Annotated in this window: 50 protein-coding genes, 1 tRNA gene and 1 riboswitch (1 of these 52 running past the window's edge); of the genes, 23 read left to right on the top strand and 28 right to left on the bottom strand. The window is 72.1% G+C overall.

Annotation, left to right across the window (positions count from 1 at the left end):
• Both MXD95_RS22560 and MXD95_RS22555 read right to left on the bottom strand, forming a co-directional pair.
• A protein-coding gene (locus MXD95_RS22560) for a type I glutamate--ammonia ligase (RefSeq protein ID WP_250642701.1) crosses the window boundary here: on the bottom strand, positions 1 to 271 show its 5' portion. The gene continues 1,394 nt to the left of window position 1, outside the view; only the first 271 of its 1,665 coding nucleotides appear in the window; the start codon lies at positions 269 to 271; its stop codon lies off the left edge, out of view.
• Between the two features lie 308 nt (positions 272 to 579).
• Positions 580 to 720, bottom strand: a complete 141-nt coding sequence (locus tag MXD95_RS22555) for a hypothetical protein (RefSeq protein WP_250642700.1) — start codon at positions 718 to 720, stop codon at positions 580 to 582.
• On the opposite strand from MXD95_RS22555, the gene MXD95_RS22550 reads away from it, so the two are divergent.
• Both MXD95_RS22550 and MXD95_RS22545 read left to right on the top strand, forming a co-directional pair.
• Positions 703 to 2,034, top strand: a complete 1,332-nt coding sequence (locus tag MXD95_RS22550) for an amidohydrolase family protein (RefSeq protein ID WP_250642699.1) — start codon at positions 703 to 705, stop codon at positions 2,032 to 2,034. The genes MXD95_RS22555 and MXD95_RS22550 overlap by 18 nt on opposite strands.
• A gap of 97 nt (positions 2,035 to 2,131) precedes the next feature.
• Positions 2,132 to 2,695, top strand: coding sequence for a DinB family protein (locus MXD95_RS22545; protein WP_250642698.1), 564 nt, complete (start codon positions 2,132 to 2,134; stop codon positions 2,693 to 2,695).
• Between the two features lie 24 nt (positions 2,696 to 2,719).
• On the opposite strand, the gene MXD95_RS22540 is transcribed toward MXD95_RS22545, so the two are convergent.
• Positions 2,720 to 3,178: a VOC family protein gene (locus MXD95_RS22540; RefSeq protein WP_250642697.1), complete on the bottom strand. Its 459-nt coding sequence runs from the start codon at positions 3,176 to 3,178 to the stop codon at positions 2,720 to 2,722.
• A gap of 92 nt (positions 3,179 to 3,270) precedes the next feature.
• Here MXD95_RS22540 and MXD95_RS22535 point away from each other — a divergent pair, with 92 nt between their 5' ends.
• Both MXD95_RS22535 and MXD95_RS22530 read left to right on the top strand, forming a co-directional pair.
• A complete protein-coding gene (locus MXD95_RS22535) occupies positions 3,271 to 4,332 on the top strand; it encodes a helix-turn-helix transcriptional regulator (RefSeq protein WP_250642696.1) in 1,062 nt (353 codons plus the stop codon).
• A 518-nt stretch (positions 4,333 to 4,850) separates the two neighbouring features.
• Positions 4,851 to 5,471 (top strand): polysaccharide deacetylase family protein, encoded by a 621-nt coding sequence (locus MXD95_RS22530; protein ID WP_250642695.1) that lies wholly within the window; start codon positions 4,851 to 4,853, stop codon positions 5,469 to 5,471.
• Between the two features lie 7 nt (positions 5,472 to 5,478).
• On the opposite strand, the gene MXD95_RS22525 is transcribed toward MXD95_RS22530, so the two are convergent.
• Together MXD95_RS22525 and MXD95_RS22520 are read right to left on the bottom strand one after the other, a co-directional pair.
• On the bottom strand, positions 5,479 to 6,978 hold the full coding sequence (locus MXD95_RS22525) for a sensor histidine kinase (protein WP_250642694.1): 1,500 nt from the start codon (positions 6,976 to 6,978) through the stop codon (positions 5,479 to 5,481).
• Positions 6,975 to 7,739 carry a response regulator transcription factor gene (locus MXD95_RS22520; RefSeq protein ID WP_250642693.1) on the bottom strand — a complete coding sequence of 255 codons (765 nt, stop codon included), beginning with the start codon at positions 7,737 to 7,739 and terminating at the stop codon, positions 6,975 to 6,977. Before MXD95_RS22520 ends, MXD95_RS22525 begins: the two co-directional genes overlap by 4 nt.
• A 187-nt stretch (positions 7,740 to 7,926) precedes the next feature.
• On the opposite strand from MXD95_RS22520, the gene MXD95_RS22515 reads away from it, so the two are divergent.
• The 3 genes from MXD95_RS22515 (at position 7,927) to MXD95_RS22505 (ending at position 10,080) form a co-directional block, all read left to right on the top strand.
• Entirely contained in the window at positions 7,927 to 8,877 is a 951-nt protein-coding gene (locus MXD95_RS22515; protein ID WP_250642692.1) for an acyl-ACP desaturase, read from the top strand.
• Between the two features lie 97 nt (positions 8,878 to 8,974).
• Complete coding sequence (locus MXD95_RS28665; RefSeq protein ID WP_285223720.1) at positions 8,975 to 9,592, top strand: hypothetical protein; 618 nt, start codon at positions 8,975 to 8,977, stop codon at positions 9,590 to 9,592.
• Between the two features lie 53 nt (positions 9,593 to 9,645).
• Positions 9,646 to 10,080, top strand: coding sequence for a hypothetical protein (locus tag MXD95_RS22505; protein ID WP_250642690.1), 435 nt, complete (start codon positions 9,646 to 9,648; stop codon positions 10,078 to 10,080).
• A gap of 18 nt (positions 10,081 to 10,098) precedes the next feature.
• Here MXD95_RS22505 and MXD95_RS22500 read toward each other — a convergent pair whose 3' ends face one another.
• Both MXD95_RS22500 and MXD95_RS22495 read right to left on the bottom strand, forming a co-directional pair.
• Positions 10,099 to 10,743, bottom strand: coding sequence for a dTMP kinase (locus tag MXD95_RS22500; protein WP_250642688.1), 645 nt, complete (start codon positions 10,741 to 10,743; stop codon positions 10,099 to 10,101).
• Entirely contained in the window at positions 10,740 to 11,183 is a 444-nt protein-coding gene (locus MXD95_RS22495) for a hypothetical protein (RefSeq protein ID WP_250642687.1), read from the bottom strand. The genes MXD95_RS22500 and MXD95_RS22495 overlap by 4 nt, the downstream gene beginning before the upstream one ends.
• A gap of 92 nt (positions 11,184 to 11,275) precedes the next feature.
• Here MXD95_RS22495 and MXD95_RS22490 point away from each other — a divergent pair, with 92 nt between their 5' ends.
• The 6 genes from MXD95_RS22490 to MXD95_RS22465 all read left to right on the top strand — a co-directional run bounded on the left by MXD95_RS22490 (position 11,276) and on the right by MXD95_RS22465 (position 16,672).
• Complete coding sequence (locus MXD95_RS22490) at positions 11,276 to 12,559, top strand: sensor histidine kinase (RefSeq protein ID WP_250642685.1); 1,284 nt, start codon at positions 11,276 to 11,278, stop codon at positions 12,557 to 12,559.
• Entirely contained in the window at positions 12,556 to 13,197 is a 642-nt protein-coding gene (locus MXD95_RS22485) for a response regulator (protein ID WP_250642684.1), read from the top strand. Before MXD95_RS22490 ends, MXD95_RS22485 begins: the two co-directional genes overlap by 4 nt.
• 149 nt (positions 13,198 to 13,346) lie before the next feature.
• On the top strand, positions 13,347 to 14,381 hold the full coding sequence (locus MXD95_RS22480; protein ID WP_250642682.1) for an ABC transporter ATP-binding protein: 1,035 nt from the start codon (positions 13,347 to 13,349) through the stop codon (positions 14,379 to 14,381).
• Positions 14,378 to 15,220, top strand: coding sequence for an ABC transporter (locus MXD95_RS22475; protein WP_250642681.1), 843 nt, complete (start codon positions 14,378 to 14,380; stop codon positions 15,218 to 15,220). Before MXD95_RS22480 ends, MXD95_RS22475 begins: the two co-directional genes overlap by 4 nt.
• 82 nt (positions 15,221 to 15,302) lie before the next feature.
• Positions 15,303 to 15,962, top strand: a complete 660-nt coding sequence (locus MXD95_RS22470; RefSeq protein ID WP_250642750.1) for a molybdopterin-dependent oxidoreductase — start codon at positions 15,303 to 15,305, stop codon at positions 15,960 to 15,962.
• Positions 15,962 to 16,672 carry a cytochrome b/b6 domain-containing protein gene (locus MXD95_RS22465; protein ID WP_250642680.1) on the top strand — a complete coding sequence of 237 codons (711 nt, stop codon included), beginning with the start codon at positions 15,962 to 15,964 and terminating at the stop codon, positions 16,670 to 16,672. The genes MXD95_RS22470 and MXD95_RS22465 overlap by 1 nt, the downstream gene beginning before the upstream one ends.
• A gap of 27 nt (positions 16,673 to 16,699) precedes the next feature.
• Here MXD95_RS22465 and MXD95_RS22460 read toward each other — a convergent pair whose 3' ends face one another.
• The gene (locus tag MXD95_RS22460) at positions 16,700 to 17,026 is read right to left on the bottom strand and encodes a CD225/dispanin family protein (RefSeq protein WP_250642679.1); all 327 of its coding nucleotides are present in this window, start codon (positions 17,024 to 17,026) and stop codon (positions 16,700 to 16,702) included.
• 7 nt (positions 17,027 to 17,033) lie between these two features.
• Positions 17,034 to 17,585, bottom strand: coding sequence for a CD225/dispanin family protein (locus tag MXD95_RS22455; protein WP_250642678.1), 552 nt, complete (start codon positions 17,583 to 17,585; stop codon positions 17,034 to 17,036).
• Positions 17,586 to 18,111: 526 nt separating this feature from the next.
• Here MXD95_RS22455 and MXD95_RS22450 point away from each other — a divergent pair.
• On the top strand, positions 18,112 to 19,440 hold the full coding sequence (locus MXD95_RS22450; protein WP_250642677.1) for a glycoside hydrolase family 26 protein: 1,329 nt from the start codon (positions 18,112 to 18,114) through the stop codon (positions 19,438 to 19,440).
• A gap of 27 nt (positions 19,441 to 19,467) precedes the next feature.
• Here the strand turns inward: MXD95_RS22450 and MXD95_RS22445 are convergent, their stop codons facing one another.
• The 6 genes from MXD95_RS22445 to MXD95_RS22420 form a co-directional block, all read right to left on the bottom strand.
• Positions 19,468 to 19,947 (bottom strand): NUDIX hydrolase, encoded by a 480-nt coding sequence (locus MXD95_RS22445; RefSeq protein WP_250642676.1) that lies wholly within the window; start codon positions 19,945 to 19,947, stop codon positions 19,468 to 19,470.
• 51 nt (positions 19,948 to 19,998) lie between these two features.
• A complete protein-coding gene (locus MXD95_RS22440) occupies positions 19,999 to 20,661 on the bottom strand; it encodes a TIGR03085 family metal-binding protein (RefSeq protein ID WP_250642674.1) in 663 nt (220 codons plus the stop codon).
• Between the two features lie 66 nt (positions 20,662 to 20,727).
• Positions 20,728 to 21,168: a response regulator gene (locus MXD95_RS22435; protein WP_250642673.1), complete on the bottom strand. Its 441-nt coding sequence runs from the start codon at positions 21,166 to 21,168 to the stop codon at positions 20,728 to 20,730.
• Positions 21,161 to 22,807, bottom strand: a complete 1,647-nt coding sequence (locus MXD95_RS22430) for a sensor histidine kinase (protein ID WP_250642671.1) — start codon at positions 22,805 to 22,807, stop codon at positions 21,161 to 21,163. Before MXD95_RS22430 ends, MXD95_RS22435 begins: the two co-directional genes overlap by 8 nt.
• Entirely contained in the window at positions 22,807 to 24,021 is a 1,215-nt protein-coding gene (locus MXD95_RS22425) for a PP2C family protein-serine/threonine phosphatase (RefSeq protein ID WP_250642670.1), read from the bottom strand. Before MXD95_RS22425 ends, MXD95_RS22430 begins: the two co-directional genes overlap by 1 nt.
• A gap of 172 nt (positions 24,022 to 24,193) precedes the next feature.
• Complete coding sequence (locus MXD95_RS22420) at positions 24,194 to 24,949, bottom strand: hemerythrin domain-containing protein (RefSeq protein ID WP_250642669.1); 756 nt, start codon at positions 24,947 to 24,949, stop codon at positions 24,194 to 24,196.
• Positions 24,950 to 25,153: 204 nt separating this feature from the next.
• Between MXD95_RS22420 and MXD95_RS22415 the strand changes: the two genes are divergently transcribed.
• A complete protein-coding gene (locus tag MXD95_RS22415) occupies positions 25,154 to 25,555 on the top strand; it encodes a hypothetical protein (protein ID WP_250642667.1) in 402 nt (133 codons plus the stop codon).
• 5 nt (positions 25,556 to 25,560) lie between these two features.
• Here the strand turns inward: MXD95_RS22415 and MXD95_RS22410 are convergent, their stop codons facing one another.
• A complete protein-coding gene (locus MXD95_RS22410) occupies positions 25,561 to 26,298 on the bottom strand; it encodes a PhzF family protein (RefSeq protein ID WP_250642666.1) in 738 nt (245 codons plus the stop codon).
• A gap of 255 nt (positions 26,299 to 26,553) precedes the next feature.
• Between MXD95_RS22410 and MXD95_RS22405 the strand changes: the two genes are divergently transcribed.
• From MXD95_RS22405 to MXD95_RS22395, 3 genes are all read left to right on the top strand, one after another.
• Entirely contained in the window at positions 26,554 to 27,768 is a 1,215-nt protein-coding gene (locus MXD95_RS22405; RefSeq protein WP_250642665.1) for a magnesium and cobalt transport protein CorA, read from the top strand.
• A 409-nt stretch (positions 27,769 to 28,177) separates the two neighbouring features.
• Positions 28,178 to 28,561, top strand: a complete 384-nt coding sequence (locus tag MXD95_RS22400; RefSeq protein ID WP_250642664.1) for a hypothetical protein — start codon at positions 28,178 to 28,180, stop codon at positions 28,559 to 28,561.
• Between the two features lie 383 nt (positions 28,562 to 28,944).
• A riboswitch (cyclic di-AMP (ydaO/yuaA leader) is annotated at positions 28,945 to 29,122 on the top strand.
• Positions 29,123 to 29,127: 5 nt separating this feature from the next.
• Entirely contained in the window at positions 29,128 to 30,210 is a 1,083-nt protein-coding gene (locus tag MXD95_RS22395) for a C40 family peptidase (protein ID WP_250642663.1), read from the top strand.
• Positions 30,211 to 30,603: 393 nt separating this feature from the next.
• On the opposite strand, the gene MXD95_RS22390 is transcribed toward MXD95_RS22395, so the two are convergent.
• From MXD95_RS22390 to MXD95_RS22380, 3 genes are read right to left on the bottom strand one after another with little or no spacing between them, the layout of a single operon-like run.
• Complete coding sequence (locus MXD95_RS22390; protein WP_308301552.1) at positions 30,604 to 31,254, bottom strand: alpha/beta hydrolase family protein; 651 nt, start codon at positions 31,252 to 31,254, stop codon at positions 30,604 to 30,606.
• 48 nt (positions 31,255 to 31,302) lie between these two features.
• Positions 31,303 to 32,073: a type 1 glutamine amidotransferase gene (locus MXD95_RS22385; RefSeq protein WP_250642661.1), complete on the bottom strand. Its 771-nt coding sequence runs from the start codon at positions 32,071 to 32,073 to the stop codon at positions 31,303 to 31,305.
• Complete coding sequence (locus MXD95_RS22380) at positions 32,070 to 33,320, bottom strand: Mur ligase family protein (protein WP_250642660.1); 1,251 nt, start codon at positions 33,318 to 33,320, stop codon at positions 32,070 to 32,072. Before MXD95_RS22380 ends, MXD95_RS22385 begins: the two co-directional genes overlap by 4 nt.
• 373 nt (positions 33,321 to 33,693) lie before the next feature.
• On the opposite strand from MXD95_RS22380, the gene MXD95_RS22375 reads away from it, so the two are divergent.
• From MXD95_RS22375 to MXD95_RS22365, 3 genes are all read left to right on the top strand, one after another.
• A complete protein-coding gene (locus MXD95_RS22375; RefSeq protein WP_250642659.1) occupies positions 33,694 to 34,191 on the top strand; it encodes a tRNA adenosine deaminase-associated protein in 498 nt (165 codons plus the stop codon).
• Between the two features lie 85 nt (positions 34,192 to 34,276).
• Positions 34,277 to 34,768, top strand: a complete 492-nt coding sequence (tadA, locus tag MXD95_RS22370; RefSeq protein ID WP_250642658.1) for a tRNA adenosine(34) deaminase TadA — start codon at positions 34,277 to 34,279, stop codon at positions 34,766 to 34,768.
• A gap of 160 nt (positions 34,769 to 34,928) precedes the next feature.
• Positions 34,929 to 35,015 (top strand) — tRNA-Ser (locus MXD95_RS22365).
• A gap of 108 nt (positions 35,016 to 35,123) precedes the next feature.
• Here the strand turns inward: MXD95_RS22365 and MXD95_RS22360 are convergent.
• Entirely contained in the window at positions 35,124 to 35,678 is a 555-nt protein-coding gene (locus tag MXD95_RS22360; protein ID WP_250642657.1) for a non-canonical purine NTP pyrophosphatase, read from the bottom strand.
• A 370-nt stretch (positions 35,679 to 36,048) separates the two neighbouring features.
• Between MXD95_RS22360 and MXD95_RS22355 the strand changes: the two genes are divergently transcribed.
• Positions 36,049 to 36,711, top strand: coding sequence for an NAD(P)-dependent oxidoreductase (locus tag MXD95_RS22355; protein ID WP_250642656.1), 663 nt, complete (start codon positions 36,049 to 36,051; stop codon positions 36,709 to 36,711).
• A 209-nt stretch (positions 36,712 to 36,920) separates the two neighbouring features.
• Here the strand turns inward: MXD95_RS22355 and MXD95_RS22350 are convergent, their stop codons facing one another.
• The gene (locus MXD95_RS22350; RefSeq protein WP_250642655.1) at positions 36,921 to 38,303 is read right to left on the bottom strand and encodes a pyridoxal phosphate-dependent decarboxylase family protein; all 1,383 of its coding nucleotides are present in this window, start codon (positions 38,301 to 38,303) and stop codon (positions 36,921 to 36,923) included.
• A 688-nt stretch (positions 38,304 to 38,991) separates the two neighbouring features.
• Between MXD95_RS22350 and MXD95_RS22345 the strand changes: the two genes are divergently transcribed.
• Positions 38,992 to 41,925, top strand: a complete 2,934-nt coding sequence (locus MXD95_RS22345; RefSeq protein ID WP_250642654.1) for an nSTAND1 domain-containing NTPase — start codon at positions 38,992 to 38,994, stop codon at positions 41,923 to 41,925.
• Here the strand turns inward: MXD95_RS22345 and MXD95_RS22340 are convergent.
• The 7 genes from MXD95_RS22340 to MXD95_RS22310 form a co-directional block, all read right to left on the bottom strand.
• The gene (locus MXD95_RS22340) at positions 41,883 to 42,500 is read right to left on the bottom strand and encodes a GNAT family N-acetyltransferase (RefSeq protein ID WP_250642653.1); all 618 of its coding nucleotides are present in this window, start codon (positions 42,498 to 42,500) and stop codon (positions 41,883 to 41,885) included. The two genes, MXD95_RS22345 and MXD95_RS22340, sit on opposite strands and share 43 nt — an antisense overlap.
• Before the next feature lie 113 nt (positions 42,501 to 42,613).
• Entirely contained in the window at positions 42,614 to 43,609 is a 996-nt protein-coding gene (locus MXD95_RS22335) for an iron-siderophore ABC transporter substrate-binding protein (protein ID WP_250642652.1), read from the bottom strand.
• An 86-nt stretch (positions 43,610 to 43,695) separates the two neighbouring features.
• Complete coding sequence (locus MXD95_RS22330; protein ID WP_250642651.1) at positions 43,696 to 45,282, bottom strand: amino acid adenylation domain-containing protein; 1,587 nt, start codon at positions 45,280 to 45,282, stop codon at positions 43,696 to 43,698.
• Positions 45,283 to 45,342: 60 nt separating this feature from the next.
• Positions 45,343 to 46,773: a cupin domain-containing protein gene (locus MXD95_RS22325; protein WP_250642650.1), complete on the bottom strand. Its 1,431-nt coding sequence runs from the start codon at positions 46,771 to 46,773 to the stop codon at positions 45,343 to 45,345.
• Positions 46,770 to 49,847, bottom strand: coding sequence for a non-ribosomal peptide synthetase (locus MXD95_RS22320; protein ID WP_250642649.1), 3,078 nt, complete (start codon positions 49,845 to 49,847; stop codon positions 46,770 to 46,772). The genes MXD95_RS22325 and MXD95_RS22320 overlap by 4 nt, the downstream gene beginning before the upstream one ends.
• On the bottom strand, positions 49,844 to 50,842 hold the full coding sequence (locus MXD95_RS22315) for a YqcI/YcgG family protein (RefSeq protein WP_250642648.1): 999 nt from the start codon (positions 50,840 to 50,842) through the stop codon (positions 49,844 to 49,846). Before MXD95_RS22315 ends, MXD95_RS22320 begins: the two co-directional genes overlap by 4 nt.
• A gap of 37 nt (positions 50,843 to 50,879) precedes the next feature.
• A complete protein-coding gene (locus tag MXD95_RS22310; protein ID WP_250642647.1) occupies positions 50,880 to 57,305 on the bottom strand; it encodes a non-ribosomal peptide synthetase in 6,426 nt (2,141 codons plus the stop codon).
• Positions 57,306 to 57,326: the final 21 nt, after the last annotated feature.

Raw genomic sequence — 57,326 nt, 5'->3', positions numbered from 1 at the left:
CCCCGGCGATGACCGCGTCGTCGGCGAGGAAGGCGTCGAACGCCGGTGACATGCCGATTCCCCAGGCGACCGCCGCGTCCAACCGGCCGACCGGCACACCCTTGACCCGGGTGATGCCGCTGTTGTCGACGAAGGTGCAGGCCACGCAGACCACCCCGCGCACAGCCAGGTTCGTCGCCGTGCGCCGGGCCGCGGCGGCCGCGCGCTCACGGCCCCACCCGCGGCGGATCCCCGCCGACGCATGCGACGTCTCCGACCCGGGCTCGTTCATCGTCGCCTCCCCGGCGGGTCCGCCTGGCCACCATCGTCGCGCTCCCAGCGGCGCGCTGGTGTCTGGGAGCACCGGACAAGACGCCGGCCACACCAACGGGATGGTAACCCAAAGTAGCCAATCGGCCGACCTTGACTCGGAAGCCGTGTGCGCCGCCCCCAGCTCGTCAAACGTTTTCCACAGTTATCTTCCAGGCAAGAATCTCTGAAAGCACGTCAACATCACGGATTTTGGCTTTCGCTATCCCCAGGGACACCGTAGTTGTCCACACGTTATCCACAGTCCATGCACCTCGGCGATCATCACTGTCAGTAATAGCGCTCCCAGGGTGCGGGCCAGGCATGACCAGCCCGTCCAGGGGGGATGCCGCACAGGTGGCTCAGCACGGGGAGCTCGGCGTTGGCGGAGAGCTCGGCGTTGGCGGAGAGCTCGTGGACCATCACTGTCACGGGCTCGTCCAACGTGACCTGGACCGTCCGGAGTTCGAGAGCATGCTCACCGAGGCCGACCGGGCCGGACCGCCCGGCACCACGCTGTTCGACAGCCAGATCGGATTCGCGCTGCGCCGCTGGTGCGCTCCGGTCCTCGGCCTCCCGCCGCACGCCGATCCCGACATCTACCTGGAGCGACGCGCCGCGCTCGGCCACGAGGAGGTTCACCGGCGGATGCTCACCGCGACCGGCATCACCACCTTCTGCGTCGACATCGGCTTTCAGCCCGAGCCGCTGACCAGCGCCGAGCAGCTCGCGGCGTACGTCGGGGCCACGCCGATCACCGACGCCGGAACCGACCCGGCAGCCATGGGCACCGGATCCGACCGCAGCGGCCACGGAACCACCGACAGCGGTTGCACCCCGGTCGAGACCGCGGCCCGCGGCCTCATAGTCACGCGCCTCGAGCGGATCGCCGAGCTTGCCGCCGTCGACGTGCTCACCGGGCAGATCGGCGTCGGCCATCTCGCCGACACGGTGCGCGACCGCCTCGCCTCCCGTTCCTCGACGACCGTGGCCGTCAAGTCCGTCGCCGCCTACCGGGCCGGTCTGGAACTGCCGGCGGTCCGTCCCACCGATCGGGAGGTCGCGGCCGCCACCCGGACCTGGATCAACGAGATCCGAGCCGGTGCGCCGATCCGGCTGCACGACCCGGTGCTGCACGCGTTCCTGATCTGGTGCGGTGTGGACGCCGGGCTTCCCGTGCAGATACATGTCGGCTACGGCGACATGGATCTCGATCTGACCCGCGGCAATCCGCTGCTGCTCACCGGTCTGCTCCGGGCGATCGCCCCGACCGAGGTGAGCGTCCTGCTGCTGCACTGCTACCCGTACCACCGCGAGGCCGCCTATCTGGCCCAGGTCTTCCCCAACGTGCATCTCGACCTCGGCCTCGCCATCCACAACACCGGACGCGGCTCGGCCGGCCTGCTCGCGCAGGCCCTGGAACTTGCCCCCTTCGCCAAGGTCCTCTTCTCCACCGACGCCTACGCCCTGGCCGAACTGTTCCTGCTCGGCGCCACCCTGTTCCGCCGCGGGCTCGCGTCCTTCCTGGCCGCCGGCGTCGCCGACGACGCCTGGACACCCGCCGACGCCGCCCGCATCACCGAGATGATCAGCGCTGGCAACGCCCGCCGGGTCTACTCCCTGTCCGGCCGAGACGACGCGGCCCCCGATGCCGCCCTCAGTACGGCCGGAGCGCAGACGCCGAGGGGCGCGGATCAGCCACACCTGCCGCCATTGCGGTCAATATCTGGCCGCAATGGCTCCTAGGCTCGACGCTGACGGGCCGGGGGCAAGCCGCAGGCACGAAACTGCCGCCCGGAAGCCGGCTCGCGGACCGATATCAGTCGACCCCGAAGGCGTCCTCATGAGCGAGACCACCATCACCGCGACCACGCCGACCACGACCACGCCGGCCGTCACCACGCCGGCCGTCACCGAGGCCGCCGAGCGTGCGGAGCTGCTCGCGCAGCTCGCCGGCCGGCGGCGCTTCCTGCGCTACACCGTCGAGGGCCTCGATGACGAGCAGGCCGCGCGGCGTCCCACCGCGAGTGCGCTGACCCTGGGCGGCCTGATCAAGCACGTGGCCGCCGTCGAGCATGGGTGGCTGCAGTTCATCCTGCATGGCCCGGTCGCGCTCGAAGGCGACCCGGCCGCCCGCGAGGACGAGTTCCGCCTCCTGCCCGGCGAGACGCTGGCCGGCGTCCTCGACCAGTACGAGGCGATCGCCCGCCGCACCGAGGAGATCATCAACACCGAGATCACCAGCCTCGCCCAGGCCCATCCCCTGCCCAAGCAGCCCTGGTTCCCGCCGAACACGCTTCGCTCGGCCCGGACGGTGCTGATGCACCTGATCGGCGAGACCGCCCAGCACAGCGGGCACGCCGACATCCTGCGCGAGTCCATCGACGGCCGCCGCACCATGGGCTGACCTGCCGCTACCGCCCCGCGCCGGTCAGGTGGCGGCCGGAGCGGGCGGGCACAGGCAGAAGGGATGGCCGACCGGATCGAGCATCACCCGCCAGCGCTCACCACCGGGCTGGTGCTCGGCCTGGGTGGCGCCGAGCTGCTCGGCCCGCGCCACGGCCGCATCGAGGTTCGCCACCCGGAAGTCCAGGTGGAACTGCTGCGGGGTGTCCTGGCCTGGCCAGCGGGGCGGCCGGTAGTCGGCCACCTGCTGGAAACCGAAGATGAGCTCGGTGCCCGGCGGGGTCAGGAACGCCCACGCGCCGCCGTCATCGGCGCCGGTGACACCCCAGCCGGTCAGCTCGCCGTAGAAGATGGCGAGCTCCTTCGCGTTCGGACAGTCCAGCATCACGCTCGCCCAGCTTGCCGTCGGCGCCTCACCGGGCACCGCCTCGATGGCCGCTGGGTCGGTAGCCGCTGTGTCCGTCGTCGTACCTGACTTGCTCATCAGAGCTCCCGTTCATCGCCTGTCGTCGCCCCACTGACCTGCCAAAACACATCCTGGACGCGATACCTGCCATCTCCTGGCAGGATTGGGCCATGCGTGCCAGCCGGCTGCTAAGCGTCCTGATGCTGCTGCAGACCCGTGGGAAGCTGACCGCGCGCGAGCTCGCCGACGAGTTGGAGGTCTCGGTCCGCACGGTCCACCGCGACCTCGAATCCCTCGCCGAAGCCGGGGTTCCGGTCGTCGCCGAGCGTGGAGTGACCGGCGGCTACCGACTCCTCGCCGGCTACCGCACCCGGCTGACGGGCCTCACCGCGCCCGAGGCAGACTCCCTGTTCTTCGCCGGCCTACCTACCGCGGCGGACGATCTCGGCCTCGGTGCCCTCGCCGCCGCTGCCGAGCTCAAGCTGCTCGCGGCGCTCCCGCCGCCCCTGCGGGAACGCGCCGCACGGGCCCGCGATCGTTTCCACCTCGACGCGCCCGGCTGGTTCCGCGCCGCCGAGCAGATCCCGCTGCTCGCCGACGTAGCCGCCGCCGTGTGGGCGCAGCAGCGCCTTCGCGTCACCTACCACCGCTGGCGCACACCCCGGGAGGTCGAACGCCTCCTCGACCCACTCGGCGTCGTCCTCAAGAGCGGCACCTGGTACCTCGTCGCCGTGTCATCCACCGGGGACCAGGCTGAACTCGGCTCCACAGCCGGTGCCATGGATGCGCCACAGCCCGCGGATCACGGCAACGGCCTCGAACCGCGCACCTACCGCGTCAGCAGGATTCTTGCCCTGACCGCGACCGGCGAACGATTCGAACGGCCCCCGGACTTCGACCTCGCCTCGTGCTGGGCAGCCTGGACCGCACGCTACGAATCCGGCGTCTACCGGGCTGAGGCGACGGTACGGCTGTCCCCGACGGGAATGACGATGGCACCCTTCCGCCTCGCACCGGCGATCAGCCGCGCCATTCGCGACAGCGCCGGTGAGCCCGAGGCGGACGGCTGGGTACTGGCGACGATCCCGATCGAATCCGTCCGGCACGCCACCGGCGAACTTCTCGCCCTCGGCGCCGACATCGAGGTTCTCCAGCCGCCCGATCTCCGCGCCGCCCTCACCCATACCGCAGCGTCCCTGGCCGCCCTGTACGGCCCGCCCGCGCACGCCTGAGGTTCCATCCTCCCGGCATGGATGGCCTTGGCCTACCCCCAGCCACGCCTGCCCTGATCACCGGCGCGACCTCCGTTCCGTAACGCTGGTGATCCCGAAGACGGATGGGTCGCGTAGATGGTTGCCCACTCTTACGTTGGATTTGCCCTCCGATGAGATTGGATCATCATTCTGATCGTAATGTTTCGGGAATGTCCGTTCCTCAGCCGATGGATCGGCGGCTACTGCTGTCGATGTTGAGCATTGGTGCAGCTCAGGTGCTGGTCGGGTGCGCGACCGACCAGGCATCCGCGACGGGCACCCCACATCCGGGCAGTTCTGCACACCATGGTGGTACCGGCTCCCGGCCCGGCGACGCCGGTCTCGGCGACGGGCGAGCGTCGCCGAGACCGGCGTCGGCGTCGGCGTCGGCGTCGGCGTCGGCACCATCGCAGACGCAGACGCAGACGCCGTCCGCATCGACCACGCCATCGGCGTTGCCACCGATTCCGCCCCCGCACCCGGGACCGCCGACGACGGTGTTCCAGGCGTCGGCGCCGACCCGGCGGATCGCCCTGACCATCGACGACGGATACGACGCGCAGACGGTCGCCGGCTATGTCGCGTTCGCCCAGCGGTCGAGAATTCCCCTCACGTTCAACCCGAACGGCGCGTACAGCGCGGTCTGGAACCGGCATGCGGATGTGCTGCGGCCCCTGGTGGAGGCCGGGCAGGTGCAGATCGCGAACCACACCTGGTCACACAAAAGCCTGCTCAAGAATCGGACGGACGCCGACATCAGGGCGGACATCGAGCGCAACGAGCAGTGGATCCAGTCCACGTTCGGCACCACCAGCCGGCCCTGGTTCCGCCCGCCCTACGGCTTCCACAACCAGCATGTGGACGCGCTCGTTGGCGAGCTCGGCTATACGAAGATCCTCATGTGGAACGGCAGCTTCGGCGACTCCACCCTCATCACGCCCGAGCAGCTGATGGGGCTCGCCTCCCGCTACCTGCGGCCCGGAACGGTCATGCTCGGCCACGCCAACCACGCCACGATCCTCGGCCTGTTCCACCAGATCGAACAGCTCATCGCCGAGCGCCGTCTCGAACCCGTCACCCTGGACACGATGTTCGGCACCTCCCGCGCCGTCGGCTGACGGTAGCTCAGGGTGCGGGGAGCAGGAGGCGGAAGGTGGTGCCGGCGCCGGGAGTGCTGGAGACCTCGACGCGACCGCCGTGGGCGTGCGCGGTGGCGGCGACGATCGCGAGGCCCAGACCGCTGCCACCGCGGCCGCTCGCCCGGCTGTCCGGAGCGCGGTAGAAGCGGTCGAAGACGTGCTCGGCGACCTCGGGCGGCATCCCCGGCCCGCGATCGGCGACCTCCAGCACCGCCCCACCGCGTCCGATGGCCACGTCCCCGGGAACGGCGAGATGTTCCGCACGACCGTCGGTGACGGGGTGCAGGCGAACGTGGACGGGAGTATCGGGTGGGGTGTGGATGCGGGCGTTGGTGAGCAGGTTGCCGACGAGCTGGTGTAGGGCGTCGGTGTCGCCGCGGACGGGGCAGGTCGGCGGGAGCTCGGCGTGGACCGGACGGTCGGGGGCGGCGGCGCGCAGGTCGGCGACGGCGTCGCGGACGATGGTGGCGAGATCCAGCTCGGACATCGTCAGCGGGCGCGGCCCGTCCAGACCGGCGGCATCGGGGCGAGCGGCGTCGAGGTGGGCCACATCGAGGTGGGCGAGGTAGAGCAGATCGTCGACCAGGGCGCCCATCCGGCTGGCCTCCGCCTGGATGCGCCGCAGCGCCGCGTCGGCCTCGTCGGGTGGGACCATCTCGGCGCGCAGCAGGTCGGCGTAGCCGCGGATGGACGTCAGCGGGGTGCGCAGTTCGTGGGCGGCGTCGGCGACGAAGCGGCGTTCCTGCTCCTGGGTGGCGATCCGGGCGGCGAAGGCGGTCTGGATCTGGCCAAGCATCGTGTTGAGGGCGGCGGCGAGCTGGCCGGTCTCCGAGCGGGCCTCGCCGGTGGGGATCCGGCGGTCCAGGTCACCGTCGGCGATCGCGGCGGCCGTGCCGATCATCTGCCGCAGCGGGCGCAGCCCCCGGGTGAGCCGCACCCAGGCGAAGGCGGCGACGATCACGAGCACCGCGGCGCCGACCGCCGCCTCGACGCGGACCAGCCGCCCCACCGTGTCGGTGACCGGCCGCAACGGCAGGGCGACCAGGACCTGGGCATGTTCCGGGGACGTCCGTTCCACCGCCCGGTAGTGCGCGCCGTCCGCGACGACCGTGAACGGGCCGGAGCTCGCCGGGGCACCGCTGGCGATGTGGCCGGAGCGGGTGGCCACGTCCAACAGGAGGGTGGCGGGAGGCACAGGCCAGCCGGCGCCGGTGACCCGCCGAACCGTGCCGTCCGCCCGGCGGATCTCCACCAGGTAGTCGGTGGGGCCGGCGGCCTGGTCCACACCGGTCCGCTCGAGCAGCCGCAGCCTGGCCACCAGCGCGGCCGGAGTGCCGCCGCCGAGCCGTCCGGCCCGGAGGAGCTGCTGGTCGACCCGGTCGAGCAGGTAGGCACGCAACGCGAACGCACTCGCCGTGCCGGCGACCGCGAGTCCGAGCGCGCACAGCGCCACCAGCCCCGCCATCAGCCGCAGTCGCAGCGTCACCTCGCGGCTCCCGGCGGGAGGCGCAGCGCATAGCCGAAGCCGCGCTGGGTGTGCAGCAGTGGGAGGCCGTGGCGTCCCAGCTTGCGACGCAGGTAGCTCACGTACTGGTCGACCACTGTCGGCTCGCCGACGTAGTCGTAGCTCCACACCGCGGCAAGGATCTGGGCGCGGGACAGCACTCGGCCAGGATTGGTCAGGAAGTAGCGCAGCAGGCAGAACTCGGTCGGCGACAGCTCGATCGGCGCTCCGGCCCGGGTGACCAGGTGCGTGTCCGGATCCAACTCGACGTCGGCGAACCGCAGCACCGCCGCCCCTCGTGCCGCCCCCGCCCCCGCCCCCGCCTGCGCCCCGGCTGGCTCGGCGCGCACCGTCCCGGTCCGGCGCAGGACGGCGCGCACTCGGGCAACCAGCTCGTCCACAGCGAACGGCTTGGTGACGTAGTCGTCCCCGCCGTAGGTCAGCCCGGCGATCTTGTCCCGGTGGGCGTCCCGTGCGGTGAGGTAGACGACGGGGACGTCCCGGCCGGCGGCGCGCAGCGCGCGGCAGACGTCGAAGCCGTCGATGTCGGGCAGCATGACGTCGAGGATCATGATGTCGGGCTCGGTGTCGGTCGCCAGCCGCAGCGCTGCCCGGCCGCTCGCGGCGGTCAGCACATCGAACCCGTGGAAACGCAGCGCCATCCGCAGCAGATCGACGATGTTCGGCTCGTCGTCCACGACCAGAATCCGCGGCGCCCCACCGTCACCTGGTGCCTGCGTCATGCTGGCCCCCTCGCTGCGCGCGGTTCATCGGACCCAGTTCATCGGAGCAGCATGAGAGTTTCATGTGAAGCGCGCTGTATACCCGGGCGCCGGGACGACCGACCTGATCCGGCGGAACAGTCCGCCGGCCGGGTTTCCACTCCCTGCGGCCATGGTTGACGACCGTCAGATCTGGAACTGTTCTCCAATGAGATCCCTTACGGACACCGACCTGCTGCGCGAGCTGGAGCCGGTCGCCGAGGAGAACCTCCAGCGCCATCTCGGCCTCGCTGTGGAGTGGATGCCCCACGAGTACGTCCCGTGGAGCCTGGGACGGGACTTCGACGAGCTGCCCTGGGAGCCTGGGCAGTCGACGATGCCGCCGGCCGCTCGGATCTCCTTCGAGCTCAACCTGCTGACCGAGGACAACCTCCCCAGCTACCACCGCCTGATCGTGGCGGGCTTCGGCCTGGACAGCGTCTGGGGCACCTGGGCGAACCGGTGGACGGCCGAGGAGATGCGGCACAGTATCGCGATGCGCGACTACCTGCTGCTCACCCGAGCCGCCGACCCGGAACGCCTCGAGCAGGACCGCATGTACCAGGTGTGCAAGGGCTATGACCGCGACCGGCTCGGCGCGCTGCGCACCCTGGCCTACGTGTCGTTCCAGGAGCTCGCGACCCGGGTCAGCCACCGCAACACCGGGCGGATGTGCACCGACCCGGTCGCCGAGCGCCTTCTCACCCGCGTCGCCGCGGACGAGAACCTGCACATGATCTTCTACCGGAACCTCGTCGCCGGCGCACTGGAGATCTCGCCGACGACGACGCTGCAGGCCATCCGGGACGAGCTCCTCGGCTTCGAGATGCCGGGAGCCGGAATCCGCGACTTCCGCCGCAAGGCCATCCAGATCGCCCAGGCCGGCATCTACAACCTGCGTATTCATCACGACGACGTGGTCGCTCCGGTGCTGCGCCAGTGGCGCCTGGCCGACCTTGAGGGCCTGGACGCCGTCGGGGAGCAGACCCGCGAGGAGATCGTCGCCTTCATGGCCGCTCTCGATGAGGCCGCCACCCGTCAGACGGAGAAGTTCGCCGCCGCCTCAGCCCGCCGCGACCGTGCCGGCACCCCCCTCGCGCAGGCTCTGGCATCCGCCTGACTGTCGCTGCCTGATCGGATGGAAAAGGTGTCCCATCTGTCAGGATGCGGGGTATACGTGCTAGCGTCCGGGCCGTCGCAACACTGGACGTACCTGGATGGACTGGACGGACCTGGACGGAGCTGCCGTGAGCCTGCCCCGAGGCAGCCGTCAGATCACTCTCCCGCAGCTGGGCCTTGGCCTCGTGGCCGTGGCCGCCGTGGCGGTTGCCGTGCTGCTCAGATCTCCGAACGTGGCCACCCCCGCGCAGGAGGCCATCGGCGTCGGCCCCTCCGCGTCGCTCACCAGCCCGCGCGGCTTGTCCGGTGCATCCGCCGCGCCGAGCGCGCTCCCCGGCAGCGGGTTGCCGGCCGCGAAGTTCGCCCAGGCGGTGCCTCCGCCCGGTGCGGCGGCGCCTGGTGCGGCGGCGCCCGGCCCGTCTCCCGCAGTCCCCGGGCGGCCGCCCGTCCACCGTCCCGCCACGGGCGCGGCGCTCCCGGCGGGCGCGGAGACCGGCAGTGGCTCGGCGGCTGGCGCGGGATCGGGCGGTCCGACGGCGGCAGACGCAGCCGTTCCAGTAGGGGCGGCGGTCCCAGCAAGCGCGGTCCCGCCGCCCGCGCCCCCACGTCCCGCGATGCCCCCGCGGCCCGAGCCCCTGGTGGACGTGGACCTGGACGTCGACGTCCAGCTACCGACGGTCGCGATCGCCCCGCCGGTCTGCCTCATCGGCTGCTGACGGATCTCATCGGCTGCTGACGGAACAGTTCCTGACGACTGGACGGAGCGCGCGTGGGTCTGCATCGAGGCGACCGGCACATCCCCCTCCCGCAGGTGGGGCTCGTCGTCGTGGCCATCGCTGCCGTGGCGGTCGCCGTGCTGATTCAGACCCCCTCAGGTCCTGGTAACACCGGCGTCGGCAGCGCCGGCACGTCCAGCACCCGTCCGATCGACCCCACCGCGCTCGCCGGCTCGGCGTCGACGGGAAACAGCCGACCGGCGACGCCTTCACCCTCGCCCTCGACCCGAATCAAGATCGCAAGCGCGGCGCAGGGGGCAGGCTCCGACCAGACCGTGGCCGCGGCGAACTCGGGCAGCACGACCGTGGGTGGCCGCTCGGCAACCGGCGGCCGCACCGGCGCCGCACGCGCTGCGGCTCCTCGGCGGTCACCCGGCGATCTGAACCTCCCCACCATCACCCTGCCCACCTGTCTGCTCGACTGCTGACCCGACCGGCGGACGGCGTCAGCGCGCCAGGGTGCCGAGCCAGCGCAGGATCGACTCGACGCCCGACTCACGGTCGACGATCAGCCAGGGGGACATCCAGCTCCGCGCGGCGAGATCCTCGTAGTTGCGGGCGCAGCGGGCCTGCAGCCCGTCGTCGGCCTCGAAGGCGTCGCGGGGACGGTCCGGGTCGGCCCCGGCGCGGGCGGTCGCGTCCGCGCCGGCCTGTGCCGTGGGCACCCGCAGCAGGACCTGCAGGTCGGGGGCGGGCAGCGCGAGCGTGCCGAACTCCAGGTCGGCGATCCAGGCGGGGAAGGTGGCCCGTTCGGCGGCCGGTAGCCGGGCGGCACCGTAGGCGGCGTTGGACGCGACGTACCGGTCGAGCAGGACGACCTCGTGGGCGGCGAGCACCGCGTCGAGTGCGGGACGCGAGGCAGCCCGGTCCAGGGCGAACATCAACGCCGTGGCCCGCGGCGAGGCGGCGACGGCGCCGAGCCCGGCGTCGCCGGTGAGCAGCCCACGCATCGCCGGGCCCAGCGGCTCGGCGGTGTAGCGCGGGTAGGCGAGGGTGGCGACGCGGCGGCCGGCGTCGGTGAGTCGCTCGACGAGCCGTCCGGTCAGCGTGTTCTTCCCCGCACCGTCCACGCCCTCGATCGCTATGATCACGCCATCACCGGCTGGCTCCGGAAGTGCTCCACCACCGCATCCGACCAGGCCAGCAGCCGTCCGGCGAGCGTCGGGGTGATGCCCGCCCGGGCTGCGGCGGCCTCGATCCGGGCGAAGCGCACCGGCTGTGGAAGCAGCGCGAGCGTCCCTGCCTTGCCCTGGAATCCGGACCACAGCCCGGTCAGCACCGGGCCGTCGATCGGTGGGATCGTCGCCGCGGCCGTCCCGAGCACCGCCCGGGACCACCAGCCCTCGCCGCGGATGACCGCCGAGGCCGCGGGTTCGCCGCGCACCACGTCCAGCCCCCCGATGACCAGGTTGTTCGCGTTACGCACGGCCACCAGCGGATGGCGGTACTCCAGCCGGTCGCCCCGCTCACCGAGACAGGCCGCCAGGTACCACAGGGACAGCAGGGTCGGCGGCGTTCCCGACACAAGCATGCCGCCAGCCTAGCGCCGTACGCGGACCATCGTAGGAGAGGTACGCCCACCGGCGGATGTCCGGCCGGGCCGCGAGCCGCTACCGTCGCGGCATGGTTGCGGCGGACCGGGCCCGGCGGTGGGCGAGGGACCTCGCCGCGCTGGTGGCCGCCGAGGTGGTGGTGGTCGGCGGTTCGGTGGGGGCTTCCCGTGACACGCAGGACGCGCACCGGCTGGACGCGTTCGCCTTCGGGCTGCTCGGGCTGCTCGCCGCCACGGTGACGCTGCGCCGGCGATCGCTGCCGGCGATGCTGGCCGCGGCCTCCGTCCTGCTCGGCGTCTACGTGGGCGCCGGATATCCGCACGGGCCGTCGTTCGCCCCGCTGGTGGTGGCGTTGCTGTCCGTCGGCCTGCGCCATGATCGACGGACGGCCTGGGGGGCCGCGTCCGCCGCCGCCGCGGTCCTGCTCACCGGGACGGTCGTGGCCGCCGTCCGCGGCTACCCGGCCTCCGGCTGGGCGACGTCGGCCAACGTGTTCGGCATGATCCTGGTGTGCGGCGTTCCGACCCTGGTCGGCACCCTGGCGCGCACCAGCCGGCACGCCGCCGCCCAGGCCAAGGAGGAAGCCACCCTGCGTCGCATCGAGCAGGAGCGCCTGCGCCTGGCCCGCGAGGTCCACGACGTGGTCGGCCACAGCCTGTCCGTCATCTCGCTGCGCGCCGCCGTCGCCCTGCACGTTCTCGACCGCCGTCCCGAACAGGCCCAGCTCGCGCTCGAGGCCATCCGCCGCACCAGCGTGGACGCCCTCGACGAGCTGCGCGCCACCCTGGACCTCAGCCGCGCCGGCCAGCCGCCGGCGACCCCACGCCCCGCGCCCGCGCCTGCCCCGCCCCTGACCGGGTTGCGGCGGCTGCCCTCCCTGGTCGACGAGGTCCGGCTGTGCGGGGTGCCGGTCGCGCTGCGCGTGGACGGCGCGTCCGAACGGCTCGAGCGGCTGCCCACCGACATCGACCTGGCCGCGTTCCGGATCGTCCAGGAGTCGCTGACGAACGTGTTGCGCCACACCGAGCGCGGCTCCACCCGGGTCGAGGTGGCCGTGACCCTCGACGACGAGCGGCTCACCCTGGAAACCGCCGACCACACGTTCGAGGCGAAGCCCGGCGGCCCGGGGGAAATCCCCGGTTCCGCGGAACCGCCTGCGCTGCCGGAACCGCCAGTGCCGCCAGAGCCGCCAGTGCCGCCGGCATCCGCCGGTCACGGGCTGACCGGCCTGCGCGAACGCGCCGCGGAACTCGGCGGGACACTCGCGGCCGGACCCACCGACGACGGCTGGCGCGTCCACGCCGTCCTGCCGGTCGGAGCGGCCCAGGCCGCGGTGGGGAGAGGCAGATCGTGATCCGGATCGTCATCGCGGACGACCAGCCGCTGGTGCGGCTCGGGCTGCGGGTCCTCATCGAGACCGAGGACGATCTGGCCCTGATCGGCGAGGCCGACGACGGACAGTCCGCGATCGAGGTGGTGCGGGCGACCCGGCCGGACGTCGTGCTGCTCGACATCCGGATGCCCGTGCTGGACGGGCTGGGGGCGCTGCGGGCGATCGTCGCCGCGCCGGAGCTGGCGGGAACCAGGGCGATCATCCTCACCACGTTCGAGGTGGACGAGTACGTCTTCGAGGCGCTGCGGGCCGGGGCGTCCGGGTTCATGCTCAAGGACGCCGAGCCCGCCGACCTGTTGCGGGCGATCCGGGTGGTGGCGGCGGGCGAGTCGCTGCTCTCCCCGTCGGTGACCCGCCTGGTGATCGACACCTTCGCCCGCCGACCGGCCCTGGACCCGCCCGACCTGCGCGGTCTCACCGAGCGTGAGCGTGAGGTGATGGGCCTGGTCGGCCGCGGCCTGTCCAACGACGAGATCGCCGCCCGTCTGGTCATCAGCCCGGCCACCGCCCGCACCCACGTCAGCCGGGTGATGGTCAAGCTCGCCGCCCGCGACCGCGCCCAGCTCGCCGTCCTCGCCCACCAGGCCGGCCTCGGCTGACATCCGGCGGGTACGGCGGGTACGGCGGGTACGGCGGGCTGCGCCGGACTGCGTAGGCGGGTGTCGTCGCCTGCCGGACGACATGATCGGCTCGGATCGGCACGCTTATCGACATGACGACGACCTGCCGCCCACCAGGAGCGGCTCCGGTGACCGCCACAACGAACGAGCCCGCCATCGACGTGCGCGGGCTGACGAAACGGTATGGCCGGCGCACGGCGGTGGACGGCCTGGACCTCACCATCCCGACCGGGGTCGTCGCCGGGTTCGTCGGGCCCAATGGCGCCGGAAAGACCACCACCCTGCGGATGCTGCTCGGGCTGGTCCGGCCGAGCGGCGGCGACGGCACCGTCCTCGGGGCGCCGCTGGGGGCTCCCGCCGCCTACCTGCCACGGGTGGGAGCGCTGATCGAGAGCCCGGCCCTGTATCCGACGCTGTCGGGCCGCCGCAATCTGGCCGCGCTCGCCGTCCTCGCCGGCATCCCGCGGGCCGAGGTGGACGCCCGGGTCGAGGCGATCCTGGACCAGGTCGGGCTCGCCGGCCGCGGCGCGGACCGGTTCCGGTCCTACTCGCTGGGGATGAAGCAGCGCCTCGCGATCGGCGCCGCGCTGCTCACCGACCCGGACCTGCTCGTCCTGGACGAGCCGACGAACGGCCTCGACCCGATCGGCATCCGTGAGATGCGCGAACTCATCCGTTCCCTGGGCGACGGCGACTCCCTGGGCGACGGCGACAGCGACGGTTCCGCGGAACCGGCCCGGCGGGGACGCACGGTGCTCGTCTCGTCCCATCTGCTCGCCGAGGTGGAGCAGATCTGCGACTGGCTGATCGTCGTCGAGGGGGGGCGGCTGGCCTACCAGGGGCCCACCGACCGGCTGATGGCGAGCCAGAGCATCGACGTCGTGCTGCGCCCGGAGCACCCCGAGGATGTCGCGCCGCTCGCCGACCTGCTCGCCGGCCTCGGGCTGCCGTCCACCCGCGGGGTGGACGACGTGCTCACCACCGTGAACGTCGGCGCCCGCGACTCCCGCGAGTACACCCGCGCGCTCGCCAGCGTGAACCGGGCCGCGGCGTCCCGGGGCGTGACCCTGATCGAGATGTCCCCGCGGCGCGACAGCCTCGAGGACCGCTACCAGGGCCTGGTCACCCAGGCCCAGGCCCAGACCCAGGAGGCTCGGCGATGAGCATCGTTCTGACAAGCATCGCCTCGTCGGCACGGCGTTCGTTCGGCGCCGAGCTGGTGAAGCTGTGGCGGCCGAGCACCGCCGTCGCGATGGGGCTGCTGGCGGCGCTCAGTGTCCTGTCGACCGTCCTGGTCGTCAGCCTGGCGGATGACGGTCCATCCGGCGGCGGGTCAGGTTCCGGCGGCGGGCCGAGCGGCTTCGATGTGACGACGGGGCAGCTCTCGGCGGCCGCCGGGATCGCCCGGGGGTTCGCCGGCGGCAGCACCTTCACCGGCCTGCTGATCTTCCTGGTCGTGGCGATCGCGATCACGTTGGAGTACGGCCAGGGCACACTGCGCACCCTGTTCCTGCGCGAGCCGCGCCGGCTCGGCTGGCTCGCCGGGCGGATGGCGCTCACCCTGCTGCTCATCGCCGCGTCGCTGATCGCGGCCCTGGTGCTCAGCGTGGCGGCGGCCGCGCTGGTCGCCAGGATTCGCGGCCTGGACACGTCCGCCTGGTGGAGCGCTGCTGGTACCCGCGCCCTCGCCTCGGGTTACCTGAACGCCCTGCTCTCGGCGGCGGGCTTCGGCGTGGTCGGCACCGCGCTCGGGGTGGCGCTGCGCTCCACACCACTGACCCTCGCGGTCGGTGTCGCCTGGATGTTCCCGCTCGAACACATCATCGGAGACTCATGGAGCGGCGCGGCACGGATCTTCCCCGGCCTGGTGTTCGACGCGGTCAGCCAGGGCGGCGTCCCCGACGCCCGCTACGCCCCCGCACTGCTCGCCGGGATCGCCTACACCCTCGCCGCCGCGGCCGTCGCCGCACTGGCCCTCGCCCGCCGCGACGTCAACTCCTGAGGAGGCCCTTCGGGTGTTCACTGGTGTGGTGGGTTCCGAGGGTTCCGAGGGCACGCCGGTCGGCCGGCGGGTCGTGCTCGGAATGCTGGCTCTCGGCGCCGCCGGGGTGGCGCTCGGTGCGCGTGCCGAGCGGGCGCTCCAGCGGGTCATCGACCCGCTGCGCCGCCGGGACCCCACCGGCCTGTCCGACCTCGTCCCGATCGGGAGCTTCCGCTACTACTCCGTCACCGCCAGCGTTCCCCGGCTCGGGGCGGCCGACTACCGGCTGCGCGTGCACGGCCTCGTCGACCGGCCGCGGACCCTGACGCTCGCCGACCTCGCCCAGTTGCGCCAGACCTCACTCGTGCGCGACTTCCAGTGCGTCACCGGCTGGCGGGTCGACAACGTGCCCTGGTCCGGGGTGCTGCTGCGCGACCTGCTGGCCGATGTCGGCATGCGGCCCACCGCGCGGGCGCTGACGTTCCGCTCGTTCGACGGCAGCTACACCGAGAGCCTGACCCTCGACCAGGCCACCCGGCCGGACGTCCTGGTGGCACTGCGGATGCTGAACGGCCCGGTGTCCCATGACCACGGCGGCCCGGTCCGCCTGTACGTGGCGCCGATGTACGGCTACAAGTCGATCAAGTGGCTCGGCGAGATCGAGGTCGTCGACCGGGTCTCGCCCGGTTACTGGGAGGTGCGCGGCTATGACGTCGACGGCTGGGTCGGACGTTCCAACGGCCGTGACGATGATCCCGTCTGATGATCCCGTCTGAACAGCTCCCGGCCGAGGACACACCCGCGGAGGGTTCGAGGCTCGCGACGGTCCGGCGGTTCGGCCGGGTGACCCGCCTGGTGCACTGGGCGACAGCGGCGACGATGTTCTGTTGCCTGGGTACCGGTGCCGTGCTGCTCCTGCCCCCGCTGGCGGAGCTCGTCGGCCGGCGCCAGTTGGTCGAGTCGATCCACCTGTACGCCGGGCTCGCCCTGCCCGTGCCGATGCTCGTCGCGGCAGCCGCCGGCAGCTATCGCCGGGACCTCCGTTCCCTCAACCGGTTCACCGTCACCGACGGGACGTGGCTGCGGGCCAACCTGCGCCTCGGTACCTGGCGTCGGGCCCAGGCCGGGGCCGAAACCGGGGCCGCGAGCCGGATCGGCAAGTTCAACGCCGGCCAGAAGCTGTACGCGGCGTTCATCGCCGGCGCGATCCTGGTGATGCTCGGCACCGGCACGCTGATGCGGTGGGGTGCGGGCCTGCCCGGCGGGCTGCCGCTGGCCTGGCGCACCGGCGCCACCTTCGTCCACGACCTGCTCACCTACGGCCTGGCCTTCGGGGTGGCCGGCCACCTGTGGATGGCCGCGCGCGACCCGGTCGCCCGGGTCGGCATCATCACCGGCACGGTCCCGGCGTGGTGGGCCACGCGCGAACATCCCGCCTGGAAGGCATCACCGCGGCCACCGGACCGCCGGTAGCCCCGGTAGCCCCGGTAGCCAGTGCCGTCAGGCCCGGTCCCGCGCGATCGCGACGAGGACCACGACCGCGACGACGTAGACGAGCAACACGACGACGAAGGCGATCGCCGAGATGACGCACCAGCGCCGGGCCCGCGCCGACGACTGCCGGGCCCCCCACACGTCCCCGTTCTGTAGCCGGTTCTGCGCGATCGACGCGTGCACCAGCGCGATCACCCCGGTCGGCAGGCAGCACAGCAGGGTCGCGACCAGCGACTGCCACAGGTAGGTCCGCTCCTCCCACGTCCCGTCGTCCCCCTCCGGGACGGAGCCGGCGGGGGGTGCGGGATCGGCGGGATCGGGCCGTCCGGGCATGGGGACCTCAGGCTGTCAGCGGGCCGAGCGCGGACATCGCGTTGCTGGCGGACATCGCGTTGCTGCTCGAGTCCTCATCGAGGGCGCCGGCCGCCAACAGGATGACGAAGATGACCGTGAGGACGAGGCCGACGGCGAGCGAGATGATCGACCACATCCGCGCTTTTCTGGAGGCATCCCGGGCACCGTCGAGGTCACCGATCCGCCAGCGGGAATCGACCTTCGTCGCGTAGATGATGGCGACCACGCCCGCCGGCAGGCAGCACAGCACCGTCACGACGATCGACTGCCACAGATAGTTCGACACGGGCTGGGTGAACGGCGGCGGCGGGCCGAACCCACCCGGGCCACCAAATCCCTGCGGCGCGCCGTAGCCGCCAGGCGGCGGCCCATAGCCCCCGGGCGGCGGGCCATACCCCTGGGCGCCATACCCCTGCGGGTAGCCGGGCTGCTGGTAGCCGAGCTGGCCGGCCTGACCCGGCTGGCTCCAACCGCCCTGGTCCTGCTCCTGGCCGCCCCAGGGATCCTTGCCCGACGGATACTCGGGTGGCTGGGACATACGGTGCGCTCCTGAGGTCGGGTGGGCGAACTGGCGGCCCGGCCGGCGCCAGGGCGACCGCTCGCCGCGCAGGCACGACTGCTCGCTCCGCCGGCACATTGTGGCACAACCAGGCCGTGTCGACGGGCGCAAACCTCCCGGCGGTTCGCCCAGCTCAGGCGGTACCCGCGCCCACCCGCACGGGGACCCGAACGCCCCCTGGCACGAACTCCGAAGCTCCATCTATGCAGCAAAACCCACGTATAGAACAAGGGAGACACATTCCTCGAGGGGCGCAGGCTCCGACATATGCCGCATACCGCCCGACCTGGGGCGTCGCACGAAAATTCGTCCGTGTAGGGTCCGGTCATATCTGCCCAGACCGGCAGCCGGGGCACCGAGGGGGCACCCCACCCGTCACCCGCACGCTCACACACGTCCATACATCTCTGGCCGCTGCGCGACATGGAGGTCATCCGCTTCGGACTCGAAGCCGGGACCCGGGGGGGTTCTGACGCCGACACGCCACGCACGGAGGGATACCGCGGTGAAGCACCGATCGGAGGGCACACCCAGTCCGCCGAGCGCCCGCGCCGGTTCACGTCGTCGACGCCGCCGTCCGCGTCATTCGGCCTGGATCGCCTCGCTCGGCATGCTGGCCATCCTGGCCGCCGCCATCGGCTGGAACCTCGCCCCCGCGGATGGTGACGACAGCGGAGCGTCCAGGATCGAGGCGGCCGCCATCCAGGCGAACCACCATCGCGGCCAGCCGACCCCCAGCCCGACCGCGTCGGCCAGCCCCACCACCGCGCACGGCGCCACCTCGCCGTCCTCCCCCAGCTCGAAGTCCGGCAGCACCGGCACGGGCCCGGCGGGCGGTACGGGATCGGCCGGGACGACCGGCTCCGGCCGCCGAGCGGCCACCACGCCGCCCCGCCCCAGCACTCCCACCCGCACGGCCGGCCAGGCACCCGCCGCCCCGGTGGCGTCGGGCGGCGGCTCCGTCCCCGGCGGGATGAGCGGCGTGTCCGCCGGCTCGCTGACAGAGGTGAACGCGTGGGCGGCCTTCCGCGGCTCCCCGGTCACCGCCGCACTCACCTTCACCGACCGGAGCGGCTGGCAGACCATCACCAACCCGTGGCTGGGCTCCGGCCCGGAGAAACTGTCCACCTTCGCCGGCACCTGGGTGATCTCGCAGCCGTTCTTCCCCAGCGGCCAGGGTGACCTGACATCCTGCGCCAACGGCGCCTACAGCAGCCACTGGGCCACGTTCGGCAGCTGGTTGGTCGGCAAGGGGCGCCCGGCGAGCATCATCCGCCTCGCCTGGGAGTTCAACGGCAACTGGTTCCCCTGGTCGGTGTCGAACACCAACCCCACCACCTGGGTCACCTGCTTCCGCCAGGTCGTCAGCGCGATCCGCTCGACCGACCCGCAGGCCCGCATCGACTGGACGCTCAACGCGCACAGCGGCAATGCCTGGTCGGTCTACCCGGGTGACTCCTACGTCGACATCATCGGCGTCGACAGCTACGACCACTGGCCGGCGAGCACCACCGACGCGACCTTCGCCGAGCAGTGCGCCGAGGCGACCGGCCTGTGCTCGACGATCGCCTTCGCCCGCCAGCACGGCAAGCAGTTCTCGGTGCCCGAATGGGGCCTCGTCGCCAAGTCCGACACCGGCGCCGGCAAGGCCGGGCAGGCCGGCGGCGACAACCCCGTCTACATCCGCAACATGTACAACACCTTCAAGGCGAACAAGGACGTCCTCGCCTACGAGACGTACTTCAAGAACTCGGAGGCCGGCAACGTGCACTCGTCGCTGGTGAATCCCGACGAGAACCCCATCAGCGCCGCCACCTACGCCTCCCTGTGGTAACTGCTTTCCACCTGATTCACACCTGGCTCAGAGGCGGACGGGCTTTGCCGGCGGGCCCGAGCGTAGCCAGGAGCGCAGCAGTCCCGCCAGGGCGCCCGGGTAGACCGTCTCCGCGGTCCCGCGCAGCTCGGGCACCGTCCACCAGGACCAGCCGAGGATCGATCGGCGCTCCGTCTCCGTCCAGGACGACGGGTCGAGCTCGAGTCGGTATGGCACGCGCGTGGCGTAGAACGTCTCCGACTGCCGGAAGTCCCGGCCGAGATAGGTGAACGACGTGCGGCGGGTGGCGACCGGCGGGCCCGGATCGGCCAGGCGGTAGCCGACCTCCTCGAACACCTCCCTGATCGCCGCCTGCCGCGGCGTCTCCCCGCTGTCAAGCCCGCCGCCTGGCACGTGCCACCAGGTCGGCGCCGCGTCGAGGGAGGGGTCATGCGACCGGATCAACAGCACCGCGTCGGCCGGGTCAACCAGCATCACCCGGGCCGCCTGGCGGATTCTCGCAACCATGCCCACCAGCCTCGCAGGCGGCATGGTCAGGCGACTCGAGGGTCAGACGACTCAGAGGCCGACCGGGGCGCGGCGCAGGCGTTCGATGTCGGCCTCGGCGCCGCGCAGTTCGACCTGGGCCACCCGACCGCGACCGAACGCGTAGAGAATGATCTCCTCGGGAAGCCCGACGATCTCGACGGTCGGGGTGCCGCCGCGCAGGGTACGGCGGCCGGGGCGATCGGTGCGTTCGGCGACCACGCCGACGCCGGCCCGCCGGAACCCGGCATAACCGGCCAGCCGCAGCGCGTTCCACAACCCGCTACGGCTGGCCTCGTCGAGGTCACGCGGCTTCCAGTCGGCCTGGTCCGCCTTCGGACCCGCGCGCCGCACGTCCTCGGCGTGGACGAAGAACTCGACCAGGTTGGCCGCGTCGTCGACCGGGCCGAAGCGGGTCGGCAACCACCAAGGTGGGCCGGCACGGAAGATCTCCACCAGCTCCGGAAACGTGTGCGCACGCATGGTGGCACGCTCGGTGCGCTCGGTGATGCCATGAAGGCGGCCGATCACCAGGCCGGGGCCGGCCCACGGGAGGCGCTCGCGGGTGACGAGATGCGCGGCCAAGTCATGATTCGCCCATCCCGAGCACAGCGTGGGATGACCCGGGCCGAGCTCGGAGAGGAGATCGGCCAGCGCCTGGCGCTGCACTCGGGCAGGTCGTGGTCCGGTCGCCATGGACGCACTCTAGGCGAAGTGAGCTGGCGAGGTGAACCGGCGAGGTGGGCTACTGACCGAGGTGGGCTACTGACCGGGGAGACGGGCCACAGTCACGAAGAAGTCATCGATGTGGCGGACCACGGCGACGAAGTGGTCGAAGTCGACCGGCTTGGTGATGTAGGCGTTGGCGTGCAGGTCGTAGCTGCGCAGGACGTCCTCCTCGGCCTCCGAGGTGGTGAACACGACCACCGGGATCCGGCGGAGCCGCTCGTCGGCCTTGACCTCTCGCAGAACCTCACGGCCGTCCCGGCGAGGCAGGTTGAGATCGAGCAGGATGAGGTCGGGGCGGGTGGCGCCGACGTAGCTGCCCTCGCCGCGCAGGTAGGCCAGGGCCTCGACGCCGTCGCTGACCACGTTCAGGTGGTTGCGCACGTTGTGGTCCTCGAACGCCTCGCGGGTCATGAGGACGTCCCCGGGGTCGTCCTCGACGAGAAGTATCTCGACCGGGACGATCGGTTCACTCACGGCTGTCCTCCGGATGCTCGGGCGGCGCGGTCGGCACGGTCGGCGCGGCGAGGTCAACGGCGCCGGCGAACACAGGGCCGGCAGGGGTCTCAGGGCTGGCGGGAGTTGCGGGGCTGGCGGCGCCTCGGGGCAGGGTGAAGCGGAAGGTGGTGCCGGGGTGGGCCTCGGCGTCGAACCAGATCACGCCGCCATGGAACTCCACGATCTTGCGGCACAGGGCGAGCCCGATCCCGGTGCCCTCGAACGCCTCCCGGCTGTGCAGGCGCTGGAAGATGACGAAGATCTTCTCGGCGTATTCCGCCTCGATGCCAATCCCGTTGTCCGCACAGGAGAACTCCCAGGTGTCGGCACCTTCGGTCGCGTCGATCCGCACCCTCGGCGGGTCATCCCCATGGAACTTCAGGGCGTTGCCGATCAGGTTGGTCAGCAGCTGGGTGAGCAGCACCGGGTCGCCGCGCACGAGGGGAAGCTCGCCTGCGGTGACCTCGGCGTTCAGGCTCTCGATGGTCAGCGACAGGGTGGTCGTGGCCCGGGCGAACAGATCCCCGAGGGGGACGTCGACGAAGCTCTCGGTGGTCCGCCCGACGCGGGAGAAGGCGAGCAGGTCGTTGATGAGCTGCTGCATCCGCTTGGCGCCGTCCACCGCGAACCCGATGTACTGCGCGCCCCGCTCGTCAAGCTTGTCGCCGTAGCGGCGCTCGAGAAGCTGGCAGAAACTCGCCACCTTGCGCAGGGGCTCCTGCAGGTCGTGTGAGGCGACGTAGGCGAACTGCTCGAGGTCGCGGTTGGACCGCCGCAGCACCTCGGCCTGCGTCTCGACCTCGCCGCGGGCGTCGCGGGCAAAGCCGAGCTCGCCGAGGAGCTGCTGGCGCATCGACTCGACGTCGGCGGCCAGCGCGACGAGCTCCGGCGGGCCGGCGGGCTCGACGACGTGGTCGAGATGGCCGGAGGCCACCGTGCGCGCGTCGCGGCCGATGCTCTCGATCGGACGGGTCACCCAGACCCGCAGCGCCCAGAAGATCACCGCGAACAGGGCGACGAGCGACGCGGCGGCCACGAACAGCGCGACCACCAGGAAGCGCACGGCACTGTGCACGTCCTCGCGGGCCTTCAGCGCCCGGGCACGCAACGTCGTCTCCAGACCGTCCGCCCCGGAGCGCACCTGGTCGAACAGCGTCTTGCCCCGGGCCAGGGGCACCTTGTCGGCGGCCGCGGCGCCCTGGGCGCGTACCGCGGCGAGCGCCCCGTCGGCGTAACCGCTGTGCCAGGCCCCGATCCGCTGGTCCAGTGCCGCGACCTCGGCCAGCAGCTCGGGCCGGCCCGCGAGATAGCGGTGCAGCTCGGTCAGGTGCCGCTGCTCCTCCTGGCGACCGACGACGTAGGGCTGGAGGTATTCCGGGGTGCCCTGCAGGAGGTAGCCGCGCAGCCCGGTCTCCTCGTCCACGACGCTGGCGACCAGCTGGGTGGACGAGAGCAGCGCCGGTGCCATCACGTCGCTTCGGGTGTGGATGGCGTCGGTGAGGCGCACCAACGACCAGGAAACCACCCCGACGACGATCAGCAGCACCACGGCCGCGACCGTGTACGTCAGTCCCAGGCGGCGGCGCAGCCGCCAGCACCGTGCCGGCTCGAAGGGCATCAGTCCTCGCTCCGCATCAGCAGGAGCAGGGCGACGTCGTCGGTGAGCGGTCCGCCGTTGCGGGCCTCGACCCGGTCGATGAGGTTGTCGAGCAGGCCGTCGGGGCCCTGCGGCGGCGGCCAGAGCTCGGCGATCTCGGGCAGCACACCATCCCAGCCCAGGGGCTCGCCGCCGGGACCGTCCCGGCCCTCCAGCAGACCGTCGGTGGCGAGCAGCAGGGCCCATCGCGGCCCGAGGTCGACCAGCACCTCCTCGGTCAGGTCCTCGTCCTCGATGCCGAGCGCGGGAAGGATGCCGAGCGCGGGGCCGACGACGTCGCCGGGCAGCGCCGCAAGCCGCGGCTGCAGCATCATCGGCGGCGGATGCCCGGCCAGGCGCATCCGGGCCTGCGTACGATCCGGCGCGATCGAAAGCTCGCAGACCGTCGCGAAGATCTCCTCATGTTCCCGTTCGCTGACCAGCACCCGCTGGAGATATCCCAGCCGATCGGACTCGCGCACCCCGGCAAGCACCAGCGTCCGCCAGGCGATACGCAGGCTGACGCCGAGCGCGGCCTCGTCCGGCCCGTGCCCGCAGACGTCGCCGAGCAGGACGTGCAGGGTCCCGTCGGGGGTGGCCACCATGTCGTAGAAGTCGCCGCCGAGCAGCGACTGACGGCGACCCGGCCGGTAGCGGGTGGTGTGGCGCAGCCGCTGATCGGCGTACAGGGGGCGCGGCAGCAGGCCGCGTTCGAGCCGGGCCCGCTCGCTGGCCAGCAGCTCGGACTCGCGCAGCGCCTTGGCGGCCGTGTCGGCCCGGGTGCGCTCGATGGCGTACCGCACCGCGCGCACCAGATCGCGCCCATCCACCTGGCCCTTGACCAGATAGTCCTGCGCGCCGGCGGCGACGGCCTGCGCGCCGCGGTACTCGTCGACGAGGCCGGTGAGCACCACGACCGGGGCACCCGACTCGACCTCGAGCAGCCGCCGCAGGGCCGAGAGGCCTTCGCTGTCGGGCAGGCCCAGGTCCAGCAGGACGCATGCCGCGCCGACGCTGCCGACCACGGCCTCGGCCACGGTCCGCACCCGGGTCACCTCGACCGGAGCCGAGACCTCACCCAACAGTTCGGCGACGAGGTAGGCGTCCCCGTCATCATCCTCGACCAGAAGAATCGGCCAGCTCACATCCGCTGACGACGCGGGCGCCGGGACGACGGCGCTTTCGGATCCGAACACATCTCCTCAGCAGTGCACGACGCGCGGACCATACCGGCCCATCCTGGACCCGAAGCATGGCATGCCCGGAGACGGATGCGCGGAGCGGAACACCGAATGGGCTCTGCAGCGCGGCATTTACCCGACCGAGGTCAGTAGGACAGCCACCCCTGGACACGCTCCGAGCACACCCTCACGGGAGAGCGCGCGATCCGTCACCCCCTATCGCGGCACCGTCCGGGCGGCCGGACCCGGCGGCGTCCGGGCCGGGCCACTCCGGAGCCGGTGAGGTCGGTCGGCCGAGCAGGTACCAACCCCACAGGCCGGCGGGCGCCGGAGCGCGCACCGGAGCGCCGGCCACCTCGCGGGCATCCAGCACGTCCAGAAGATGGTCGAAGGTGCCGAGCAGCCGGATGGTGACGTTGCCGCCCAGCGGGCCGCGGTGGCCGAGGTGCGGGTGCGGCCGGGTCGGGGCGTGCCGCATCGCGTCGGCGAAGCGTTCCCGCAGGCGGGCGCGCTCGACGTCGCTCAGCTGCGCGTCCAGCGCCCGCAACAGCTCATCCTCGATCCGCGCGTGCTCGGTGAGCAGCGCGGCGAGATCCCGGCGCAGGCTGGCGACGCTGGCCGCCGGATGGTGCAGGTCGCCCTGGACGTACTGCTCGATGCCGCGCATCACCGAGGCACAGCGCCGCGCCAGCCGACTGAGCTCGGCGACCCGCGCCCGTCCGCCCGGCAACCGCCGGGAGCATTCCGGATAGACCACGGCCTCCATCGCGCTCAGATGGGCGGAGATCGCCGCGATGGCCACGTCGTTGGCCCGCAGAAACTGCCGCGGGTCGCTCGACAGGCCGGTCTGGCCGGCGGTGGCGCCGAGTGAGCCCGCCAGCTCGATCAGCTGGAAGGCGTCCGCGTGCGCCGAGTCCACCACAGTAGCCAGCGCCTCAGCCATGATCACCTCACCGGGACAAACCATAGAGAGTAACGGCAAGATTTCAATACGTAGAACATACGCCCCGCGCCCGGCCACTGCATCCGGAAAATTGTTACTTAAAGTAATCAAAAACCGGTTGCCTGGCGCCTCGGTCACGGACATGCGTGCACCGTAAGAGAGGTTTCAACTACTATGGCACACATGGTCGCCAGGAATGTCCCCGTGCCCCGGGACCAGATGACCCGAGAGCAACTGCCCCGAGCCCAGATGGCGCGGGACCAAGCCGTGTTCGCCGCCCGCTCCCGCCTTGCCGACGCCCGCCAGCGCTTCCTCAACCAGAATCTGCCGCCCCTGGGCAGCCTGCTCGTCCGGCATCAGGTGGAGGTCGCGGAGGCGGCCGAGTGGCCGTGGGCCCGCGTGTCCGGCTGGCCGCATCCGGCCCTGCTGCGCGGGCGCAGCCTCAGTGACGGCGCGCATCCGTCGCTGGCGCACATCCGCATGGGCCTCCCGCTGCGCATCCGCAGCGCCGACGTCGTCGACTGGGCGATCATCGATGCCCGCGGGGAGATCGTCCAGGGTGCCTGGACGCGCCAGTTGCGCTCCCCCACCGAGCCGCCCGTCTGACCGGCTTACCCGGTCGTCCCACCTGATGCCCAGCCGGCGAGGAACTCATCGAGATCCTCGATGTGAACGGCCTCATCCTCCACGACGAGGCCGCCGATGTCGGCGAAACCCTCCGGCCCGGGTGCGGCCAGCACGATCGAGCCGACCCCGTGCCGGATGGTCAGACGGCGCCCGAGCCGGGCGGCCAGCAACATCGACGCCGAGCCGCACGCCTCGTCCTCGGCGACCCCGTGGCGCTCGCCGAAGGCCCGGGCACGCACCAGCCCGGCTGGTTCGTCCAGCCAGGCCCAGATCTGCCGCAGGTCCTCACCCGACCGGCGTGGCAGCGTCAGCGCGTCCACCTCGGCGGGGCTACCCACCTGGCGATGAGTCCAACTACTGATCCCCGCGAGGGCGGCCCGGGTCCACACCCGGCCCTGCTCCTGCCAGCTCACCGCGTCCCCACCGGCCAGGCGCAGGACCGCCGGGTGGCCACCGAGCAGCCGGGCGAGCAGCCACGCGGCGCCGACCAGCGCGTCCCCGGCGGTGGGCACCTGCCGGCCTGGGGTGTAGACGGCCAGCTCCGCCTGGTCGACATCGTCGATGAACACCGTGGCGGGTACGCCAAGCCGCTGGGCGACCCGCACCCGCTCCTGGGCGTCGGGCAGCAGCTTGGCCGCGTCGAGCACGACCGCGAGCAGGCTGCCCGCGCCACCGGTCTCGTCGGTGAACACCCGCAGCCTGCGTACCTCGATCTCGGTCACCGGCACCTCCTGGCTGGCGTCGTGATCGCCCGCAGGCGGCCACGACAATGGTCGCGGTCCCACGCTGGCACAACCCGCGCATCCGTGCGGAACTCGAGGGGCGCATCACCTCACCCAACCGGACCGCGCCCGGACTCCTGGGACGTCTTGACACGATGTCACCAGGACAGGGCGTCGCGAGGCCGGGCGCCATCAGGACAGGCGTCACCGGAACGGGGGCAGGCGGCGGTGCGGGAGAAGTGTGGAAGGGGAGACGTGGAAGGGGACGACGACGCGGTGCAGCGAGGCGACGCGGTGCAGCCGCGGCCTGGCCAGGAGGCGCACGGGGAGCATCCCGTCCTCGATGCTCTGGAGCTCGCGTCGGTGAACGCCCACCGGCTGGCCGGGGCGCTCAGCCGGCCGGCGGTCTCCTTGGTACGGGTCGGGCGCAAGCGGCGCCGGGCCCGGCCGGTCTCCCGGGAGTCGGTGCGGGGCGGGCAGGTGATGGCCTGCGGGGTGTACAGCCACGGACGGCGGGTGACGACGGACGTCGACTGCGTCGACGCGCTGCGGCTCGCCCGCGAGGAACGGGAGGGCTTCGCCTGGCTCGGCCTGTTCGAACCGAGCTACGGGCAACTGGCCGAGATCGCCGAGCACTACGGGCTGGACAAGCTGGCGGTCGAGGACGCGGTCACCGGCGGGCAGCGACCCAAGCTCGAGCAGTACGAGAACCACCTGTTCATGGCGCTCAAGACCACCAGCTACGTGGCCCACAAGGAGGTGACGAGCACCTCGGAGGTGGTCACTACCGGGGAAATCATGATCTTCCTGGGTGAGGATTTCGTCGTCACGGTGCGCCACGGGCAGCACGGTGAGATGTCCAAGCTGCGCCGCCAGCTGGAGGCCGCCCCGGAGATGCTGCGCCACGGTCCGACGGCGGTGCTGCACGCCGTCTGCGACAGCATCGTCGACGACTATGTCGACACGGTGGAGAAGATCCAGGTGGACGTCGACCAGATCGAGGCCGGGGTCTTTCGCCGCGAGCACGCCCCGTCCACCGAGGCCGCGTACCAGATGAAACGGGAGCTTCTCGAGCTCAAGCATGCTGTCCAGCCGCTGGCCGGGCCGCTGCGCGCGCTGATCCTGGACCGGCCGCGCATGGTGGACGTCGCGATGCGCCGCTACTTCCGCGACGTCGCCGACCACCTCGAGCAGGTCAGCGAGCGGATCTCGCACTTCGACGAACTGCTCTCCTCGGTGCTCGCGGCCACCCTTACCCAGCTCACCATTGCGCAGAACGAGGACATGCGGAAGATCAGCGCCTGGGTGGCGATCGCCGCCGTTCCCACCGCGCTCGCCGGAATCTACGGAATGAACTTCGAGCACATGCCCGAGCTGCACCAGGTCTGGGGTTATCCCACGGTCCTCGGTGTGATGGTGGTCGCCTGCCTGCTGTTGTATCGGGCGTTCAAACGTAACGGCTGGCTTTAGGCAACCGGGGCCCCACCGTGTCAGGGTCCACTCGGCCGCCGGAGTGGCCGCTTCAGGCCGTCGCCGGGTCATCTGCCTCGGCAGATGACAGCTACCCCCGGCCGTCCGACGGGTGCCCGACGGGACGACCCGCACTGCGTCGCGGTGGGTTCGCGTAGCGGCAGACCACCTCCGATCAAGGCAGCTGGCCGCACAAATAATCCTCAATCCGTCCTGGCCGCGCAAAACGCACGGCCGGATGGGTGGCCATGGTTTATTTTCGCTATCGCTTGGCAGTCCCGACGTATCCGTACGATGGGTTACATCAGGTCGCCTCCGTCGGCTACCGTAACCATCCGTGTCGAAGTGACCGGGCCTCCCCGCCCGCAGCTCGGTGCGGTTCGTCGATCTCCCACCCTCAGGGGAGTACATGCCCTCGTCTGACCCCACGCGGCCAGAGACCGCCATCCTGCCCGACCGCGGCGACCTGATCGTCGAGCTGGCCAGGCGACTGGAGGTCCTCGACGGCCTGCTGAGCCGGTTGGAGGAGGCCGAGCGCCAGGCCAAGGACGCCAGCGAGTTCCTGGTCCGCACCCGGCGGTGGCAGGAGGAGACGGTCCGCACGATCCAGGAGGAACGGGCCCGCATGCGCCAGCGCCAGCGCGCGCTGGATGAGCTGGCCGACCATGCCCGCGCCGCCGTCGCGGCTCTCGCCCAATACCGGTCGCTGCCCCGCGAGGTCCACGAGCTCGCGGTCGAACTCCAGGTGCTCGACGCGGCCGGCTTCCTCTCCCGCCGCGGCCGGAGCCGATGACCGCCGTGGCTCTCCCGGCCCCCGCCCTCCCGGCCCCCGTCGACGCGCCGGGATGCCCGCCGGAGGGCCGACTACTTTCCGCAACTACGGTCGTGTCCGTATGTGGGTGCCGATTCGGGGCAACCCGGCCGTGGTTCCCCGGCCCCCACCCGGATGGATCCTCGCGAGGCGGCCACAACCGCAGCGTGTCCAGGGGTTTTGGGCCTCCGGAGTGATCCGGCGGGTCCCGAGCGACCCTCCCCATCCGCACGCATTCGGTGGCACTTCAGTGCACACTGCCCGTAGTTGGGAGGAGCTAGTGTTTACCCGCACTATCCGAGTGGACTAGTCTCACGCCGACGTCACGACAACACCAGGCCGAACGCCGAATCCTGCCCCCGGCCCCGGTGTCCCCTCCGAGTCGTCATCTGGGGCAGGAGCGGGGGACCCACCCTCCACCGGCCAGCACCGAGCCGCGGTGCCGGTCTTGGGGTGAAGTCCGCAGCGTGAGGGTCACGCCGCGGACCGGGCAAGCCCAGCCCGAACCCGACAGCTCACTTCGCAGGCGTACGGGAAGGAATACATCGTTGTCCGCACAAAGCGTGCAGCTCGACGAAGATTCGCGCCTTGCGGGTCGCGGCCGTCACCGTGCCCCCTCCACCGCGCCGGTCGCCCGTAGCCGGGCCCGCGCTCGCGCCTTCGCCGCGATGACCACCGGGACCGTCGCGGTCTCCGGGGTAGCCCTGGCGGGCTGCGCCACCGACGTCCACGCCAATGCGGCCCAGGACGAGTCGACGAACACGGCCCCCGTCACCCTCGCCGCTCAGATCGGCTCGCGTGCCGCCCTCGGTGGCAGCATCGCCGCCGCGGCGATCAGCTCGGACAGCTCCACCACCACGCTCGGCACCACCACCTCCGCGCAGGCGCTGACCGGCAAGGTCCAGGTCGGCCTGAAGGTCACCAACCCGGACGAGACGGTCGCCCCGAACGAGCCCGTTGACATCGGCTTCTCGCTCTACGACGAGGCCACCCACGCGCCGCTCGCGAACCAGCTCGTCAAGGTGCAGGTGAAACTCCCCACCGGCTGGGCGACCTTCCAGCAGCTGTACACGAACGACCAGGGCTACGCGTCCTACACCGCGCGGGTGCTGACCACGACGAACGTCACCGCGGTCTTCGACGGGACGGACGCCCTGCAGTCCGCTCACTCGATCAACGAGGCCACCCTGCACGTCGAGCAGGCCGCCCCAGTGGCCTCGCACACCCGCGGCGCCATCGTTGACGACATCAACGTCGATGTCGATATCCCGCTGCCGGCGAGCTCCGTCGGCGAGAAGGCCGTCTACCTGGCCTCCCTGCAGGCCGGCAAGCCGTACGTCTACGGCGCCGATGGCCCGAGCTCGTTCGACTGTTCCGGTCTCGTCCAGTACATCTACCGGCAGCTCGGCAAGACCCTGCCGCGTACGACGGACGCCCAGTTCGCCGCCACCACCCGGGTCTCCATGTACAACAAGCAGCCCGGAGATCTGATCTTCCTGGGTACGCCCGGCAACATCTACCACGTCGGCATCTACGCCGGCGACGGCAAGATGTGGGTCGCCCCCCACACCGGCGACGTCGTGAAGCTCCAGACCATCTACACGACCTCGTACTACGTCGGCCGGGTCTGAGGACCCACCGCCGCGCCGCCTGTCGCGGCGGAACCAGCTCTCCCGCGGCCACCCCCCTCCGGCCGCGGTCAGGGCACCGCCCGTAGGCATCGTCGCCGACCGGGATTCACCGCCGCTGCTCGGGTCTGCTCCCCCGACCAGCCACGGACTCCATCCTTGGTCTGCCCGTGGACGTCGTCCCGTTCCGTCCGGCCGGACGGACGTCAGATCTCCCCCCCATCTGACGTCCGTCCGGCCGGATGGCCGCCGACCCCGCCGGCCTTCCCTCGGATCCCCCCCCCATCCGCAGTGGAAGGCCGGCGGCCCGTCGGAGCCGTTCGGCCCCAGCCCGCCGACGCCGCTACCCCCTCCCGGCGGCGTCGGCGGGCCCCAGTCCCTCAGGCAGCCAGTCCCTCAGGCGGCCAGCCGGTGGCCGGAGGACGCCTTCCAGAGGGCCTCACTGACCTTCTTGGTCCAGTCCGTCTCGGCGACGCGCGCCTCGGGGACCCGCCCGGCGCAAGGCGACCGCGGCTCCTGGGTGAACTGGCCGACGACGCCGACGGCGGCGAAGGTCGGCTTTCCGGTGTCGCAGACGGCCATCAGGGCAAGCCGGGCACCCTCACCGACGCCCCAGATGTAGATCTTCTTCGGATCAATCTCGCTCTTCTTCGTCGACACGTAGGTCACGACGTCCCGCAAATACTGCGCGTCGGGGCCGGTGGGGCTGTCGATCCGCCAGGTACCGCCGACGGCCTCCGGGTAGGCGATCGCGAACGTCTTCTCGTTCGCCACCTTGCCGGCCTTGCTGTCGTGGTCGAGCGTCTTGGCGGAGGTGTTGTCGTCGTGAAGGATCAGCACGAGCGGGATGGGCTTCTTGGGGTTGCTGGGAGCGTGCACGAGCAGCTCCCGGCCAGCGGAACCGTAGTCCTTCGGCATGGTGTCGTGCTTGGTCTTCGGGCCGCCGCCTCGCTGGACGAAGACGAAGGCGACGACGACCACCGCCGCGACGATGTACACGGTTCGTTTGTTCTTGCCCCACCAGCCGGCAAGGGGATTGGATGCCACGATCCCACGGAACCACACCGCCCCGACCGAAACCCCGCAAACGTGTGATCAGGCAACCGTGGCCAGGGCGCGGCGTCTGGCCTCTCGCAGCGCGAGCGTCTCCGGCGGGCCTTCCAGCGGGGGCAGGTCGCCGTGGACCCAGCGCAGCAGCAGGTCCGCGAGCGCCGGGTTCTGCGCCAGCACCGGCCCATGCAGGTAGGTCCCCAGCACCCGCCCGTCGACGATCCCATCGGTGCCACCGGCGGCGGGATCCGTCCCGGACCCATCGCCGATGCCACGGCGGACCGTTCCGAGCGGAAATCCGCCGCATCCGGGCAGCCGACGGGTGCGACCGGCATGATTCTCGTACCCGTACAGGGTAGGAAGGCCGAGCCGGCGGTCCGGTTCGACGACGATGTCCCCGACGGCCCGCGCGGGCGGCGGGGCGGGCGGCGGGGCGAACGAGCGGCGGGTCTCCATGCCGACCAGGCCCAGCCCCTCGTGGATCTCCCCACCGGACGGGAAGCTCTGCCCGATCACCTGATATCCGGCGCACACCGCGAGCACGGCGGCGCCACCGGCGACCGCACGCATGATCGCCCGGTTCTGCCGGATGCCGTCCGCGGCCAGCACCTGCGGCGCGTCCTCCCCGCCGCCGAGCAGGTAGATGTCGCAGTCCTGCGGCACCGGCGCGCCCGCGGGCACGTCCACCCGCTGCGCCGGCAGACCACGCCAGCGCAGCCGACGCTCGAGGACGATGGCGTTGCCGCCGTCCCCATAGGTGCCCAGCAGCTCCGGGTAGATCAGGGCGATCCGGATCGCCGAGACGCCGCCGCTCATCGGGTGCACCGCACCAGCAGGTCACGGAAGGCGGTGTAGTTGGCGACCACGTCGACGACCTTCTCGTTCGCGGCGAGCGCGGCGCCCTCGGCGCTGTGGTGCACGCTGTGCGGCACCTCCGCGTAGGCCAGGCGCACGCTCATGTCCTCCTTGCGCTCGCCCGTCACGAGCACCTGCCGCCCGGCGAGCCGTTCGAACGGGACGTCCCAGATCCACGACGGGTCACGCCCGTCCGCGGTCTGGGAGTTGAAGTCGATGACCACCGGCCGCGGTGGCGCATCGGCGAGCAGCTCCATCATCTCGACCCAGCCGGCGGGGTTCTTCGCCAGGAGCAGCCGACCACGGCGGCCCTGCTCGCCCAGCACGACCTCCTGGTAGCGGCCCTGGACGTCACCGAGACCGGTCATCGCGGCCAAGGCCGCCTCGACCTCGACGCCGAACTCCCGGGCGGCGGCCGCGGCCATCGCCGCGTTGCCGAGGTTCACCCGGCCGGGGAGGTCAAGACGTGCCGAGATGGTCCGGCCATACCAGAGCAGCTCCCGCGAGCCGGTCACCGAGACGATCGGCTCCGGCCGGGCCAGGCCGCACTCGGACCACCAGCCGCTCTCGTTGCGGTGCAGCAGCCGGGCGCACTGCGGGCAGACCATCGCATCCGAGGTCCAGTTCTGCCCGGCCGACACCCACACCTGCCGCGCCCAGCCGGCCGCCGCCCACGCGACCAGCGGATCATCGACGTTGGCGACGACGGTCGTGTCCGGGAGCTCGGCGCCGAGCTCCCGCCACATCGCGGCGATGCGGCGCGTCTCGTTGGACCGGTCAAGCTGGTCACGGCTGATGTTCAGCAGCAGCACGACCCGTGGCCCGATCTCCCGGGCGACCTTCGGCAGCCAGATCTCGTCGACCTCGAGCGCCGCGGCCGCGTCGAACGGGGGCCGTGACAGCGCCGCGAGCACCCCCGGGGCCATGTTCGCCCCGCCGCTGTTCGACTTGACCGGGCCAAGGGTGCCCAGGGCACGGGCGAGCAGCCGGGTCGTCGTCGTCTTGCCGTTGGTGCCCGACACGCAGGCGCTGGGACGGCGGATCCCGACCTCGGCGAGTGCCCCCGGGGACACCCGAAGGGCCAGTTTTCCGCCGATCATCTCGCCGGAACCACGACCAAGCCGGCGGGACGCGTGCGCTGCCAGCCGTTCCACGGCGAGCGCTGCCTGCGTCCGGACGGTGAACCTTCGCGCAAATGATGTCGTCATCGCGCTTTCTACAGTGCCACGGCCGGCAGACGCGCCGGACCCCACCCCCACATCCGTTCCGCTATCTCCCGAGACGCTGCCATCCATGCTGGCCATTCAGGCCGGCCATCCGCAGCTGTGGCCCGGACCGGCCGGCGGTTCTGTCCGTTACGTGTGGACTACCCAGATGTGCCCCCGCCGACCGCGGTGCGGCAACCAGATGCGTGGCACGGTAGAACTCACCCGTTGGGGTGAACCGGAACACCGAGGCCCCGGTCGCGGAGCGAGAATCAACAGGTAGACCACGGTGGGGGTTCGGAGCTGGCGCTTCGGGGCACCGGCTCCATGGCCGGCAGGAACACCAGCCGGTCGCAGAAGGGACGTGAAGGCAGCAGTGACCACGAAGGCAATCGCGATCGCCCGGGACCACGGCCGTTGGTCCGTGCACGACCTCGACCCGAACGACACCGACGACCTCGACGCTCTCACCGACGCCATGCGCGATTTCGGCGACGGCACGGTCGTGGCGTTCCTTGAGGAGGACGACGAGTACCTGGCGATCGTCCGCCTGGGCGACGACCACTCCGACCCCAAGGTCTTCCTCTCCGACCGCCGCGTCCTGGTCAGTTCCCCCCTCGCCGAACGTCTGCTCTCCGACGCGCTGCCGTCGATGGCCGGTTTCGCCACCAACGATGACGACGAGGACGACGATTCCTCCGGCCTCCTGCAGGCCTCCCCCGTCGGCGATCTCGACCTGCTCACCGATCTCGGCACCTCCGAGGAGGACCTGCTCGAGCTGATCGGCGAGGAGGGCATGCTCCCCGCCGACCTGATCAGCGCCCTGAGCGAACGCGCCGGCGCAGGAGAGATCTTCGACGACGCCCGTGGCTGAGGCCGTCCCCAGCCCGACCGCCCCCAATTCCACCGCCCCCGGTTCCGCGGAACACCATGATCGCGCGGGGCGCCAGGATGCCGCGATGGGCCTGGCGCTTGACCAGGCGCGGCTGGCCTTGGCGCATGGCGACGTGCCGGTCGGCGCGGTCGTGCTCGCGGCGGACGGCACGGTGCTCGGCGAGGGCTTCAACGCCCGGGAACGCGACGCCGACCCCACCGCCCACGCCGAGGTCATCGCCCTGCGCGCCGCCGCCCGGACACTCGGCTCCTGGCGCCTGACCGGCACCACCCTCGCCGTCACCCTGGAGCCCTGCACGATGTGCGCCGGCGCCCTCGTCCTGGCCCGCATCGACCGCCTCGTCTACGGCGCCGTGGACGACAAGGCCGGCGCCGTCGGCTCCCTGTGGGACGTCGTCCGCGACCGCCGCCTCAACCACCGCCCCGAGGTGATCGCCGGCATCCGCGCCAACGAGTGCCGCGCCCTGCTCACCGACTTCTTCGCCACCCGCCGCCCCCGGCCCGCCGCCCCCGGCCACGCTCCGCACCCGCCAGCGGAGCATGATCCCGCTAACTAGGTCGCCCTGGGGGGCAAATCGGACACGAATGCCCCCACAGCGACCTGTTTGGATCTTCGGCGGCCCCGTCGCCAGCGCTGCCGTCACACACGGCCACCATCAGTCGACTGCCCCGCCCCGGTCAACCCACATGCCCGGCACGTCCGGTAGGCTCAGCTACGGTGGAGTCGCCTAGTGGCCGAGGGCGCACGCCTCGAAAGCGTGTGAGGGGGCAACCCCTCCGTGGGTTCAAATCCCACCTCCACCGCAGGTAGACAGGCTGTCCGGCCCGGCGGGAACATCATTCCGCCGGGCCGGCGACGAAACGGGACGCGCGACTGACAGCCATCCCGGTGTCGCGAGGCGTGATGCCGGGTCAGGTATCGGTGAGTCCGAGGTATGCGCGCAGGGCGTCGGCTGCCAACCGGCGGGGCGAAATCGCGTCCTTGTTCTCGCTGGACATTTCCGCGAAGGTTCTGGTGCTGTCGGCGGGCGCGAAGATGGCGTCGTAGCTGAGGCCATTGCTGCCGCGCGGTTCGGTGGTGAGGGTTCCGTGCACAGCGCCGGAGACGACGTGGACGCCGGTGGCGTCGGCGTAGCCGAGGGCGGTCGTGACGGTCGCGCGCCGGTCGGCCACGCCTGCCGCCATGTTGAGGAGCCCTTGGAGGCCGACGGTTTTGAGGAACCAGGCCACGAGCGCACCGGGCAGGCCATTCCAGGCCGTCAGCGCCAGGCCGCTGTCGTCGACGAGTACGGGGGTGCGCAGCTTCGCGTAGGCGTCCCGGGCTTTGTGTTCGACGACCGTGACGACGTCGAGCGACTGGATCTCGTCGAGATCCAGGGTGGTGACGGCCATGTCCATGCCCAGAAGACGGGCGAACTCGCGAGCCTTGCCGCTGTTGCTGGTGACGAGCGTGACGCCGTCGATCATGCGTCCCTTTCCGCTGCCTGTTCCCGGCCCCCGAAGAGGTCTGTCTGATCGCGGATCCACTGGAGGAGACGAAGAAATCCCAGCCGCCGCCGGCCACGCAAACAGTCTGCACCACCACAGTCGGGTGCGGAACGGGGCGGACCTATCCAGCCGCCCACGGGTGACGGCAACCGCCGGTGGGTGAACGACAGCCGATGGGTGAAAGACAGCCACCCGCAACGGGCGGGCGTCAGCGCGGGGAGGGCCTCACGGGCGACGTCGACTTGCGAGGGGATGCGGAGCGTGAACATGCTCGGCGCGGACAGTAATTCAGGTTACTGGCCAGGACCCCATCCATCAGTTGCACGACGCTCGAGTCGGAGGCAATGGCATGGCGAGGATTGTGGTTTTTGGTGCTGCGGGTCAGATCGGGCGTCGCGTCACCGACGAGGCGATCAAGCGGGGGCACGAGGTCACCGCGGTCGAAGTGGACGCCACCCGGGTGAAGAAACTGGCCCGCAAGGCGAACGCCGTCGAGGGGGACGTCACGTCCCGGGACACCGTCCAGCAGGTGGCCCAGGACGCGGACGCCGTGGTCGTCGCGGTCGGCGGGGTGGACCGCCCGGTGCACGCGAGCGCGGCGCGCACCCTCGTCGACGTGCTGCCCCGGGTTGCCGAGCAGGCCCAGCAGTCGCAGCGGCAGGCCGCGCTGATCGTCCACGTGTCGAGTGCGGGGACGCTGGAGGACGAGAACGGCCAGCGTCTCGTCGACTCGCCGGACTTCCCGGCCGCCGAGCGCAAGGACGCCCTCGACCAGGTCGACGCGCTCGACGTCTACCGGGGTGCCCACAACGTTCGGTGGACGGCGATCGCCCCGCCGCCACAGAACTTCGGCCGTGGCCAGCGCCGGGGCGCCTACCGCACCGGTACTGACCACCCGGTGGTCGACGCGAAGGGGAACATCGGCATCTCCGCCGAGGACTTCGCGATCGCCGTCGTCGACGAGATCGAGCATCCCCGGAACCGTAACCGTCGATTCACCATCGGCAACTAATCTGACCGACCCGCCGAGCGAGATACGGCGGATCTGACGACCCGTGGACGATGATGACCACGGGTAACCGGCGCACCGGGCGCCGTCCCCGGGATGCCAGGCGTGGGAGCGACGCCGGCATCCGGTCGACCAGCCACGATCAACGGCGATCGAGGGCAGCCGGCGGCGAGGGACGGCCCCGGCGCGCTCAGAGCATCCTCAGAGCATCCTCAGAGCATCGTCGACAGGATGGCGCCGATGTCGTCGGGGGTGGTGCGGGGGTTGACGATGGCGAAGCGGGCAACGGTCTCGCCATCGATGCAGGTCGGGGGGACGAACGCGAAGCCGGCGCGGAGCAGGCCCTCGCTCCAGCGGTGGTAGTCGGCCTCCGTCCAGCCGCGACGGCGGAACACCACGACAGATAGTTCCGGTTCCCGAACGAGGTCGAGCTCGGGCCGGGCGGTGATCTGCGCGGCGGCCGCCCGGGTGGTGGCCAGGGTGGTCTCGATCGCGTCGGCGTAGGCCTGGGTGCCATGGGTGGCCAGCGAGAACCAGAACGGCAGGCCGCGGGCACGCCGGGACAGGCCGATGGCGTAGTCGGACGGGTTCCAGTTGGTCGCCGAGTCGAGCACCTCGAGATAGCCGGCGCGCTGCGGACCGTGTGCGGCCAGCCCCTGGGCAGGGTCGCGGTAGAGCAGAGCGCAGGCGTCGAACGGGGCGAACAACCACTTGTGCGGGTCGACGATGAACGAGTCGACCTCGGCGATCCCGTCGAACCTCGGGCGCGCGGACGGTGCGGCCAGCGCCGCGAGACCATACGCGCCGTCGGCGTGCACCCAGAGCTCGTGCCGTCGGGCGGCCTCGACGATGCCCCGGATGTCGTCCACGATGCCGAACTGGGTCGTCCCCGCCGTCGCTACCACCGCGAACACCCCGAACTCGGCGGCGTCGCCCGTCGGGGCCAGGCGTGCCAGGGCAGCGGCGAGCAGGGGGCCGGTCAGGCGGCCGTCCGGGCTCGACGGGATGGGGACGATCTCGGCGTCGAGGACGACGGCGGCCTGGTAGAGCGATGAGTGCGCCTCGTCGCCGCAGACGAACCGCCACCGCGGCGGCATCGGGCGCCCAGCCGCGGTCAGCCGCGCCTGGGCGGCGTGCCGGGCCGCGACCAGCGCCGAGAGGTTCCCGACCGTACCGCCGGGGACGAACACCCCGCCGGCTGAGGCTGGCAGGCCGGCGAGATCCGCGAGCCAGCGCAGCGCCTCGTTCTCGGCATGCACCGCGCCGGCGCCTTCCATCCAGCTTCCGCCGTAGATGGACGACGCGCCGACCAGCAGGTCGAACAGCACCGAGGACTTGGTCGGAGCGGCCGGGATGAAGGCGAGGTTGCGCGGATGGTCGGCTGAGACGCAGGCTCGCGCCAGGACCTCGTCGAACAGGTCCAGCACGCGCCGACCACCAAGGCCGCCGACGGTGATCGTCTGGCCGGCGCGAGCCGACAGCTCCGCCGGGCTGACCGGGCCGTCCAACGGCACCTGGTCGAACCCGAGCCGCAGCCGGGTGACCTCGAAGACCGCCCGCAGCAGATCAGCTGTATCGGCGTCAAACCTGTGCACGGACGAACCGCCCTGTCTCGCGCCGCACAACCCGCGCGACCGACGGCAGTACCCGCCGTTCGCCGCGGGACGCGACTACGCGCTCTGCTTGCCGCGCTGCCGCCGGAAGAGGAAACCGCCTCCCACGAACGCAACCAGCAGAACGATCGCACCGACACGCTTCACAACGAACCTCCACGATGAGGACCCAGGACAGCCACAGCGGCAATTCGGCCAAGGCGACGCCGGGGCCAAGCCCGCGTCGCCGGATTCCGAGCATGCCACGAACCGCGGCCGGGCGCGCAGCCGGACCGCCGACATTCGGCCACGCCCCCGCTCCCAAGGGGGACAGGTGCTCGTGTAGCGGGCAATCCGCGTGCATGGTGTCGTTCAGATGACGTTTTCGTCCGTTCCTCGATCACGACGTGGGCGGGCGAGGATCCTCCGGTGTGCCGCGCCGGGGACCCCCGGCCCGTCCCGCGCGGCGGCTCGATCCGGCGACCGACCCGGAGGGCCAGATCTCGAAATCCCCCCGCCTCCTTCATATTCGGTTCAGCGTGCCGACATTATTCGTTCACCGAAAAACCGCCTGCCCACCCCGGATGAGCAAACGACCGACCCAGCTCCGGCCGGTCAGGCCGGCCGTAAACTGGCGGCGGAAGGCCATATTTTCACGATTCCTGGAGACCGCGAATACTGGAGATGTGTAGTGGCGCGTATCTTCGTCAGCCACGCCAGCTCCGACGGGGAGTTGGCCGACGAGGTCCACCGGGCACTGGCCACATACAAGCACCAGGTATTTCTGGCGCGCAACATCCGGGAGGGAATCCCACCGGGTGACCTGTGGAAGGAACGCCTGCACCAGGAACTTCGCGCGGCGGACGCGGTCGTCTGCGTGGTCACCGAGGCGTACAACGCCTCGCCGTGGTGCGCGTATGAGATTGGGATCGCGCACGAGGTCGGCAGCATGCTGGTGCCGCTGCGCGCGCAGCCGGGGGTGTCCTCACCGCTGCTGGAGGACCGGCAGTACGCCTCGGCCGACGAGAACGCGCAGTGGGCCGGCGATCTCGACGCGGTACTGCGACGCGAGGACAAGAACGGCGGCCGGGCGACGTGGAACCGGTCGCCGTTCCCGGGGCTGCAACCGTTCCGCCGGGACATGGCGCGGGTGTTCTTCGGCCGGGACGACGAGCTGCGCCGGCTCGCGCACCGCCTGCGGGCGCTGTCCGACCGGCGGTTGCTGCTGGTCGTCGGCGGGTCCGGGTGCGGCAAGTCCTCGCTGGTCAGTGCAGGGCTCACCGCGCGTTTCACCGAGGAGCCGGGCTGGCTGGTGGCGGAACCGTTCGTGCCGGGACGGGACCCGATCCGCAAGCTGGCGCTGACGCTGGCGAACGTCGCCGATTCCGTCGGCCTGCCGTGGACGGTCGCTGGGCTCGACCAGCGGCTACGGGAGGACCCCGGGGCGCTGCTCTCGATCACCGAGGAGCTCCTGGAAGCCGGGCCGGGGCCGGCCCGGCTTCGGCTGCTGGTCGTGGTGGACCAGGGCGAGGAGCTGTTCACCCGAACCCCGCCCGAGGAACGGACCCGGTTCGCCGCGGTGCTGGCCGCGGGACTCGCCGGGCCGCTGCGGGTGGTGGTGGCGGTGCGCTCGGAGTTCCAGGACCAGTGGTTCGCCATACCGGAGCTGCAGAGCGCCAACCTGCACGCGTTCCCGCTGCGCCCGCTGTCCCGCGAGATGCTCAGTGTAGTGATCACGGAGCCGGCCCGGGTCGCGGGGCTGCGGGTGGACCCGGAGCTGGTCGCCCGGATGGTGGAGGACACCGAGGGCGGCGAGGCGCTGCCGCTGCTGGCTTTCACCCTGGACGAACTGGCCCAGGGCCTGTCCCGCGGCGACCGGCTCTCCCGGCAGCGCTACGAGGATCTCGGCGGCGTACGCGGCGCGCTGGCCCGTCGCGCCGATGCGGTGCTCGAGGAGGCGGTGACCGAAGCCCGGCTGTCCCGGGAGGAGATCCTCGCCAGCATGGCGGAGCTCGCCACGATCGACGAGGTGGGCCGGCGCACCCGGCGGCGCGTCGACTTCGACGAGCTGTCCACCGACGCGCTCCGTCTGGCGTTCGGGGTGTTCGTCGAGCAGCGGCTGCTCTCGACCCCCGGCGAGGGTCTGGGTGCCAGGGCGGTCGGCGTCGTTCACGAGGCACTGCTGACGGAGTGGGCACCGTTGGACTCGGTGATCCGCGAGCGGGAGGCGGTGCTGTTCACCGAGGGCCAGGTCGAGCGGGCCGCGGCCGCCTGGGGCCGCGGTGGGCCGCTGTGGGACGCCGACCAGCTCGCCGCGGCCATCAGGGTTCTGTGGGGCTCGCGGGACAGGTTCCGCAAGGGCCACCGACCGCTCGTCAACCTCAACCAGGCCGGCCGCCACTTCCTCGACGCCTGCGGCCAACGGGCCGACACCATCGCCCGCCGGGCCCGATTGCGCCGGCGCGGCGTGGTCGTGCTCCTGTCGACGCTGCTGGTCGCGGCGCTCGTTCTGGGCGTGATCGCGCGCAGCGCCCAACATGACGCCGACCAGGCGCGGATCGCGACCCTGGCGCGCTCGCTGCTGGCCGCCGCTGGGGACACCCGGGGCACCGACCGGATCAAGGCGCTGCGGCTGGGCCTCGCCGCCGCGACCATCGACCCCGGCCAGGCCAGCGAGGACAGCCTCCTGCAGGACCTCGCCACCGAACCGACCGGTGTCCTCAACATCGGCGCACCGGTGGGAGCCCTGGCGTTGGCCCGCCGGGCCGACGGTTCGCTCCTGCTCGCCGCCGGCGAGGCAGACGCGCGGGCGCAGCTCTGGAAGATCGCTCGCTCCGGGGAGACCAGCACGCTCGGCGCCCCGCTGACCGGGCTGCACGGGCCGGTCAGCTCCGTCACACTCACGGACGACGCAAAGACCCTGACCGCCTCCGACACGGCGAACAACCACCTGACCTGGGACCTGACCGTGCCGGAGCGCCCGCGGCTCGAGCCGGACCGCCCCGGTTCCACGCCGGTCGGGACGCCGGACGCCGCGGCCAGCGAGGCCGGCAGCCCGCTGCTGGTCCGTTCCAGGGACGGACGATTTCAGGTGGTCGCCCGCGGCCAGGCTGGCCCGGCCCTACGCGGCGACGGATCGCCGGGGCCGGCGGCCGGCGAGCTCACCGTCACCACGTGCTGTGGGCAGCCGCCGGTGGTCTACGCCCATGCCAGTACCGACACCGGTGCCGTCCGGGCGCTGGCGATCTCCCCCGACGGAAATATCCTGGCCAGCGTCGATGCGGGCCGCGGGGTGCGGCTGTGGGCGACGGACCCGGCCTCGCTCGGTCACCGGCGCGGCCCTGGGAGCAGTTCGGCCCCGTGGCCGGCGCTCACGGCCCTCGGGATGCCGTTGGCCGGGCACACCCTCTCGCCGCTCTCGCTGGCTTTCTCGCCGGACGGGACGATCCTGGCCTCCGGCGCCAATGACGGGACCATCCGCCTGTGGAATCTCACCGCGGCCGAAAAGTTCACCGAGGGAACGATCGTGTCCTACGCCTGCGTGGTCGCCGGCGGCGGCCTGGACGGGTCGTCGTGGCGGTACTACCTGCCGGGAGTTCGTTTTCGTGACATCTGCTCACCGTAAGAATGAAAGTGCAGTAATGCGACGCGGCGGGCCTGCCACGCCTCGCGAGTGATCGCGTAGACGTTACTGGCCCGCCAGGGGCCCACGTCGGCGACGCCCCGGTAGCTCATCCCGAGCCGACGCGCGATGGCGTTCATACCGACGTTGTCCCGGTGCGTCGAGGTGATGAGCTCGTCCACCGCCAGCCGTTCGAAACCGAACTCCAGCGATGCGCGGATCGCCTCGGTGCCCAGACCGTGCCCCCAGTGGTCTCGACGGATAGACACCGCGACCTCGATGCCCGGCCAGCCCTCGGCGACATATGAGCCGGCCCGGCCGAGGAACTCGCCGCTGCCACGTTCCTCCACCGCCCACATGCCGTGGCCGCGCAGCACCCACATGCCGATGAGATGGGTGACAAGACGCTCGGTGCCATCCATCCCGAACGGGCCGTCGAGATAACGCATCGTCTCCGGGTCGGCGTTCATCGCCGCGTACGGCGGGAGGTCCTCGGGCCGCCATCCGCGCAGAACCAGCCGCGAGGTGAGGACGGTGGGTATGTCGATACGGCCGGGCACCCCGTACGTCAGTGTCATGAAACGATGGTCCGCCCGTCCGCCCCGGTCGGGAAGGACCTACGGGTAGAAAAATCGGCTCGCGCGGCGCGCGGCGGTGGCGGCACGCGCCGCGCGAGCTGCCGATGTGACTTTCAGGCGACCTTGGTCAGCGTCGGCTTGAGCTGGTCTAGCTGCCACGGGATGTTCAGGATGGTCGGGTTGTTGACCACCCCGGCGGTGAAGGCGTCGACCTGCAGAACCCGGCCGGCCTTGACGGCGGGAATATCCGTGAACAGCTTGTTGGCGTTCATCTCGGTTTTCAGCGCCGGCGTGGCGTAACCGATGAGCAGGAAGTCGGCGTCAAGAGCACCGATTTTCTCCATGCTGAGCGACCGGTCCTTGACGTTCGCCGTCACCGACGGGGAGATCTTCATCCCGAGGTCGGTGTACAGCTGGACCGAAACGGTCTTCGGGTCGTCGATGACCGCGAGACCGCCGGGCTCGTAGTAGTACGCGTAGGCGAACGTCTTGCCGGCGATACCCGGCAGATCGGTCTTCACTCCGTTGATGACCTTCTGGGTGGCGTCGATCGCCTTCTGCGCGTCGGCCTCCCGGCCGACGGCCTTGCCGATGAGCAGGCTGTTCTCCTGCCAGGTGGCGATACCCGCGTCCTCGGTGTAGCCGACGACAGGAGCGATCTTGGACAGTCGGTCGTAGTAGTCCGCCAGACTGTAGAAGTTGGTCGCCAGGATCAGGTCGGGGTGCAGGGAGGCGATCTTCTCGAGGTTCAGGTCGCCGCTGGTCGCCAGCGGGGTGCTCTTCGACAGGTCGAGCTTGCCCTTCAGCCAGGGCAGGTCCGCGTCCGCGCCGTACTCGTCCTTCGCGTAGGCGATGGGCGTGATGCCAAGCGTGGCGAGAGTGTCCTCCTCGAAGCTCAGCGCGATGATCCGCTTGGGCTGCGACGTGATGACCGTGGTGCCGAACTTGTTCTTCAGGGTGACCGGGAAGCTGCCCTGCGCAGTGCCCGCCGACGCTGTCGCCCCGCCGCCGCTATCGCCATCGCTGCCGCTGCTGCCGCAGCCGGCCGCGACGACCAGGGCCGCGATCGCCATACCCAACGCGGCCAGGAGTTTCCGTCTCTTTCGCACTACTGTCTCGTTTCCTTATCGGTCGCGAACGCGAGGACCGCGGTCGCCGGTCTGCGGGTCATCACCTGAGGTGCGGCATGCGCCGCTCAGGGCGGAGTCAACGCGCGGCGGTCGACCTTGCCACCGGGCGTGACGGGCAGCGTGTCGAGGACCGTGACAGTGCTCGGCACCATGAACTCGGGCAGCCGCTCGCCGCAGTGCGCCAGCAGGTCACCGACCAGCAGGTCCGCGGCGGCCCCGTCGGCGACGATGAAGGCGAGCAGCCGAGGGGCGGCACCGTCCCGGGAGAGCACGACCGCCGCGCGCCGCACCCGTGGATGGGTGGCGAGCGTCGCCTCGACCTCCTCGAGCTCGAGACGCATCCCGCGGATCTTCACCTGGTTGTCGGCCCGGCCCACGAACTCCAGCCATCCCTGGCTGTTCCAGCGGGCAAGATCCCCCGTCCGGTACATCCGGTTGCCGCCGCCGCTGAACGGGTTCGCGACGAACCGGGCCGCGGTCAGCCCGCCGTTGTGGGCATAGCCACGGCCGAGCAGGAATCCGGCCACATAGAGCTCACCGACCTCGCCATCCGGCACGAGCGCCAAGGTGTCGTCCAGGACGTGCAGCTGGGTGTGCGGGTTCGGCCGGCCGATGGACGCGGCGAGGCGGGCGTCGTCGTCCCGATAGATGACGTGCGAGACGCCGATCGTCGTCTCGGCCGGGCCGTACCCGTGGTAGAGCGCGGTGCCGAGCTGCTCGCGGAAGCGGGCGAACAGCGCCGGCGTCAGCACCTCACCGCCGCACCAGACGTGGCGCAGCGAGTCCAGATCGGACGTGCCCGCCGCGGCCTCGAGCAGGATGTCCAGCATGGAGGACACGAGATAGACGAAGGTGACCTGCTCGTCGGCGATCAGGTCGAGCAGGTAGCCAGGATCGAGCTCGCCCTCGGGCTCGGCGACGACGAGCCGTCCGCCACTGACCAGCGGCAGCAGGATCTCGTTGATCGAGATGTCGAACGACAGCGGAGCCTTGAACAGCGCCGCGTCGTCGGCGCCGAAGCCGAACAGGTCCTCGACCTGCCAGCGCAGCCGCTCGGCGATCGCGTCCTGGCGGATCATCGCGCCCTTGGGCGCCCCGGTCGACCCGGAGGTGAACATGATGTAGGCGAGCCCGTCGCCCGGGATCGACAGGTCCAGCGGCTCGGCCGACCAGGTGCCGAACGCCCAGGCGGTGAGGTCCACGCCCACCGCCGGCACCCCATCCGCTGAGCTGGCCGGCGGCGCCCCCGTGATGACCAGGCGGGCCCGCGCGTCGGCGAGGACCCGTCGGCGGCGCTGCTCGGGCCAGGCCGGGTCGACGGGGACGAACGCCCCCCCGACCACCATGGCCGCGAGCACCGCGACGACCATCTCCGCCGAACGGGCCAGGCGAATCCCGACGACGTCCTCGGGGCGCAGGCCTCGGTCCCGCAACGCGCGGGCGAGCTGGAACACGTGCGCCCCGAGCTCGGCGTAGGTGAGCCGCACCTTATTCCCGGCCGATACGGGATCCCCGGCCAACGCGGGCGCGACCAGGGCCGGGGCGTGGGAGCCGAGCCGCACCCGGGTGGTGAACATCTCGGCGACGGTCGTGGTGGACCGCGGCTCGCTGGTGTCGTTCCAGGAGGCGAGTGTCGCCGGCTGCACAGCCATTTCCATTTACTCCCAGTGCCGATGTGCAGGTTAGCAAGTAAGGTTTACCTATGCAACGGCTCAGAACCTGGCGTACATCTCGTCCGGGATGATCGGCTGGTGGTAGGTGCATGACCCGGACAGCACGGTCGAGCCATGCAGACGCGACTTGGGGATCAGGATCTTGTCGCCATCCCTGAGCGAGATCTTGTGGGTGACGTTGTTCCAGAAGTGCATGTCCCCCGACTCGATCATCACCAGGCGGTGCTCGTCGTGGACGTGTGTCGTCGACGTCTCGTCGCAGGACTCCACGAACGTGTCCAGGTCGACCTCGATCCGTTCCTCGGTCAGGTAGGCGTTGATGGCCTCGGCCTTGGCCTTGTGCTCGTCGATCGCGTCCGCCCAGACGAGCTGCTCGGCGAGGTCCCGGTCGTGGCGGCGGGCGAGGTGAGCGGCATCGACGAACCCGGCGTGGAAGGCGTGCAGCGCGTCCTCGCCCCACACCGCGACCAGCGGCGCGAGCAGCACGTCCACCAGCTCGTCCAGCGCCCCGGGACCGGCAGCCCCGGCGAACAGGGCCGGGCGGACGTCGAAGGCCTGCGCCACCGCGTCCGCCCACCCGCCGGCGACGGCCGCGTCGTCGATGCGCTGGTGGACGTACGCGCCGAGCAGCTCGGCGTGTCGTTCGGGCGCGCGGGACAGCTGGTGCAGGTGGTTGCCACGGGCGAGTGCGGTGTTCAGGTAGAGCTGCCAGTAGGCGCCGACCGTGGCGGTGAGCCCGGCCGCGCCGAGCAGCGCCGCCCACGCCGGGCCGTCGGTGACCCAGCGTTGGTAGTCGTCGAACAGCACCGCCCGGGCGCGTGGTTGGGTGAGGTCATACTCGCCCAGGGCCGCGCGGGCGGCGGCGGTGCGCGCCGCCGGCAGGTAGGCCGACAGTTGTAGCAGCGCGAACGTCGTCGCCTCCCGCCGGTCCCGGGTGCCGCGCAGCGCGACGAACGCGTCCCCCGGGTGGTCCCGGCGGGCCTCCCACAGGCCGTGCAGCTCGGCGCGGACCGCCTCGAGGCTGGTCGACGCGAGTCCCGGCCGCTGCCCGGCGAGGAACGAGAACAGGTGCCGCTCGAGCACCGGCCGGGCCAGCGCCCCGCGCAGCCGGTTGTCCGCGCTGTAGAAGTCGGCGGCGTCCCGCTCGGCGGCCTTGCTGATGCTCCCGGTGCTCCCGGTGGTGCCCCCCACCGGCAGGTGGAGCAGGTCCGCGTCGTAGATGTTGCGCAGCATCCGGTGGCCGAGCAGGCCGGACAGCTTCAGCATCTGGTCGCCGCGCAGCGGCTCGCCGTAGTCCAGCCAGCCGAGGTCGGCCGGGCGGACGGGCCGCCGGTACGGATCGTCCTCGGTGGTCAGTTCCTTCCACTCGGCCGCCCGGAACGCCGGGTTCGCCGCGAACGCCCGCACCAGCGCGTGCGCTCCGGGCCCGTGCTGGGCGTCGATCACCTGGGCGGCCAGGCTGTCAGTCATCGGCTCCTCTTCCCGCTGGTGTTCCCGCTGGAGTGGTTGTGGGCGCCCAGGCGGCGGGCGAGATCCTCGACGGTGCTGTGCGCGTACAGGTCGGCGAGCGCGACGCGATGGCCGAGCTCGCGGCCGAGGCGGGTCTGGACCTGCCCGAGCAGCAGCGAGTGGCCGCCGAGGACGAAGAAGTCGTCCCGAGCGCCGACCCGCGTGCCGCCGAGGACCTCCGACCAGGCGTCGGCGATCTGCCGCTGGAGGCCGGGGGCCGGCTCGACGTGCTCGGCGGGGGTGCTCGACGTCGACGGCAGGCCCGCGGCGGCCACGAACACATCCGGCACCATGTGCCGGGGCAGCCACCGCCCGAGCCATTCCCGCGGGCCGAGGAACTCGATCTCCCCGTCGGTGCGGAACCGGGCCAGGTCGCCGGTGGCGTACATCCGGCTGCCGGCCCGCGGGCTGAACGGGTCGGGAACGAAGCGATCCGCGGTACGGCGCGGGTCGCCCAGGTAGCCGCGAGCCAGTGGCAGCCCGCTGACGAACAGTTCACCGACCGTGCCGACCGGCACCGGGTTGTACTCGGCGTCGAGCACCCGCAGCTGGGTGTTCGGGTTCGGCCGGCCGATCGTCACGTGGGCGGCGGCCGTCGCCGGCTCGAACACCCGGTGGGACACGCCGATCGTCGCCTCGGCCGGCCCGTACCCGTGGAACATCCACGCGTTCCACTGCTCGCGGAAGCGCCGGTAGAGCTCGTCCCCCATCGTCTCGCCGCCGCACCAGACGTAGCGCAGCGACCGTCCCGCCGTCGGCGCCGCCGGATGGTCGAGCATCGCCTCGAGCATGGACGTCGCGACATAGCAGAACGTAACCGAGTGCTCGCGAATAATCTCCAGCAGTGCCCCCGGGTCGCCCTCGACCCCCGGCGGTGCGACGACGAGCCGGGCCCCGGCGACCAGCGGTAGGAAGATCTCGTTGATCGAGATGTCGAGCCCGAGCGGCGCCCGGTGCAGCACGACGTCGTCGCCGGTCAGCCGCAGCAGGTCGACCTGCCAGCGCAGTCGGTTGCAGATCGCCTGATGCCGGATCATCACCCCCTTCGGCTCACCGGTGGACCCCGAGGTGAAGGTGACGTACGCCAGATTCTCCAGATCGACCTCCGGCCCGGCGGCGGCGGAATCGGCGATCATGGTGTTCCGCGGAACCGTGTCCGCGGCCGCCGGAACGAGTCGTCCGGCGAGGTCGAGCCGCAGGCCCGGCACCGCCGCGATGGGCAGGGTGACTCCCTGCGCGGCGACGATGGCGGTGATCCCGGCGCCCTCGGCGACCGTGGCGATCCGGCGCGCCGGCCAGGATGGTTCCAGCGGGACGAAGGCCCCACCGGCCCGCAGGACGCCAAGCAGCGCGACGATCAGGGCGGCCGACCGCGGCACGCACACACCGACGGTGACCTCCGGACCGACCCCGGCCGCCCGCAGCGCCTCGGCCACCGCGTCGGCCCGCCGTTCGAGGTCGGCATAGGTGAGCGTGACGCGGCTACCCGCGGCGACGACGGCGGCGGCGCCCGGGGTGCGGCGGGTCTGGTCGGCGACGAGGTCGGTCAGACAACGGTCGACCAGGGGCTCCACCCGCCCGCTCGGCCAGTCGTCGACGACGAGGTGGCGTTCGGCGGCGGTCATCGGGTCGAGCTCGCCGAGGATGGCGTCGGCGCCGAGCTGCTCGCACAGCCGGGCGAGCCGTCCGGCGAACCGCTGCGCGTCGGCGGCGGTGAACACGCCGGTGTCGACGACGGCGCTCACCGTGATGGTGCCGCCGTCGTCCTCGGCGAGCAGGGCGAGCGGCAGCCCGCCGCCGCCACCGGTACCCAGCCGCAGCGGCTCGGCCCGCAGACCCGCGAGGGTGATGTCGCGGGGCAGCGGGGTCTGGTAGTGGACCAGGACGTCGACCAGCCCGCCGCCCGCCGCCGCGCCCCGGGAGGGCCGGCCCTGGCCGAGCCCGGCGCGCACGGCGCGCACGACCTCGTCGAACGGCGCGTCCCCGTGGTCCCGGGCCGCCCGGGCACGCTCGCGGACCGCGTCGAGCAGCGCTCCGAACGTCTGGTGGGCGTCCGCCCGGACGCGCAGCACCACGAGGTTGTCGAAGTTGCCGGCGACCCCGGTGAACCCGGACCGGTCGCGTCCGGGCACGCAGGCGGCGACCGCGATGTCCGCCTGGCCGGTGCACCGGTGCAGCAGGACGATCCCGGCGGCGAACAGCACATCGGGCAGGCTGCTTTCGTGGGCGGCGGCCAGGTCGCGCAGCCCGCGGCTGACCCGCGGGGTCAGGGTGATCCGGTGCTGCCCGCTCGGACGGCCGACGGTGGGCGTCGCCGCCGCGCCGGCGAGGGCGGGGGTCAGCGGCGGCGGTGGCGGGGTGAGCTCCTCGCGCCACCAGGCGAGCTGACCGGCGATCTCCAGCCGCCGCTCGGCGGTGGCGGCCCGCCGGGCATGGTCGACGTACTGGGCTGGCGGCGGGCCGAGCTCGGCCCGGCGGGCCTGGCAACGCGCCTCGTAGCCAGCGGCGAGATCGGCGAGCAGGACCTCCCAGCCGGACTCGTCCCCGGCGATGCGGGCGAGGACCAGCTGCAGCACATGGTCACCCGGACCGACCCGGACGAGCTGGGCGCGCAGCGGGATCTCGTCGGTGATCTCGATCGGTTCCTGCCCGAACGCCACCACCGCCGCCCGCAACGCCCCCTCGTCGGCCGGGTCGATGAGGTCGAAGGCGTCGATCGGTGCGGTGGCGTCGCCGGCCGCGTCGCGCAGCTCGACGGACAGGTCGCGAATGGTGACCGTCAGCAGGTCGACCCCGAGCCGGGTGAGGGCGACCACCGTCGGCTCGCCGGCCGCGTCCGCCGGGTAGACGGTGCGCAGGATCTCGTGCCGGTCGACGACGTCGTGCAGGGCGGCGCTCAGCGCGACGACGTCGAGCGGACCGGTCAGGTGCAGCCCGAGGCAGAGATGCTGGGCGTGGCCGGCCGGATCGAGCCGGTGCAGAAACCAGAACCGACGCTGCGCGGACGACAGCGGCACGGCTTCCCCGCGGTTCACAGCGAGACCGCCGCACGCTCGACGTCAGCACCCGACGCCACTGGCGGGCGCGTCCGGCCCATCCGGCGCCGCAGGCTGCGCGGCCGCAGGTCGGACCAGGTCGACGCGATGCTGTCCAGGCACTGCTCGCGCGTCCCGACGACGGACGTGTCGAACCAGCCGAGCGCGTTGCGCCGCCCCGCCGGCCACACCGAATACTGCTCCTCGGCGTTGACGACCACCTTGAACAGCTCGGATCCGGCCGGCACGCCCGCCACGGCGCGGGAGCGGGCGCGGTCGGCGAGGAAGGGGCAGCCGTCGGCGACCGTCGCGTCGTCGCGCAGGAAGTACTGCTTCCACTCCCGGTTCGCCGGGTCACCGAAGGAGCCGAGCAGCGGAGTCGAGTCGACCTCGTCCATCCGGCGCAGGCGCTCGCGGATCGTCCTGCGGGCGGCCGCACCGCGCGGGGTGTAGGGCTCGAGCCCCTCGAAGACCCAGCGCGGCTGGAAGGTGATGGTGAAGACGGGGCTGCTACGGCTGCGCAGCCGCTGGTGGGCCGGGGTGTTGCAGACGACGAAGATGGGAGTACCGCGGAAGCTGAACTCCCAGCCGGGATCGTCGGTCTCGGTCGGGATGTCCGACGGCCAGGGCTCGCCGTCCCCGTCATGCAGGTACTGCAGCAGCGACCAGAAGCGCTGTTCGTAGGCGATGACGTCGGCCTGCTGGCCGGAACTGAAGAAGACGACCAGCGAGGTGTTGCGGGAGATCTCCTGGTAGACGGACAGATAGGTGGCGAGGATGTCCGGCAGGACGGGCCACGTCCGCCGGTCGTCCAGGTCGTCGACGAAGCCGAAGCGCAGGCCGCCACGGTTCGCCGCCGCCACGGCGAACACACAGGGGAACGGCTCCTCGGTGGACGTCAGCGTGTCCATCATGGTCTGGACGCAGCCCGTGCCCCAGGCCGGCAACGGGCCGAGCGTCAGATCCTGGACGGCCTCGCGATGGGAATCGGTCACTGGTCTCTCTCTTCGGGCTCGTCGGGGGCTGGGCTGGTCAGGTGAGTTCGGCGGCGCGGTCGGCCAGGGCGGCCAGGGCCCGTTCCCAGGCGGCGGCCAGGTCCCGCACGGCGGTGGCCGGCGGCGCGTCGACCCCGGTGGTCCACCGCGCGGTGAGCTCGGGACCATCCGGGCCGTCGAGAACCCGTACGATGACGCTCAGTGGGAACGGGTCGGGCTGGTCCTCGTTCCAGTCCGCGAACAGGACCTCGTCCTCCGCCGCGACCGACCAGTCGGTGATCTGGCCGCGGGTCAGCCGTCCCACGTAGTTCAGGTAGATCGCGGGCGACGGGCCGGCCGCGAGCGTGGGCGCGGTGCGGGGGTTGAGGAAGCGCAGCATGCTGTAGTCGGTTCCGCCGTCGGGAATCCGCGCCATGAGCGCCCGCACCCGGGCGACTGCCGAGTCCACCGCCCCGTTCCGCGGCTGCGCGAGGTTCGCGGGCGGTTCAAGCAGGAACGGGTAGATCTCGGCGAGCCAGCCGACGGTGCGGGACAGATCCTGGTCGTCGACGATGTGTTCCTGGCGTCCGTGCGACTGCATCGCGACCAGCAGCCGGGCGTCCGCGCCGAGCGTCTCGGCGGTGGCCAGCGACAGCGCCGCGAGCAGCAGCTCGTCCACGCCGATGCCGAACGCGGCGGGCACCGTCGACAGCAGCGCCGCGGCCCGCTGGGGCGGCACACTCACCGTCACCGTCGTCGGGCCCGCCGACTCCGGCTCCGACGGACCGCCGCCGGCCCAACGAGCGGGGGCCGCGCGGGACAGCAGATCCGCCCAGAACGGCAGCCGCGCGTCCGTCCGCGGGTCACGGGCGCGGTCGTCGAGGCGACGGGCCCAGTCGGCGAACGGGACCGCAACGGGCATCAGGTCCGGCGACCCGCCGGCCCGCACCGTGCCGGCCGCGGCGGCGAGGTCCTCGAGCATGACCGACCAGGACACGCCGTCGATCAGCGCGTGGTGGACGATCAGCAGCAGCCGGCCGGGGCGGTCCGCGCCCGCGTCCAGCCAGACGGCCCGCAGCATCTGGCCGGAGTCCGGGTCGATCTCGGTGTTGGTGGCCACGGCCAGCCCCGACAGCATCGCGAGCCCAGGCCGGCTACCGAAGCCGTCACCGGCGGCGAGTTCGGTCGCGTCGACCCGCCGGACCAGGCCGCGCACGTCGAGGCCGCCGCGTGGTGCGATCGTCAGTGACCAGGCCGGCCCGCCGTCGGCGCCGGCTCCCGGCGTACGGACCAGCCGGGCCCGCAGCACCTCGTGGTGGTCGACGACGGCGGCGAGGGCAGCGACGAGGGTGTCGAGGTCGAGTTCCGCCGGCGTGCGCAGCAGCACCGGCGAGGTGAACGAGGCGAACGCGAGCCGCTGCCCGATCCGGCCACCCCGGGCCCGCGCGGACTGCAACGCCGGCGTCGGCGGCACGCCTCGGGAAGCGCCGTTCGACGTGGAACGGGCCGGCCGGGAGGCCCGGCGGCGGGTGACCGTGGCCAGGGTCGCGGGGGTGCGGTGGTTGAACAGCTGCCGCGGGGTCACGGTGAATCCGGCGGCGCGGATGCGGGTGACCAGCCGCATCGCGACGATGCTGTCGCCGCCGAGGACGAAGAAGTCGTCGTCGACGCCGACCTCGTCGGCACCGAGCACCGAGGCGAACGCGGTGGCCAGCGCCGACTCGATCTCGTTCGCGGGAGCGCGCCGTGCCGTGGGCCCCGGCCCGCCGACCGCCACTGTCCCACCGGCCAACCCGGTGCCGCCGGCCCGACCGCTGGGGAAGACGACCGGCTGGCCGGCGTCGTCGGTCACCTCGAGCGCGGCGATCGGCGCCGCGGGCGCGGCGGCGATCGCGCCGAGCAGATGGCGCAGGCAGGTCGCCATCCGTTCGGCGGTGGAACGATCGAACAGGTCGTCGCTGTAGGCGACGCCGAGGGTCATGCCGCCGGGCCGTTCGACGAAGTCGAAGGACAGGTCGAACTTGGCGGTGGCCCGGCGCACCGGCTCCGGCCGCCCGACGATCCCGCCGAGGTCAAGCTCGTCGACGACGTCGGACGCCGCCAGGTACACGATCATCACCTGGAACAGCGGATGACGGGCCAGCAGCCGGGGCGGGTTGACCGCGTCCACCACCCGGTCGAACGGCAGGTCCTGGTGGTCGAGGGCGGCCAGGTCGCCGCGGCGGACCCGGCCGAGCAGCGCGCCGAACGACGGGTCGCCGGACAGGTCCGTGCGCAGCACCAGCGTGTTGAGGAAGAACCCGACCAGGTCGTCGAGAGCGGCGTCACCGCGCCCGGAGACGGGGGTGCCGATCGGGATGTCGTCACCGGCCCCCATCCGGTGCAGCAGGGCGGCGACGGCGCAGCGCAGCACCATGAACAGGCTCGCGTCGTGGTCCCGCCCGAGCGCCCGCAGCGCGGCCACCAGGTCGGGCCCGATCGACGTCTCGACGATCCCGCCGGCATGGGTCGGTTCGTCCGGACGCGGCCGGTCGAGGGGCAGCGCGAGCTCCACGGGCAGGCCGGCGAGGCTCTCGCGCCAGAACCGCCGGGACGCGGCCGCGGGGCTCGCCGGATCGGACTCGTCGCCGAGCAGACCGCGCTGCCACAACGTGTAGTCGACGTACTGGACGGGCAGCGGCGCCCAGTCCGGCGCCACTCCGGCGGCCCGCGCCCGGTAGGCGGCGGACAGGTCGCGCGACAGCGGCAGGTCGGAACCCTCATCGGCGGCGATGTGGTGGACAAGCAGCTGCGCGATGTGCAGCGTCGGCGAGCAGCGCACGACACTGACCCGCACCGGCACCTCCCGTTCGAGGTCGAACGGGTAGGCCGCGGCCCGGCCGAGGAGGTCCGCGCCAGCCGTCCAGTCGATCACCTCGAAGGAGACACCCGCCTCGGCCGGGGGAACAATCCGCTGGATGGGTTCGCCGTCGGGAGCGGGAAAAACGGTGCGCAGCGCCTCGTGCCGGGCGACCAGGTCGTCCACGGCGGCGCGCAGCGCATCGAGGTCCAGGGGACCGGTCAGCCGCCAGGTGAGCGGGATGTTGTAGGTGGGGCTCGGCCCCTCGACCTGGCCGAGGACCCACAGCCGCAGCTGCGCGTGGGACAGCGGCGGCTGGTCCGGGCGGGCGCGGCGGCTGACGGACGGGCGGGCCGCCCCGGCGGCATCCATCCGCCGGGCGAGCCGGGCCACGGTCGGGTCCTCGAAGACCACCCGGGGGGTGATCTCCACGCCGAACGTCGAACGAATCGCCGCGCACAGGCGCATCACCAGCAGCGAGTGGCCGCCGAGGGCGAAGAAGTCGTCGTCCACGCCAACCCGCTCCAGGCCGGCCCGCTCCAGGCCGAGGACGGCGGCGAACCGCTCGGCAAGCAGCTCCTCGCGAACGTCCCGGGGCCGGCGGCCACCGCCGGTGACGGGCGCCTCCGGCTCGGGCAGCGCGGCCCGGTCCAGCTTGCCGTTGACGGTCCGCGGCAGCCGGTCCACCACGACGACCGCCTGCGGCACCATGTAGCCCGGCAGCACACCGCCCGCGTAGGCCCGCACCGCCTCCCCGAGCGCGGCGGCAGGTGCGGGCACAGCGTCGGGCACAGCCTGATCAGGTACGACGTATGCGACGAGCTGCAACGCGGGCGAGGCGTCCGGGCGGAAGCACACCGCGGCCTGGCGGACGCCCGGCGCCGCCGCCAGGGCTCGCTCGATCTCCCCGAGCTCGACGCGGAATCCACGCAGTTTGATCTGGTCGTCCACCCGGCCGAGGAACGCGAGCGAGCCGTCCGATCGGCGGAGGGCACGGTCGCCCGTGCGGTACATCCGCTGTCCCGGTAGGCCGAACGGGTCGGCGACGAAGCGGCCCGCGCTCAGGCCCGGCCGGCCGAGGTAGCCGCGAGCCAGCCCCGGTCCGGCCAGGTACAGCTCCCCGGGCACCCCGTCCGCGACTGGCTCGAGCGCCGGGTCCAGCAGGTATGCGCTGGTGTTCGCGATCGGCGCCGCTGGGACTGCGTCGCTGTGCCAGCCGTAGGCGTCCACCGAGTACTCGGTCGGGCCGTACAGGTCGTGCACGGCCAGGCCGGGGATGGCGCACAGCCGCTCCCACAGCGGCGCCGGGGTCGCCTCACCGCCGACGAGAAGGACGCCGGGCCGGTGCGCGTCCGGGCGCAGGAAACCGTCCTTCATCAGTTCCTGCAGGTGGGTCGGGGTGAGGTCGAGGACGTCGATGCGGGCCGCCTCGATCTGGGCGACGAGCGCGGCGGAGTCACGGACGGTGTGCTCGTCGACGACGTGCACCTCGTGCCCGGCGAGCAGCCAGAGCAGCGGCTCCCAGGAGCCGTCGAAGCTGAACGAGGCGGCGTGCAGGACTCGCAGCGCGTCCCGCTCGGGCCCGGCGACGCGTTCGGCCGGGGCGACGAGGTCGACGACATGCGAGCCGAACAGGTTGACCAGCCCGCGATGGGTACCGACGACCGCCTTGGGCCGACCGGTCGACCCCGAGGTGTAGATCACGCTGGCCGCGCTGGACGGCTCGGGTCGCCGGTGCGACGCGGGGGCCAGGGTTCTGGGGGCCGGGGCCGTGGGGGCATCGAGCAGGACCAGGTCCGGCAGGTCGGCCAGGTCCGGCAGGCGGGTGGCGAACTCCCGGGTGGTGAGGATGGCCGCCGGGGCGGCGTCGGCGAGCAGGAACGCCAGCCGCTGCGCCGGCTGCTCGGGGTCGAGGGGCAGGTAGCTCGCGCCCGCCGCCAGCACTCCGAAGATCGCCGGAACCATATGTGCCCGGGGCAGGGCGAGCGCCACGACCGCCTCGGGACCGACCCCTCGCCCGGCGAGCAGACCGGCTACCCTCGCCACCTCGCCCGCGAGCTCGGTGAACGTCAGCCGGCCGGCCGCGGTGACCAGCGCGACCCGGTGGGGATGGGCGGCCACCGCCCGCTCCAGCAGGTCGGGTACCGCCGGTCCGGCCGGCTCCCGGCGCGGTCCGGCGGCGGAGCGCAGGGCGGCGGCGCGCTCGTCGTCGTCGACCAACGCCAGCCGGCCGACCGGGCGGTCGGGATTCCGGACGATCTCGGCGAGCAGCCGGACGAGCCGGTCGGCGAGGCGGGCGCCACTGGCCGGGTCCAGGACATCGACGGCGAACTCGATGAGCGCGGTGATCTCGCCGGTGGCCGCGCGGTCGATGAACGTCACGTCCAGGTCGAACTTGGCGCTGCCGGCCTCCGGGTTGATCCAGCTCACCGGCAGGCCGAACAGGGCCCGGTCGTCGCCGCCCAGATGGTGGTAGCCGGCCATCACCTGGAACAGCGGGTTGACGCCGGGGGTGCGCCGGGGGCGGCAGGCCGCGACGACGTCCTCGAACGGCACATCGGCGTGGTCGAAGGCGGCCAGGTCGTTGTGGCGGGTGCGGGCCAGCAGCTCCCGGAACGTCGGGTTGTCGGCGAGATCCGTGCGGATCACCAGCGTGTTGACGAAGAACCCGACGAGACCGTCGAGCGCCGGATCGGACCGTCCGGCGACGGGCACGCCGATCGGGATGTCGTCGCCGGCACCGAGCCGGTGCAGCAGGGTGGCCAGCGCCGCGTGCACGAGCATCGACATGCTGGTGCCGCTCGCCGCGCACAGCGCGCGCAGCCCGCCCGTGACGCCTGTGGGCAGGACCCGGGCCTCGCGGCCGGACACGCCGTCGCGGACCGCCGGGCGCGGCCGGTCCAGCGGCAGGGCGATCTCCGCCGGCATACCGCGCAGCGCGTCCAGCCAGAAGGCGAGTTGGCGGGCGGCGACGCTGTCCGGGTCCGCCGGGTCGCCGAGCAGGTCGCGCTGCCACAGCGTGTAGTCGGCGTACTGGACGGGCAGCGGCGCGAAGCCGGGAGCCCGCCCGGCGAGCCGGGCGGCGTAGGCGGCGTCCAGGTCGAGCAGGAACGGCCGGTCGGACCACTCGTCGGTGGCCATGTGATGCAGCACCATGAGCAGCACGTCGGCGTCCGGCTCGCGCAGAACGTGCACCCGCAGCGGCGGTTCGTTGGTCAGGTCGAACGGCCGCGCGGCCGCGGCGGTGATCTCCGCTGAGGTCACTGTCTCGAGCGTGACCTCGATGCGGCTCGCGGCGGCCGCCGGATCCAGGATGCGCTGGTGGGGCACGCCGTCGTCGGCGGCGACGACGGTGCGCAGTACCTCGTGCCGGTCGACGAGGTCGGCGATGGCGGCCCGCAGCACGGCGAGGTCGATCCGGCCGGCCAGGCGCAGGACCAGCGGGTAGTTGTAGGCGTCGGTGCCGTTGACGAGCCGGTCCACCAGCCACAGCCGGCGCTGCGCCGGGGACAGCGGGATGTGCTCCGGCCGGGGTCGCGCCGCGCGCAGCGGCGGGCGGGCCGCCGTCGCGGGGGGGGGGGGGCGGCCCCCCGCCCCCCCCCCCCCCCCCCGCGCCGCGCCCACCCCCCCCAGCGCCCGGTCCACGCCCCCCCCCCCCCCCCCCCC

Origin of the sequence: Frankia sp. AiPa1, from assembly GCF_023243075.1 — a bacterium.
Lineage (GTDB): Bacteria > Actinomycetota > Actinomycetes > Frankiales > Frankiaceae > Frankia.
This window is presented reverse-complemented; position numbering and strand designations above follow the sequence as displayed.

What these genes read in the sequence shown, in the direction of transcription:
- MXD95_RS22445 (WP_250642676.1), bottom strand. Translation starts at nt 19,947, where the DNA reads ATGGTTGCGAGAATCCGCCAGGCGGCCCGGGTGATGCTGGTTGACCCG.
- MXD95_RS22380 (WP_250642660.1), bottom strand. Translation starts at nt 33,320, where the DNA reads ATGACGACATCATTTGCGCGAAGGTTCACCGTCCGGACGCAGGCAGCG.
- MXD95_RS22420 (WP_250642669.1), bottom strand. Translation starts at nt 24,949, where the DNA reads ATGGCTGAGGCGCTGGCTACTGTGGTGGACTCGGCGCACGCGGACGCC.
- MXD95_RS22460 (WP_250642679.1), bottom strand. Translation starts at nt 17,026, where the DNA reads ATGCCCGGACGGCCCGATCCCGCCGATCCCGCACCCCCCGCCGGCTCC.
- MXD95_RS22545 (WP_250642698.1), top strand. Translation starts at nt 2,132, where the DNA reads ATGAGCGAGACCACCATCACCGCGACCACGCCGACCACGACCACGCCG.
- MXD95_RS22520 (WP_250642693.1), bottom strand. Translation starts at nt 7,739, where the DNA reads ATGACGCAGGCACCAGGTGACGGTGGGGCGCCGCGGATTCTGGTCGTG.
- MXD95_RS22400 (WP_250642664.1), top strand. Translation starts at nt 28,178, where the DNA reads ATGCCCTCGTCTGACCCCACGCGGCCAGAGACCGCCATCCTGCCCGAC.
- MXD95_RS22515 (WP_250642692.1), top strand. Translation starts at nt 7,927, where the DNA reads ATGAGATCCCTTACGGACACCGACCTGCTGCGCGAGCTGGAGCCGGTC.
- MXD95_RS22360 (WP_250642657.1), bottom strand. Translation starts at nt 35,678, where the DNA reads ATGATCGACGGCGTCACGCTCGTCACCAGCAACAGCGGCAAGGCTCGC.
- MXD95_RS22385 (WP_250642661.1), bottom strand. Translation starts at nt 32,073, where the DNA reads ATGAGCGGCGGCGTCTCGGCGATCCGGATCGCCCTGATCTACCCGGAG.
- MXD95_RS22455 (WP_250642678.1), bottom strand. Translation starts at nt 17,585, where the DNA reads ATGTCCCAGCCACCCGAGTATCCGTCGGGCAAGGATCCCTGGGGCGGC.
- MXD95_RS22330 (WP_250642651.1), bottom strand. Translation starts at nt 45,282, where the DNA reads ATGGCTGTGCAGCCGGCGACACTCGCCTCCTGGAACGACACCAGCGAG.
- MXD95_RS22470 (WP_250642750.1), top strand. Translation starts at nt 15,303, where the DNA reads ATGCTGGCTCTCGGCGCCGCCGGGGTGGCGCTCGGTGCGCGTGCCGAG.
- MXD95_RS22540 (WP_250642697.1), bottom strand. Translation starts at nt 3,178, where the DNA reads ATGAGCAAGTCAGGTACGACGACGGACACAGCGGCTACCGACCCAGCG.
- MXD95_RS22340 (WP_250642653.1), bottom strand. Translation starts at nt 42,500, where the DNA reads ATGACACTGACGTACGGGGTGCCCGGCCGTATCGACATACCCACCGTC.
- MXD95_RS22490 (WP_250642685.1), top strand. Translation starts at nt 11,276, where the DNA reads ATGGTTGCGGCGGACCGGGCCCGGCGGTGGGCGAGGGACCTCGCCGCG.
- tadA (WP_250642658.1), top strand. Translation starts at nt 34,277, where the DNA reads ATGGGCCTGGCGCTTGACCAGGCGCGGCTGGCCTTGGCGCATGGCGAC.
- MXD95_RS22535 (WP_250642696.1), top strand. Translation starts at nt 3,271, where the DNA reads ATGCGTGCCAGCCGGCTGCTAAGCGTCCTGATGCTGCTGCAGACCCGT.
- MXD95_RS28665 (WP_285223720.1), top strand. Translation starts at nt 8,975, where the DNA reads ATGGACTGGACGGACCTGGACGGAGCTGCCGTGAGCCTGCCCCGAGGC.
- MXD95_RS22465 (WP_250642680.1), top strand. Translation starts at nt 15,962, where the DNA reads ATGATCCCGTCTGAACAGCTCCCGGCCGAGGACACACCCGCGGAGGGT.
- MXD95_RS22325 (WP_250642650.1), bottom strand. Translation starts at nt 46,773, where the DNA reads ATGACTGACAGCCTGGCCGCCCAGGTGATCGACGCCCAGCACGGGCCC.
- MXD95_RS22430 (WP_250642671.1), bottom strand. Translation starts at nt 22,807, where the DNA reads ATGCCCTTCGAGCCGGCACGGTGCTGGCGGCTGCGCCGCCGCCTGGGA.
- MXD95_RS22495 (WP_250642687.1), bottom strand. Translation starts at nt 11,183, where the DNA reads ATGCTTGTGTCGGGAACGCCGCCGACCCTGCTGTCCCTGTGGTACCTG.
- MXD95_RS22440 (WP_250642674.1), bottom strand. Translation starts at nt 20,661, where the DNA reads ATGGCGACCGGACCACGACCTGCCCGAGTGCAGCGCCAGGCGCTGGCC.
- MXD95_RS22355 (WP_250642656.1), top strand. Translation starts at nt 36,049, where the DNA reads ATGGCGAGGATTGTGGTTTTTGGTGCTGCGGGTCAGATCGGGCGTCGC.
- MXD95_RS22475 (WP_250642681.1), top strand. Translation starts at nt 14,378, where the DNA reads ATGAGCATCGTTCTGACAAGCATCGCCTCGTCGGCACGGCGTTCGTTC.